The following is a 52,975-nucleotide window of genomic DNA, read 5'->3' on the forward strand; positions in this document are numbered from 1 at the left end:
TTTTTCGGGTTTTCAGCATCAACAAGGACACATCATGCCATTGCCATCTCCGCTTGAAGATTATGCAACTCAACAGTTCGGCCACTTGTTAGAACAACAGTCAATGATTGCTGATTGGGGAAGTGAGCAGCAGGCTCAGCTCAAAACTGTTATTGGGCTGAGTAAGTTTGTCTTTGAAACATTGATGCGTGATGAAACGTTATGTCGCACGCTACCCGATATGCTCAATGATAAATCTCGCTGTGAATATTACCGAGAACGTCTGTTTGAGCAGCTTTCAGCTTGTAGTGATGAAACGAGTGGTTTACGTATTTTGCGTCAGTTCCGTAACCGAGAAATGGTCTATATCGCATGGCGCGATTTTATCAATACTTGGTCACTAGATGAAAGCCTTGAACACTTGTCTCAACTGGCGGAAGCACTGATTTTTGAAACCTACCAATGGCAATACAAAGCGTGCTGCCAAGAGTGGGGGACACCTTGCAATACACAGGGTGAAGCTCAGCCGATGCTGATTATGGGCATGGGTAAGCTAGGTGGCGGTGAACTCAATTTCTCTTCCGACATTGATCTGATTTTTACTTATCCCGAAAACGGTGAGACTCAGGGGCATCGTCGCAGTATTTCTAACGCTCAGTTTTTTACTCGTCTAGGTCAGCGCATCATAAAGATGCTCGATCAGCAAACTTTCGATGGCTTCTGCTATCGCGTTGACATGAGACTACGTCCTTTTGGGGAAAGTGGCCCTCTGGTAATGAGTTATGCAGCTCTTGAAGATTACTATCAGGAGCAGGGAAGAGACTGGGAACGCTATGCGATGGTCAAAGCTCGAGTGATGGGACGAGAAATGTACTCGCAATACCAAGAGCTTCGCCAGATGCTGCGTCCATTTGTTTTCCGTCGTTATATCGATTTCAGTGCAATTCAGTCACTGCGCAGAATGAAGTCGATGATCAGCAGTGAAGTGCGTCGTCGCGGGCTCAGTAACAACATCAAATTAGGAGCGGGTGGAATTCGAGAAATTGAGTTCATTGCCCAAGTATTCCAGCTGATTCGTGGCGGACGCGAGCCTAGCTTACGCCATCGCGGGTTACTTGAAACGCTTGATGCGATTGATGAATTACAACTGTTAGAGAAAAAAGAAGTCGAGCAGTTAAGAGAGGCATATTACTTTTTGCGTCGCCTTGAAAATATCCTTCAAGCCTTAGCTGATAAGCAAACTCAAACACTGCCAGACAAAGCGGATGATCAATTGAGATTAGCCTTTGCTATGGGTTTTGAGTCTTGGCACCAACTGGATGAGCAAGTGAAGCAGCAGATGGCTAACGTCCATGCTGTGTTTGCGGCTTTGATTGGCGAAGAAGATGAGCAAGACGAAAGCACGCTTGCTGCACATTTCCATGAGCTGTGGGATATGAGCCACAACAGAGAGTTGATAGAAAGCATTGTTACAAATGAACTGGCTATGCAAGATGCGACGGAGATTGCGGATACGATTATCGGCTTTAAAGATGACTTAGCAAAGCGCACCATTGGCCCTCGTGGTAGAGAAGTGCTTAATCGCTTGATGCCAAAAGTGTATCAAGCGATATTTGATCATCCCGATGCCAAGTTTGGTTTATCGAGAGTGCTCTCATTACTGCATAGTATTGCTACCCGTACTACCTATTTGGAACTGCTTGATGAGCACCCTGCCGCATTAGTGCAATTGGTTAGGCTCTGTACCGCCAGTTCGATGATTTCTGAGCAACTTGCTCGTCATCCAATACTGCTCGATGAGTTGATTGACCCTCAGCATCTCTATAATCCGATACCTCTGGAAAGTTATAAAACGGAGCTGAGAGATTTCCTTGCACGCATTCCCGAAGATGATATGGAACAGCAGATGGAAGCGCTGCGTCAGTTTAAGCAAATTTGTATTCTGAAAATTGCAGCCGCTGATATTGCGGATGTTTTGCCTGTGATGAAAGTGAGTGATCATTTGACTTACCTAGCTGAGGCAATTGTAGAAGCTGTAGTCAATCAAGCTTGGCTGCAAGTTAGCGCGAAATATGGTGAACCGACTCACTTAAAAGATCGTGAAGGAAAGGGCTTTGCTGTGATTGGTTATGGCAAAGTTGGCGGCTGGGAACTTGGCTATAACTCTGATCTCGATATTGTTTTTATGCATGACTGTCCAGTTAGCGCCTACACTGATGGTGTCAAAGAGATAGATGGTCGTCAGTTTTATCTTCGTTTAGCACAACGCATCGTTCATATATTCTCAGTGAGAACGGCTTCTGGAATACTATACGAGGTTGACACTCGTTTGAGACCATCTGGAGCTTCAGGGCTTCTCGTGAGTCCAACAGAAGCGTTTGAAGATTACCAACGCCAAGATGCATGGACTTGGGAGCACCAAGCGTTAGTAAGGGCTCGCATGATCTTTGGCGATGCGCCTTTGCAAGAAGCCTTTGCTAAAATTCGTCATGACATTTTGGCTTTGCCTAGGGAAGAAGAAAAACTCAAGCAAGAGGTGGTGGATATGCGAATCAAAATGCGCGATCACCTCGGAGGTAAGAAGCCAGGTCGTTTTATGATCAAACAAGACGAAGGCGGAATTACGGACATTGAATTCTTGGCTCAGTACTTGGTCTTACGTTTTAGCCATGAACAACCGAAGTTAACTCGTTGGTCTGATAACGTGCGCATCTTTGAATCGCTGTTGATTCAAGGTGTACTCGAAGAAGAGCAGGCGATGGCATTAACCCACGCTTACACAGCGATGCGTGACCAAATTCATCATCGCAATTTAGTGAATCAAGACGCTGATGTTGACGAAAGTAAATTCGTGAACGAGCGTGAAGTTGTAAAACATGTTTGGAATCAGTGGCTAGGTTAATCATCAATATCTGATATTAGATAGCTTTAGCCGCTTATAGGGCTGTGATAAACTCCGGCCAGAAACAGTTATTGGAGATCCATAATGAAACCAATCCTACCTGACTATAGTGATGCAGGGGTGTTAATTATCGGCGACGTCATGCTTGATAGATACTGGCATGGCCCTACTGGTCGCATCTCACCAGAAGCCCCTGTACCGGTAGTAAAAGTAGAGCACAACGAAGAGCGTCCAGGTGGTGCTGCAAACGTGGCGATGAACATTGCTTCACTGGGTGGTCACGCGCATATCGTTGGTTTAACTGGGATTGATGAGCCAGCTCAGGTTCTGAGTGAAAAACTAACATCACTGAAAGTGACCTGTGACTTTGTTGCTTTGCCAAATTACCCAACGATTACCAAACTTCGTGTTTTAAGTCGTGGTCAGCAACTTATCCGTTTGGATTTTGAAGATAAGTTTGAGAATACTGATCCAGAATTGATTCTATCTCGTATGGAAAAAGCGTTGCCTAACGTGCAAGCGGTCATTTTGTCGGATTATGCTAAAGGTGCACTTGAGCATGTTCAGCAGTTCATTCAAAAAGCACGCGCAGCAAATGTTCCGGTGTTCATTGACCCTAAAGGTTCAGATTTTGAACGTTACCGTGGTGCAACTTTGTTGACTCCAAACCTGTCTGAATTTGAATGCGTCGTAGGTAAAGTGAAATCGGATCAAGACTTGGTTGAAAAGGGTTTTGGTCTGATTGAAAAGTTTGACCTTGATGCGTTGCTAGTTACTCGTAGCGAACACGGTATGACTCTACTGCGTCGTGGCATGGAACCTTTCCATCTGCCAACTCAAGCTAAAGAGGTGTATGACGTAACGGGTGCCGGTGATACGGTTATTTCTGTACTCGCATCTTCAGTTGCTGCTGGTAAGCCTTTAGATGAAGCTTGTGCGCTAGCAAACGCCGCCGCTGGCGTTGTGGTCGGTAAACTGGGAACTTCAACTGTCTCAACTATTGAACTTGCTGAAGCTATTCATGGTAGCAAAGACACAGACTATGGCGTGATCAGCGAAAACGCACTGATTGAAGCGGTGCGTAAAGCACAAGCACGTGGCGAAAAAGTGGTGATGACCAACGGTTGTTTCGACATTCTACACGCAGGTCATGTTTCTTATTTGAATCATGCGGGTGAGTTAGGTGACCGTCTAATCGTTGCAGTGAATACTGATGAGTCAGTAAAACGCTTGAAAGGCCCAGGTCGTCCAGTAAACCCAACTGATCGTCGTATGGCAGTATTGGCTGGTCTTGGCGCTGTGGATTGGGTTGTTCCATTTAGTGAAGACACTCCTCAACGTCTGATTTCTGAAGTATTACCAGACTTGCTAGTGAAAGGTGGCGACTACAAACCAGAAGATATTGCTGGTGGTAAAGAAGTGATTGCTGCAGGTGGTGAAGTCAAAGTGCTTAACTTTGAAGATGGTTGTTCGACTACAGAAATCATTGAAGCTATCAAAGGCGGCAGAGGATAAACACTCTTAGCAGCGAATAGAAGTTTTCAGAAAGAAAAAACGCCAGCATGCTGGCGTTTTTTTATATCAGTAAAAGAGCTTCTTACGAAGACGCTTTAGTTTTTGTTGATTTCGCTGCTTTTAAACCGCTGTTGATATCAAGAATATCTTGTTCAGAAAGAGAACCCACTGCTTGGCGAAGTTGCAACACGCTCAGAATGTATTCGTAACGAGCTGTAGATAGGTTTTTGTTCGCGTTGTACAAGCTACGAGTTGAATCAAGTACGTCAACAATAGTACGTGTACCAACATCGAAACCTGCTTCTGTTGCTTCTAGCGCTGATTTTGCAGAAATCACTGATTGTTCATACGCACGTAACGCACCAATTGAGGCATTGATGTTGTTGTTATTTGCACGAACAGCTTTGATTACGCTGCGGTAAGACGCTTCTAAGTCTTGGCTTGCCGCTACATAAGCAAACTCAGCTTGTTTAGTTTTCGAACTAACGTTGCCACCTGTGTAAAGTGGAACAGAAAGGTTAATACCAATACTTAGATCGTTGTACGCTTCGCCAAGGTAAGAGCTTGAATCTTCGTTGTTCTCTTTACCGTATGCGTAACCGCCATCTAGAGTTAGAGATGGTAGGTGTCCTGAACTTGCTAGAGAAATATTGTCTTTCGCTACATCTTGAGCAATACGAGAAGAAAGTAGAGACAAGTTCTTTTGTTGCGCTTCTTCAACCAAAGCGTCCATAGACGTTGCTGAAGGGCTAGCAGAGAAACGATCAGTATCTAAAATACTTAAATCTTTATGATCTTGACCTGTGATTTCACGCAAAGATTCATAGCTGTTGATCAATGTGTTTTCAGCTAAAACTTCATCTGCCAATACGCTATCGTATTGAGCTTGAGCGTCATGAACGTCAGTAATTGCTGATAGACCCACTTCAAAACGTTGTTTAGTTTGTTCTAGTTGACGACCAACGGCTGCTTTTTCTGCACGAACAAATTCTAGGCTGTCTTGTGCACTCAGTACTGAGAAATATGCTTGAGCTGTACGCAGAATCAAAGATTGTTGAACTACCGCATATTGTGCATCTGCTTGTCGAGCTTGTTTCTCTGCAGTATCGAGTGTTACCCAGCTAGAGCGGTTGTATAGTTCTTGTGAGAAACTGATGCCCGCAGTGAGTTTGTCACTTTCACGTTTGTCATAGTCACTGCTGTTAATGTTGTAACCCGCAGTTAAGTTAATTTGTGGTAGTAAGCTACTACGACTTGAAGTTACTGCTTCAAAAGCTGCATCACGCTGTGCCGCTGCGCTCAGTAATTGAGGGTCGTTTTCTTTCGCCTGATCGTAAATCTGAGCAAGATCGTCAGCCGATACTGCAGCACTAAAGCTGCCAAGAGCTACGCTAATAAATACTGGAAGCAGTTTTTTCATTGGTCCTATTCCTGCCTATTATGAAGTGAGAGGGCTTTTCGAGAGTTTACCCAATTCGGTTGTAATTTACTCGAAACTTTGCACTTTTTTACACTTAACTATCCATGTGTGCAATATAAATTTTATTTCATTTAAAAATATATATAATTTTTATATAAAAAGTTGAGCAATGTCCTTGGAAGTCACCTATTACCGCGAGTAAACTACTGTATTTAACCGCCCTTTATTTATAGGGGGAGATCTCGAATGTCACAAACTGATAAACCATTAAGTGAGTTTACGTCACAGGATATTGAAATCGTCTCAAAAGAGACACTATTTCAAGGTTTTTTCCGTATGGTGAAATATCGCTTCAAACATAAGCTTTTTCAAGGCGGATGGAGTGAACCTATTGAGCGCGAGCTGTTCGAACGCGGTCATGCTGCTGCTTTGCTGCCCTACGATGTTGTTCGAGATCAAGTGGTTATCATTGAACAGATCCGAGTGGGAACGCTCGAACAAAAGCGACCTTGGCAATTAGAAATTGTTGCTGGCATCATCGATCGAGACGAAAGTGCTATTGAAGTGGTGAGAAGAGAGGCGGTCGAGGAAGCTGGTGTTGAAATCGGCCGAATTGAAACAGTGACTTCTTATTACCCTTCGGCTGGTGGATGTTCTGAAAAATTAGACGTTTACGTCGGTGAGGTCGATTCCTCCCAAGCTAAAGGAATTCATGGTTTAGACTATGAAGGTGAGGATATCAAAGTACATGTGATGAGCCGTCAACAGGCTTATCAGTTGGTAAAAGAAGGTGTCATTGAAAATGGTGCTTCTATTATTGCGCTACAGTGGTTAGAACTGAATTACGAGAATTTGAGAACTCAATGGCTGAAGTAATGGTGAAGAAACCGTATCACGTAGATCTAAAAGAGCTGATGCGAGTTTATGAGACAAACTACGCTAAGTTAAACGCTTTGCTGCCTACGCAACCAAGTGTCAATGACTTACGCTGTTACCAAGCTGCTCAAATGACCTACCAACTTCAAGTGCTAGAAGTCACAAAGTACACAACTTTGGTGGAGATCTGTCAAAGTGATGATATTTCAGTGTTTCCATTACCAACCATGTCTGTCAGGCTGTACCACGATGCTCGCGTAGCAGAAGTGCACACCAGTGATCATCTCAGCAGGATAAAAGCTCGTCATGACTATCCAAATGAGAAAATGGTACAAAAAGACGAAAAGGCACAAATTAATCGCTTTTTAGGTGACTGGCTCACCTTCTGTTTGAAGCACGGTATTAGCCGTCAGCCGATTAATTTTAGTCATCCATAATAGTTAGGTTTATCGAATTTGAACGTGTCGCCCAGTATAGACAATCCAGACAGCATAAAGCTTGTACAGATAACGGATACACATTTATTTGCGCCTGATGATGGTTGTTTGCTCAGTGTGAATACTGCTGACAGCTTTCGTGCGGTGGTTAAAGAGATCTGTGCAAAGCAAGTACAGTATGACGCCATTCTCGCAACGGGCGATATTTCTCAAGACCATAGCGCTCAATCGTATCAACGTTTTTCTGATGGTATCCAATCACTGAAGAAAGACTGTTTTTGGCTGCCTGGAAATCACGACTATAAACCAAATATGGGTGTGGTATTGCCGTCGCCACAGATTCGTACTTCTGAGCACGTATTGCTTGGAGACCATTGGCAAATGGTTCTATTGGATTCGCAAGTCGTCGGTGTGCCTCATGGACGTTTAAGCGATCATCAGTTGGCTCTATTAGAAGAGAAGCTTTCTGAGTATCCTGAAAGATACACACTGGTTCTTCTGCATCACCATCCTTTACTCGTCGGTAGTGCATGGCTTGATCAACATACATTGAAAGATAGCGAATCGTTTTGGGATGTAGTTAAACGTCACAACAATGTAAAAGCTGTCTTATGTGGTCACGTGCATCAGAATATGGACAGAGAACATTTAGGCGTGAGAGTGATGGCGACACCATCGACTTGCGTACAATTTAAGCCAAACTCGAACGAATTTGCGCTTGATAAAACGTCACCGGGTTGGCGCGAGCTTGAATTATGTTCAGATGGCACTGTCATGAGCACAGTAAAACGCTTACCTAATGGTGTGTTTCAGCCTGATTTTGAAGCTAGCGGTTACTGATATGTCAAAACGTCCAACTTTACTTCTTTATATTCACGGCTTTAACAGCTCGCCCTTATCTCATAAGGCGCAAGTTATGAGTGAATACTGCAAGCTCCATCGTCCTGACATAACCGTGATAGTCCCTAAATTACCTAGCTTTCCAGCTCAAGCTGCAGAGCATCTTCTTGATGTTGTCAATCAATACAAGAATGATTACCAGATTGGACTAGTCGGAAGTTCGTTAGGTGGCTACCTTTCAACTTGGTTGAACGCTCAGTTTGGATTTCCTGCTGTGTTGGTTAATCCCGCGGTTAAACCATACGAGCTTCTTGCTGGTTTTCTTGGTCAACAAGAGAATCCCTATACTAAAGAACGCTATGTATTGAATGAGTCCCACATTCAAGAGTTGAAAGAGTTGGACGTGCCTGTTTTGAAATCTCCACAAGATTTTTGGCTACTTCAACAAACTAAAGATGAAGTACTGGATTACCGCCAAGCTGTTGAAAAGTACGCAGACTCCAAACAGACGGTAGAAGAAGGCGGTGACCACAGTTTTATTGATTTTGAACGTTATCCTGCTCAAATCATCGAATTCTTAGACTTATAACCTTTTCATTGAGGTTAGAGTCATAATTTTGCTTGTCGCTAACTGATGTCACTTGACATCAGTCCTTCTCTTCCAGACTATGTTCCTCTTAGACTTTTCTCGTTTAAGTGTTAAAAAACACGTTAATTCTTGGCTTATTGTTAGAAAAATAAAGCGTTAATAAACGAGATGTAAAGTTACCAATTATTTATCGATAAAAGCATTACATATTATGACAGAACAATATAATGCTGGAGCCATTGAAGTCCTTAATGGCTTAGAACCAGTGCGTCGCAGGCCTGGGATGTACACGGATACAACGCGCCCAAACCACCTTGGGCAAGAGGTTATCGACAACAGTGTCGATGAAGCGTTGGCCGGACATGCCACAAAGGTTCAGGTGATCCTTCATGCCGATCAGTCTCTAGAAGTGATTGATGATGGTCGAGGTATGCCTGTAGATATTCACCCAGAAGAAAAAATTTCTGGCGTAGAGCTTATCTTCTGTAAGCTTCACGCTGGTGGTAAGTTCTCAAATAAAAACTACCAATTCTCAGGCGGTCTGCACGGTGTAGGTATCTCGGTTGTTAACGCACTTTCAAAACGCGTTGAAGTAGCAGTGCGTCGTGATGGTCAAGTGTATGAAATTGCTTTCGAACACGGTAACAAAGTTTCTGATCTTACCGTGACAGGAACCTGCGGTCGTCGTAACCGCGGTACCAGCGTTCATTTCTGGCCTGATACCTCTTATTTTGATTATCCTAATTTCTCCGTATCACGCTTAGTCAATAACTTGCGAGCGAAAGCAGTTCTGTGTCCGGGGCTAGAAATTACATTTACCGATAAGGTGAATGATAAAGAGTACCGCTGGCTGTATGAAGATGGTTTAAAAGACTATCTCACCGAAGGTGTAAAAGATTCTGTTGTTCTGCCTGAAGACCCATTCACAGGTGAATTTAAGGCTGAGACAGAAGCTGCGACTTGGGCCGTTATTTGGCTTCCTGAAGGTGGTGAGCTCATTACGGAGAGTTACGTTAACTTAATTCCGACAGCGCAAGGTGGTACACACGTTAACGGTTTGCGTCAGGGTTTACTGGATGCAATGCGTGAGTTCTGTGAATTCCGCAACTTGCTCCCTCGTGGCGTTAAGCTAACGGGTGAAGACGTATTCGACCGCTGTGCTTATGTTCTTTCGGTGAAGATGCAAGATCCACAATTTGCTGGTCAAACTAAAGAGCGTCTTTCATCTCGCCAAACAGCCGCTTTCGTTTCTGGTGTAGTTAAAGATTCGTTCAGCTTGTGGCTGAATGAAAAGCCACAGCTTGCAGAACAATTAGCGGAAGTCTGTATTGCGAATGCTCACAGCCGTATGCGTGCGAGCAAAAAAGTCGTACGTAAGAAAGTCGCGTCTGGCCCTGCGCTGCCAGGTAAGTTGACTGATTGTTCAGTACAAGATCTTAGCCGTACAGAAATTTTCTTCGTGGAAGGGGATTCTGCGGGTGGCAGTGCGAAACAAGCTCGTGACCGCGAATTTCAAGCTGTTATGCCTCTGCGCGGTAAAATTCTAAATACTTGGGAAGTATCCGCTGACCAAGTTCTGGCTTCTCAAGAAGTTCACGATATCTCTGTGGCGTTGGGTATCGACCCAGATAGTGATGACTTAAGCGGACTGCGTTATGGCAAAATCTGTATCCTTGCCGATGCTGACTCGGATGGTCTTCATATCGCGACTCTGCTTTGTGCTCTGTTTACTAAGCACTTCCAAGCACTGACCAAAGCAGGTCATATCTATGTTGCTATGCCACCTCTCTACCGTATCGACTGTGGTAAAGAAGTTTTCTATGCGTTAGATGACGCAGAGAAAGAAGGTATTTTGGAGCGACTAAGCCAGAAGAAAGCCAAAATTAACGTTCAGCGATTCAAAGGTCTGGGTGAGATGAACCCACTTCAATTGCGTGAAACGACTATGGATCCGAACACTCGCCGTTTAGTTCAGCTTACGATTGATGATGAGACCGCAACTGACGAGATGATGGACATGCTACTAGGCAAGAAACGTGCGGATGACCGTCGTACTTGGCTGCAAAGCAACGGCGATTTGGCTGAGGTGTAATGAATGACGACTGAAATTAACTTCGAGGGCGTTGAACAGCTTCCAATGCGTAAGTTTACGGAAGATGCTTACCTCAACTACTCGATGTACGTAATCATGGACCGTGCCTTGCCATACATTGGTGATGGCTTAAAACCGGTTCAACGACGCATTATTTATGCAATGTCGGAGCTGGGTCTTTCCGCTGCGGCAAAATACAAAAAATCGGCACGTACGGTTGGTGACGTGTTGGGTAAATACCACCCTCATGGCGACTCTGCATGTTATGAAGCGATGGTATTGATGGCTCAGCCGTTCTCTTACCGTTACCCATTGGTTGACGGTCAAGGTAACTGGGGTGCGCCAGATGACCCGAAATCTTTCGCGGCGATGCGTTATACCGAAGCAAAACTGTCGAAGTTTGCTGAAGTACTACTTGGTGAGCTTGGTCAAGGCAACGTTGATTGGCAACCAAACTTTGATGGCACAATGAAAGAGCCACAAATGTTGCCTGCACGTCTACCTCACATTTTGCTCAATGGTGTGACGGGTATTGCTGTTGGTATGGCGACAGATATTCCGCCTCACAACGTACGTGAAATTGCCGATGCGACTATCCATCTGATCGATAAACCGAATTCAGAACTGTCTGAAGTAATGCAGTTTGTGAAAGGTCCGGATTATCCAACTGAAGCGGAAATCATCTCACCGAAAGAAGACCTTGAGAAAATTTATCGTACCGGACGCGGCAGTATCAAAGCTCGTGCTATTTGGCACAAAGAAGGTTCGGATATTGTTATCACGGCACTTCCACACCAAGTTTCTGGAGCAAAACTTCTGGAGCAAATTGCTAACCAGATGCGTGCGAAGAAACTACCTATGGTTGATGACCTACGTGATGAATCTGACCACGAAAACCCGACTCGTATCGTTATCGTTCCGCGCTCAAACCGCGTGGATTGCGATTTGCTAATGAGTCACCTGTTCGCTTCTACCGATTTAGAGAAAAGCTTCCGCGTAAACCTGAACATGATTGGTCTAGATAACCGTCCTCAGGTGAAAGGTTTAGTAAGTATCCTTAACGAATGGATCGAATTCCGCCGTACTAGCGTACGTCGTCGTCTTCAATTCCGTCTTGATAAAGTGATGGCTCGCTTGCACATCTTGGAAGGTTTGCTGGTTGCTTACCTAAACCTTGATGAAGTGATTGAAATCATCCGTACGGAAGATGATCCAAAAGCTGTTTTGATGGCTCGTTTCGGAATTACTGATATTCAAGCGGATGCGATTCTAGACACCAGACTTCGTAACTTAGCGAAACTGGAAGAGATGAAGATCCGTGGTGAGCAAGACGAACTAGAGAAAGAGCGCAAGAAACTTGAAGAGTTACTAGGTTCTGAACGTCGTCTGAACACACTACTGAAAAAAGAGATTAAAGCTGACGCTGAGAAGTACGGTGATGATCGCCGCTCGCCATTGGTTGAGCGTGAAGAAGCAAAAGCTCTGACTGAACGCGATCTAATGCCAAGTGAAATGATCACAGTGGTGTTGTCTGAAAAAGGTTGGATTCGTCATGCGAAAGGGCATGATGTGGATGGTAACAGCCTAAGCTATAAAGCCGGTGATGCTTACTTAGCTCAAGCGAGTGGCAAGAGTAACCAGCAAGCTGTCTTCTTTGGCAGCGACGGTCGCAGTTACTCACTTGAGTCACATACCTTGCCATCCGCTCGCGGTCAGGGTGAGCCTCTGACTGGTCGTTTGAATGTGGCAGAAGGGACAACGATTCGTCAGGTAATCATGGGCGAAGAAGAACAGCTGTGGCTCGTGGGTTCTGATGCAGGCTACGGCTTCGTCTGTAAAGGTACAGATCTTCTTTCTAAGAACCGCAGCGGTAAAGCTTTGGTGACCTTGCCTGAAAACTCTGAAATCATGACGCCACAAGCGATCAGTGATCTTGATAGTGATGAAATCTTAACCATTACTAACTTGGGGCGTATGTTGCTGTTCCCAATTAAAGATTTACCACAGCTAGGTAAAGGTAAAGGTAATAAGATCATCAATATTCCGGCAGCAAAAGCGAAGTCTCGTGAAGAATTTGTCTCTCACCTGATTGCATTACCAAGTGGTGCTTCAGTCACTCTCTATGCTGGAAAGCGTAAACTTGGCCTGAAACCGAGTGATCTTGAGAACTTCCGAGGTGAGCGTGGTCGTCGAGGCGGCTTACTGCCTAGAGGTCTGCAGCGCGTGACGGACATTGAAATTGATGCCGCAAATACAGAAGCTAACTCTGAGTCTGAAGAGTAATTCTAAGAAACGTAAAAAAGCCCCGACATTCGGGGCTTTTTTATGCCTCAAATTCACAATGAAATTAAGAGTGATACTCTTCAGACCACCCGTCTGAATCAGACATATCGGGTGCGCCAGCAATGGCATTCTCTTCATCTGCCCATTCACCGAAATCGATCATCTGGCATTTCTTGCTGCAAAAAGGACGATGAGCGCTTTGCTCGCTCCATACTACATCTTGTTTGCATTGAGGGCATTTCACCACAGTAGGCTTTTTGGACGACATCTGGATTTCCTATGAATGATGGTTTGTGTGCTAAGAGTGATTTACTCAGCAGCACACAGCAAGGTCAAAGGGTATCTCTTCAGAGCTGGCTTGCCCAGTTTTAAAGTCGATAAATTTAATCGCAAAACGATTTTTATGCCCTGAGATCATTGGGTAGACACCATATTCGAGTGGAATCGATAGGCGTAGGATGTTGGCGTCTTCTGCATCACTTTGGAAGAATCCAGCTTGAGCAATGCGTGGTTTAAATGAACCCGTTTCACGAGTAAGTTTGAGCCAAAGAGTAAGCGCGTCTAATAGTGGTTTTAAAGTGCTCATCCACTTATTAGCATCTTGAGTCTTTTTCTCTAACGATAAATGTAGCCAGTAATGTAATGCAGGAAGGTCAAAGCAGCATGAGCCACCAGGAAGGTTAAAACGCTGTCGAATAGCCGACAGGAAGCGATCTTCCTTTAGAGACTGACCAAAACGGTCTGCACTCATGAGATTGCGGTGTACTTCATCAACTTCATTCAGCAGTGTTGTCAGCATGTTTTGATCAACACCGTCGACATTCAGCCAACTACGGTAAGTGAGACGCTGTTTTTCGATATCTTTTGCCAGTTCACTCTTTAGTTGTATTTGCTCAAAGATTTCGAGTAGATCAAATAAAGAACGGAAAAATAACTGGTGCTGAATACTGTCAGCAAAGGCTGATGCTTTTTCCATCTGGTGCAGTAAAGCCTCAACGCGTAAGTAAATACGAGTTTTTTCATTCAGAGGGTGTTCAAACTTATGTGTTGTCATCAGATTTGCCTTGCGTCCTTTCGGCTTATTCTCACAGATTTTTACGGCTAATGGCTAGGTACTTTTTGTGTAATTCTGTGATTTGAGGCAAAAGTTTCTGGTTTTTCGCATCATTTTTAATCACATCGTCGGCAATGGCTAAACGTTGTTCACGAGTTGCTTGTGCGGCTAAGATGGATTTTGCTTGCTCAATAGGAACTTTGTCTCGGTTCATTGTTCTTTCTATTTGAGTTTTTTCATCCACATCAACGACTAAAATCCGGTCAGCCATATGCTGCAAGTTGTTCTCGGTAAGTAACGGAACCACCAATAACGCATAAGAAGAGGTCACGTTTTTCAGTTCTTGCTCCATTCGTTGACGAATCATCGGATGAAGTAACTGGTTTACCCAAGCTTTTTCGTCTTGGTTAGCAAAGATTCGCTTTCGAAGTTCGGCTCGGTTAAGTTCACCTTCAGCTGTTAATATGTCATCACCAAAATGTTGGTGAATGGCTTGCAGACCTTCACTGCCTTTTTCTACGACTTGTCGAGCGATAATATCCGCGTCAACAATCTCAATTCCAAATTGGTCATGAAATAGGTTGGCAACCGTCGTTTTGCCGCTTGCGATACCGCCAGTGAGGCCAATTACTAATGCCATCGTTTAGTACCCCAATAGATAAGAGTAGTAGCTATCAATAATTTGGTGTCCCCATAGCAGCGCTATCCATCCTGCAATCGCAATATAAGGTCCAAATGGGAACGCTTTATCGATGCCCTGCTTTTTTAATCGCAATTGAATGATACCAAACACAAGTCCCACAAGAGATGAAAGCAGAATAATCATTGGTAGCTGCTGCCAGCCTAGCCAAGCACCAAGAGCGGCAAGTAGTTTGAAATCACCGTATCCCATTCCCTCTTTGCCCGTTGTCAGTTTAAATGCCCAATACACTGACCATAACGCCAAGTAACCCGTAATAGCGCCAATGATGGCATCTTGGAGCGAGATTGGGCTAACACCCATGAGTGAAAGAGTAATACCAGCCCACAGCAGTGGTAATGTCAGTTGATCGGGCAGCAGCATGGTATCCAAATCGATAAAAGTTGCGGCGATAAGGACATAGCTGAAGAACAGTAAGGCGATAGTGAAGTAACTAAAACCAAAGTGTTGTGCCACAACAAAGCTGACTACCGCAGTGAGTAGTTCAATCAAAGGGTACCGCGCGCTTATAGACGTTTTGCAATGGGCGCATTTACCGCGTAACAGCAACCAACTAATGATTGGAACGTTGTCGATTATTCGTAGAGGTGTTTGGCAGCTTGGGCAAGTTGAGCGTGGTGTGCTTAGTGTCAGTTTGCCTTCTGGCGGTTGAATATTAGATTCAGGGAAATAGTCAGCACATTCTTGACGCCATTCACGTTCCATCATTTTAGGCAGTCTATAAATTACGACATTAAGGAAGCTGCCGATTATTAAACCAAGAAGAGAGGCAGATGCTACGAAAAGCCAAGGATAGTAATCAAAAATGTCCATTTGTTCGCTCATTTGCCACGGTGAAATAGGGGGCGATTCATTAAAACTAAGCTGTTGAATGCGTTAATGATGATTATATTACCCCAACACGCTCATTAAGTTAAAGATTGGCAAATACATTGCTACAACCAAACCACCTACAACGACCCCGAGAAACACAATAATTAAAGGTTCAAGAATTTTGCCGAGATTATCGACGGTGTTGTCGACTTCAAATTCGTAGATCGAAGCAATTTTATTAAGCATATCATCAAGCCTTCCGGACTCTTCGCCAATCATCACCATTTGTAAAACCATTTCAGGAAATGCTTCAGTGTTTCGCATCGCAATATACATAGGCATCCCAGATGCGGTATCTCTGTGAACTTCATCGATGGCATATTCAAAATGTATATTGCCGGCTGTTTTAGCGGTGGTTTTTAAGCTGGAAAGGATAGGAATACCGGCGCTAAAGCTGGTGGCTAAAGTTCGGCTAAATTTGGCTATAGCTGCTTTGGCGAGAACGCCTCCAATTACCGGACATTTCAATCCCAGACGACTGGTTTTTAATCGAAACAGGAATGACTTTTTTCTCGCAGTGCGAAATCCTAGGAATGAAACAATGAGGCTGACAAGAGCAATAAAACTGTATGACTGAACTCCATGAGACAGTTTTAATACCTGTTGTGTAAACCATGGCAGTTCTGCGCCAAAACCACTGAACATCGTTTCAAACTCTGGAATGACCATGGTAAGCATCAAATAAGAAACAGTTAAGGCAACGAGCACTACCATTGCTGGATAAATCAATGCCTTAATAACTTTTGCTTTTAACTCTTCGCTTTTCTCCCTATACGTAGCTAAACGCTCGAAAACTTCGGCTAAGTTGCCAGATTGCTCGCCGGTTTGAATTAAATCCACGTATAAAGAATCGAAATGACTGCTGGTATTTCGCATTGCTTTGGAAATGGGCGTACCAGCTTCAACGCCTTTCGATATTTGAGTCAGAATCGATTTCATTTCAGCTTTGCGGTGATTATCTCCAACCAATTTCAGCGCTTGAACAATTGGAACACCTGTTGTCAACATCGTCGAAAGCTGTCGAGTAAGCAGAGTAATGTCTTTTCCTTTGACTCGGTGAAGCAGTCGAATGAATATTGATACACTGCCTTTTTTCGTTTTTTTTACTTTTATATGTTGTTCGGACAGTTTGTCTCGGACTTCACTTTCCGTCATCGCCAGCAATTGCCCAGACACTTTTTTCCCTGTGCTATTTACTCCTTTCCAGCGAAAGCTACTAAGTTGTGGGCTAGTGTTTTTTTTCATAGAAATGATCACCAAAAGTTAGAAATAAAGAACACGCTGCAGTTCGGCGAGACTAGTGACACCTTGCTTCATTTTTTGCACTCCAGATTCCAAGAGCGTATTCATACCATTGGTTTTGGCGATCATTTCGATTTGCGCTACGCTGGCTCTATTCATAATGGCTTCGGCAAGATCGGCATTGATAGCCATGACTTCATAGATGCCAACTCGTCCCGCATAACCACCTGTGCATTCTGTACAACCTAAATGGTTGGCCTCGTAGATAGTCTCATTTTCAGACAGCTGAAACTGAGTTTGTAGGGTAACGGAGGGTGTGACGGGAATTTTACAGTGAGAGCACAATCGTCGAGCGAGCCTTTGAGCAATGATTAGACTCAATGATGAAGCTAGGTTGAAAGATTCAACGCCCATGTTAGCTAGGCGCACGACTGTCTCTGCTGCTGAGTTCGTATGAAGAGTCGATAAAACAAGATGCCCTGTTTGAGCGGCCTTTACTGCTATTTCAGCGGTTTCCAAATCACGAATTTCACCCACCATGACTACATCTGGATCTTGGCGTAAAAAAGATCTCAACGCGTCTGCAAAGCCGAACCCGATTTTAGGATGTACTTGTACTTGATTGACGCCTGATAAGTTAATTTCAACTGGATCTTCAGCGGTGGAAATATTGATTTCAGAGGTATTGAGTATCCGCAGACCTGTATAAAGAGAAACGGTTTTTCCGCTCCCTGTCGGGCCTGTCATCAGAATCATGCCTTGCGGTTTTTTTAGCGCATCTAAATAGTGCTGTTTTTGAATATCGTCATAGCCAAGTTTATCGATATCAAGATTAGCCGCGCTGCTATCGAGCAGACGTAATACGATTTTTTCTCCCCACAAAGTCGGTAAGGAAGAAACGCGCATATCTATGGCCGTATCTCTATTCAAACGAAGCTTGATACGCCCGTCTTGAGGAAGCCTTCGCTCAGCAATATCGAGTTTTGAGAGAATCTTGATACGAGCGGCAAGTCGCCGACTAAGATGACTCGCTGGGCGGTGCGTTTCTACTAAAATACCGTCACAGCGTAGGCGGATACGATAGGCATCTTCATAAGGTTCGAAGTGAATATCGGAAGCCCCTTTACGCACTGCATCAAGCAGTATTTGATTGATAAAACGACTCACAGGAGATTGATCGAGACTGAGATCTTCAATCGACTGGAGTTCATCATCGGAGAGTTGAACTAAGTTTGCCAGCTCATCTTGGCTTATTTCTTTGTTCTGTTTGGACTCATCGCTAATGCTTTTGCCATAGAGCCGACGAATCGCAGCTTGCAGTGATTTATGACAGGCAAGTACCAGCTCAACATTTAATCCCGTAGTGAAACGAAATTCATCTTCTACGCTTGGGTGAGTAGGGTCAGATACTGCGAGAAGCAATTGGTTATTTTGGTTTTGGATAGGAAGTGCATTAAAACGAGTGATCAGTTCACGTAATCCGAGCTGTTGGCAGACATCAGCATAATCAAACTTACTAAGATCCGTCACAGGCATGCGTAGCTGCTGACTTAAATGGTTCGCAAGACTGGTAGATTCTATTATTCCAAGTTGGATCAAAGCTTCCGGCACACTAGCGCCAGAAGCTTCAATATGATTGACCACGTTTTGCTCTTGCTCAGTACTGAGCAAGTCAGCCTGTAGCAAAAGTGCAATTAGATTGGTTACCATGTGGATCTAGTTATGATTGACCGCCTGTGCCGCCTGTGCCGCCTGTGCCGCTTGCAGCTGAAGTTGTAGCTGGAGGGCAAGATTTCAAATCAATAGCAGTTGTATTTTCGCACGTCCATCCTGTTGTACCTCGTTTGATTGCGACGTGTTTGTCTTTAAGCGCTCCATCTGTGAACTTGAATTTGATCTCTCCTGTATCGGTAACAGAAATCGTTCCTAGTTTACTCGCACCTGCTGTTGTACCTAATGCCTCGACACTTGTTAGCTTACCGTTTTGCTGCCATTCCAATTCAGCGGGTGTTTGAAGTCCTCTTAGGGTAGCCAGTCCTGAAGCCGCTTCACTACGAGATACATAGTCTTGATAGGCTGGCACTGCAATTGCTGAAAGTACGCCAATTATTGCAACAACAATCATCAATTCAATTAAGGTAAAACCTTTTTGTTTTTTAAGCTGATTTGTTTTCATTGCCTCTCTCCGTTTTTTGGGGCTATTCGGACTGAGAGGTTATGTGCTTAGTTTGATATTGAGAACGACCGAGTTTGAGTTGCGCGAGTGATGAGATTTATTTATAGAATCAATTTCATATAGCTAACAAAACCTTTCGACTGGCTTCGCAATAGTTGGGAAATGAGTATCAGGAAGGTACTAAAAACCCGCCGAAGCGGGTCTTAGAATTGAAACAGATTTGGCTGTAACTTTTATTGAAGTTAACTTAAAGCGCTTATTTGAAACGCATGGAAAGATCCATGGCTCTGACATGTTTTGTCAACGCGCCTACTGAAATGTAATCGACGCCCGTTTCTGCGTATTCGCGCAGTGTTTCTAAAGTAACATTACCCGAGTTTTCAAGCGCAGCACGACCTGCGTTAATCGCAACCGCTTCACGCATCATATCCATCGTGAAATTGTCGAGCATAATGATGTCTGCGCCTGCTTCAATCGCTTCACGCAATTCATCTAGACTCTCAGTTTCAACTTCAACAGGTTTACCCGGATTAAGTTCTTTTGCGGTTTTAATGGTTTGAGTAATACCACCATTGGCGATGATGTGATTCTCTTTAATCAAGTACGCATCAAACACGCCGATACGATGGTTAAATCCGCCGCCACAAGCTACCGCGTATTTCAAAGCACTACGCAAACCAGGAATGGTTTTGCGGGTGTCGAGCAAGCGACAGTCTGTACCTTCCAATACTTTTGCGTACTGCGCTGTAGTGGTTGCACAACCAGAAAGCGTCTGAATAAAGTTCATTGCGTTGCGCTCGCCTGTAAGCAGAATTCGAGCTGGACCTGTAAGCGTACACAGTGTCTGATTTGGCTCTACTGTATCGCCGTCTTCAACATTCCAGTCAATCGTGACTTCGCCACCCAATTGTTTGAATACTTCATCCGCCCATGCTTTACCACAGAACACACCGTGTTCACGAGTGATGATAGTGGCTGTGCCTTGTACATCCGAAGGGATAAGATTTGCAGTCAGATCAGCCGTAGGGTCGAGAGTTCCACCTAAATCTTCCTTTAGGGTCGCTTCAACGGTACGAGCAATTTCCAATGGTAGTTGTTGTTTTAGGTAATCAAGGCGCTCTTGGCTATTGTGAGTATTTTTCATCGCAAATCTTAATCCGGATTAACAGAGGCACGAATAATACGCTGAGTAAGATTTAAATTCAGCCCTTAATCTCGCATTTCCTCGTGAGACGGTTAAAATCAAAAGCTCTGAATGAATAAACTAAGGTCTCTTTATGATTGATAACCAAGGTTGGTATCACAATGCGCGCAAAGTGCCGTCACCGTATTTTGATGAGCGAAGCGACATTAAAGATATCTCTTTGCTGGTGGTGCATAACATTAGTTTGCCGCCGGGACAGTTTGGGGGCGATTATATTGAGCAGTTTTTTACCGGAAAGCTAAATCCGGATGAGCATCCGTTTTTCAAAGTGATCCATAAAATGGGCGTCTCTGCGCATTGCTTGATCAGGCGCGATGGAGAAGTGGTGCAGTTTGTCCCTTTTACCGCCAGAGCTTGGCATGCAGGTCAGTCTTCTTTTGCGGGCAGAGAGCGTTGTAATGATTATTCGATAGGTATTGAGCTGGAAGGTACGGATTTCGTTGCTTATACCGAAGAGCAATATCAGGCACTAGCCAAGCTTAGCCAAGCGCTTATGACGGTCTATAAGAAAATTACCGTACCTAGAATTACGGGGCACCAATATATTGCCCCGATGCGTAAAACCGATCCCGGTCTTGTTTTTGACTGGATAAAGTATCGCGCTTTGCTTGATTGAGCTTAAAGAGACTCTTGGTACTCAATCAGCACTTGCTCAACCCAAGTAGCAATGCGTTCATCGCTGAGTTCGTATTGAGAGTCTTCATCCAGAGCTAAACCAACAAATTGGGTACCGTCTTCAGTCAGCGCTTTGGAAGCTTCAAATGTATAGCCTTCAACCGGCCAGTAGCCAATGATGTTAGCTCCCGTCTTCTTGATCTCGTCGTGTAACAGTCCCATCGCATCCAGATACCATTCGCCATAACCTTCTTGATCGCCTAAGCCGAACAATGCGACGGACTTGCCGTTTAGCGGTACGCCATCTATTTGATCCCATAATTCATTCCAGTCCTCTTGGATTTCTCCAAAGTCCCACGTCGAGATGCCTAATATTAGCAGATCATAGTCACTCATTAAGCTGAGTGGCGACTCTTTTACATTATGAATATCGAGCAGATCATCACCAATAATAGCGCGCATTTTCTCGGCAGCCATTTCGGTATAGCAGGTAGTTGAGCCGTAAAATAGACCAATCTTCATACGTTATTTAGTTCTTTGTTTCTCTGGAATGGTGGATTCTAAACATAAAATGACGAAGAGTGCAGCGAATATCCTGAGCCAGCCCGATTTTTATGGTATATCCATGCGATATCTCGTAGCCTAAGTGGCAATTTGCCATAGCGTCATCATCTCGCATAAAGATAAGAAAAAGAGGAAAACGTGTCGGAATTATTTTTGCCTGACCAAGGAATAATGGAGCAGTTCTTAGATACTCTTTGGCTTGAAAGAGGTTTATCAGAAAATACGGTAGTGTCATATCGTAATGATTTAACAAAGCTTTTAGGCTGGATGAATAAGAACAACTACCGTTTAAACTACATCAGTTTGTCTGGTCTGCAAGAGTATCAAACATGGTTGATTGACCAAGATTACAAGCAGACGTCACGAGCACGAATGTTGTCCGCGATACGTCGTTTGTTTCAATATCTGCATCGTGAAAAAGTACGCAGTGATGACCCAACCGCTTTGATGGTCAGTCCGAAATTACCTAAACGCCTACCTAAAGATTTGACGGAAGAGCAGGTTGAAGCACTGCTCAACGCTCAGGATTTAAATGACCCCGTAGAGCTGCGCGATAAAGCCATGCTTGAACTGCTGTATGCAACGGGGCTACGTGTAACAGAATTGGTGTCTCTGACTACGGAAAATATCAGCTTACGCCAAGGGGTTGTGCGCGTCATTGGTAAAGGTGGTAAGGAACGTTTAGTTCCCATGGGTGAAAACGCGATTGAATGGATTGAAACTTTTTTCCATCAAGGCCGGTCTGAATTATTAGGTCAGCAAACTTCGGATGTAGTTTTCCCAAGTAAACGAGCACAGCAGATGACCAGACAAACGTTTTGGCACCGCATAAAGCATTACGCTGTGATTGCTGGAATTGATGTTGAGAAGCTTTCTCCGCACGTTTTGCGTCATGCTTTTGCAACTCATTTATTAAATCACGGTGCTGATTTACGTGTGGTACAGATGCTTTTGGGGCATAGTGACTTATCGACCACCCAAATTTATACTCATGTTGCAACCGAGCGACTTAAACAAATACATAGTGAGCACCATCCAAGGGCTTAAAGGTGATTTTAATGAGCGTATTCCGCCGACTGACTCTACTTCTCGTACCATTTCTAGCTTTAGCCAGTGTTTCAGCTAGCTCATCAGCAGCCACTGAAATCGATAAAGATGTTTTCATCGATAAATTTGAAAAGCTGGGTATGCCAGTGATTGATGTTGTGCCTTCTTCGATTGACGGAGTGGTTGAAGTAAAAACCGAAGGTGGTGTGTTGTTCGCATCTCCAGATGGAAAATACTTAATTGCCGGTACTCTTTATGAACTTGCAGAAGATGGTTCGTATGTGGATGTGATGGCTAAGCGCCAAGCACCAATCAATGCTGAGAAAATCGCACAATTCAGAGACAGCATGATCGAATACAAAGCGGACAACGAAAAATACGCTGTGACTGTATTTACCGATATTACCTGTGGCTATTGTGTTCGTTTGCATCAGGAGATGAAGGAATACAATAAGCGCGGTATTACGGTTCGCTATTTAGCTTTCCCTCGTCAAGGGGCTAATGGCCAGGTAGCCGACAGCATGGCGCAAATCTGGTGTTCTGATGATCCAGCAACAGCGATGCACAATGCAAAAGTGACCCGCAGTTTAGCGGAGGTGGCGAAAGGAAAAAATTTAGCTCAGTGTAAACAAACCATTACCGACCATTACCAACTTGGGCGTGAATTGGGTATCAGCGGCACTCCAGCGATATTCTTACCGTCTGGTGATATGGTGGGTGGTTATCTACCGCCAGCACAACTAGAGCAGCGCCTTCAGCAGCAATAATTAATCAAAACACAAACTTGGGGAAACCCAAGTTTGTGTTTCTATGCATAACAGAAATCCAGCTATGATCGAAATTCAACGCAGACCAGAACCTGATTTATCCCTTCTACCTGACTCTATTCCGCCAATCTTGAAACGAGTGTATTTAAATCGTGGTGTCACCGATTTAGAGCAGTTAAACAAAGCTGCAAAAGCACTGCACTCATATCAAAAACTGCATGGCATAGAGCAGGCGGTTGAATTGCTGTACCAAGCGATTCAAGAGCAAAAGCGCATAATAATTGTTGGCGATTTTGATGCCGATGGTGCAACCAGCTCCGCGCTATCAGTGCTTGCTCTGCGTATGCTCGGTAGCCGAAATGTAGATTATCTGGTTCCAAACCGTTTTGAAGATGGATATGGATTAAGCCCTGAAGTGGTTGATCAGGCGATCAGCCTAGGCGCTGAGATGATCATGACGGTGGATAATGGGGTCTCCTCGATTGACGGTGTTCGCTATGCAAAGCAGAAAGGCTTGCAGGTATTGGTAACAGACCATCATTTACCGGGAAATGAGCTGCCAGAAGTTGATGCGATGGTAAACCCAAACCTTGAGCAATGTGCGTTTCCATCAAAGTCATTGGCGGGTGTGGGTGTTGCTTTTTATCTGATGATGGCGCTTTGTGTTCACATGCGCAAAGTGGGTTATTTTGCCGAGCAAGGTATGCAAGAGCCCAAACTGATGGAACTTATCGATTTGGTTGCTTTAGGCACCGTCGCTGATGTTGTTGCGTTGGATGAGAACAACCGCATTCTTGTGCACCAAGGTTTGCAGAGAATTCGCGCTGGTTTAGCGAGACCGGGTATTCAGGCATTAATTGAAGTTGCTAAGCGTGATGCGAGCAAATTGGTGGCATCAGACTTTGGTTTTGCTCTTGGACCTCGAATTAATGCGGCCGGTCGTTTAGATGATATGTCTTTTGGCGTAGAGCTTCTGTTGTGTAACAACATTCACGCAGCTCGTCGTATGGCGAGTGAATTAGATGGTTTAAACCAAACGCGCAAAGATATCGAAGAAGGGATGAAGCAGGAAGCGATGGCTTTTTGTGAGCGTCTAGAGTTTGGCAAAGATAGTGAGCTGCCGTATGGTTTAGTGCTGTTCCAGAGAGATTGGCACCAAGGTGTTATCGGGATTCTCGCTTCCCGTGTTAAAGAACAATATCACCGTCCTGTGATCGCTTTTGCTGATGGTGGAGATGGTCTGATTAAAGGCTCTTGTCGCTCTGTTGCTGGGCTGCACATGCGTGATGCGCTGGATAAAATCGATACTCAAAATCCGGGTATTATCAAAAAATTTGGTGGTCATGCGATGGCCGCCGGTTTGACGATCGCTGAGAAAGACTTCGAGCATTTTTGTAAGCTGTTTGACGAGGTGGTTCGTCAAGATCTTGATGATGCGATGTTAAAAGGTGTGATTCTGACCGATGGCGAACTCAAGCCTGAAGAGTTTTCGATGCATACCGCTGAAACATTGCGAGCTGGCGGCCCGTGGGGGCAAGCGTTCCCAGAACCTATTTTTGATGGTGAGTTTAAAGTGCTTCACCAAAAACTGGTTGGGGAAAAACACCTAAAGTTAATGTTAGAACCACTGCACAAGAGTCATCCAACCAACATCATGATTGATGGGATTGCCTTCAATGTTGATTTGCGTCGTTGGCCTGATGCTTCAGTGAAAACAGTACGATTAGCGTACAAGTTGGACATCAATGAGTTTCGTGGAAACCAGTCATTACAATTAATGATTGACCATTTAGAAGCAAAATAACTGCAACAATCTAATAACTTCTTCCAATCGCGGCTTTATTCTAAGCCGCTTTTTTCATTCATCGTAAATGTGACAACGATCAGTCCAACCGCACCTTGTACGATAACTATTTGTGATTTTTGTCCTAAAAAGTCATTCGCTCTATTCATGCAATGAATTGGTAACACTAATTACCCATAACTTCAGTTCTGTGTCTATTTTGTAATTGGTCTGACCAATGTTGTATTGAAAAATAATTTTTATTGTTAATAAAGTATTTCCAATACCCGTGTTTTATGATTTGGGTCAATAATTGACTGGACACTTACACGGTGAGTATGTTAATTTCTTCGTCAATTTGAAATTGGTATTACCAATTACCAACAAAAGCATAAAGAGTAGAAGAATAATAAATTATGGCTTATCAAAGGATTCGTCAGCCGAAACTCTCAGATGTTATCGAACAAGAGTTGGAAAGGTTGATTATCGAGGGAACTCTGTCTCCTGGACAGCAGCTGCCACCCGAACGCGAGTTAGCAAAACAGTTTGATGTCTCTCGTCCATCAGTACGTGAAGCCATTCAACGCTTAGAAGCTAAACGTCTTCTTACCCGTCGCCAAGGCGGTGGTACGTTCGTTAGTGAGCATATTTGGAAAAGTTTCTCCGATCCTCTGCTAAATTTATTGTCAAATCATTCAGAAACTCAGCTGGACTTACTTGAAGCCCGACATGCACTAGAAGGTATTTCTGCCTACTTTGCAGCTTTACGTGGTACAGCAGAAGATTTTGCTCGCATTCAATCAAGCGTATTGAGAATCAGCGAAGCCCAAGAAAAACACGATTTTGAAGCAGAAGCTTCAACCGTAATGGAATTTCTTATTGCCATTACCGAAGCTACTCACAATGTAGTTATTCTGCATATCGTACGTAGTCTTGCGCCTTTGCTAGAGCAAAACATTTTACAGAATTTTAAATTACTCCGTAACCGCCCAGAAGCGGTTGAGAAAGTAAACAAGCACCGAGCTAACATCGTGGATGCGATTGTTTCTGGTAAGCCTGATATGGCGCGCGAGATGTCACATTCTCATTTAGCTTATATTGAAGAAACATTGTTGGAACTGACCCGAGAACAGTCTCGCCGCGAGCGTTCTTTACGTCGTATCCAACAGGGTAATGAGCCGCAGTAAGCGGTTTATTGCGATTATAAATAGAATCCAACCAATAGAAGGATAGATCGCCATGTCCGACATGAAGCATGACGTAGACGCACTGGAAACTCAGGAGTGGTTAGCTGCACTTGAGTCAGTTGTACGTGAAGAAGGTGTAGAGCGCGCGCAATTCATTCTAGAAGAAGTGCTAGAGAAAGCTCGTTTAGGTGGCGTTGATATGCCTACAGGCATCACAACGAATTACATCAACACGATCCCTGCAGCACAAGAGCCAGCATATCCGGGCGACACAACGCTAGAGCGTCGTATTCGCTCTATCATCCGTTGGAACGCAATCATGATCGTTCTACGTGCATCTAAGAAAGATTTAGAGCTAGGCGGCCACATGGCGTCTTTCCAATCTTCGGCTGCATTCTACGAAACTTGTTTCAACCACTTCTTCCGTGCTGCGAACGAGAAAGATGGCGGCGACTTGGTTTACTATCAAGGTCACATCTCTCCAGGGATCTACGCACGTGCATTCGTTGAAGGTCGTCTAACTGCTGAGCAACTAGACAACTTCCGTCAAGAAGTAGACGGCAAAGGTATTCCTTCATACCCACACCCTAAATTGATGCCTGAGTTCTGGCAATTCCCAACCGTATCTATGGGTCTTGGTCCAATCTCTGCTATCTACCAAGCTCGTTTCCTAAAATACCTAAACGGCCGTGGTCTAAAAGACACGACTGAGCAACGCGTATACGCGTTCCTAGGTGACGGTGAGATGGATGAGCCAGAATCACGTGGTGCTATCTCTTTCGCTGCTCGTGAAAAACTAGACAACCTATGTTTCCTAATCAACTGTAACCTACAGCGTCTAGATGGTCCTGTTATGGGTAACGGTAAGATCATTCAAGAACTTGAAGGTCTATTCAAAGGTGCTGGTTGGAACGTAGTGAAAGTTATCTGGGGTAACAACTGGGATTCTCTACTAGCGAAAGACACTAGCGGTAAGCTTCTTCAACTGATGAACGAAACTATCGACGGTGACTACCAAACATTCAAATCTAAAGATGGCGCATACGTACGTGAGCACTTCTTTGGTAAATACCCAGAAACTGCAGCTCTAGTTGCAGATATGACTGATGACGAAGTATTCGCGCTTAAGCGTGGTGGTCACGAGTCTTCTAAACTGTACGCAGCATTCAAAAATGCACAAGACACTAAAGGTCGTCCAACTGTAATCCTAGCGAAAACAGTGAAAGGTTACGGCATGGGTGAAGCGGCAGAAGGTAAGAACATCGCGCACCAAGTTAAGAAGATGGATATGACTCACGTTCTACACCTACGTGATCGTTTAGGTCTTCAAGACATCCTAACTGACGAAGCAGTGAAAGAACTTCCATACCTAACTCTGGAAGAAGGTTCGAAAGAATACGAATACCTACACGCTCGTCGTAAAGCTCTGAAAGGTTACACGCCTAAGCGTCTGCCTAACTTTACTAAAGAGCTAATCATTCCAGCTGTTGAAGAGTTCCAACCTCTGCTTGAAGAGCAGAAGCGTGATATCTCTACAACTATGGCGTTCGTACGTACTCTAAACGTACTGCTTAAAGATAAGAACATCGGTGAAAACATCGTTCCTATCATTGCAGATGAAGCTCGTACATTTGGTATGGAAGGTCTGTTCCGTCAAATCGGTATCTACAACCCGCATGGCCAGAACTACACACCACAAGACCGTGACATCGTTTCTTACTACAAAGAAGCAACGTCTGGTCAGGTACTTCAAGAAGGTATCAACGAGCTAGGTGCTATGTCTTCATGGGTTGCTGCTGCAACTTCATACAGCACCAACGATCTACCAATGATCCCGTTCTACATCTACTACTCTATGTTCGGTTTCCAACGTGTTGGCGACATGGCATGGATGGCTGGTGACCAACAAGCTCGTGGTTTCCTACTAGGTGCTACCGCAGGTCGTACAACGCTAAACGGTGAAGGTCTACAACACGAAGACGGTCACTCTCACATCATGGCTGGTACTGTACCGAACTGTATCTCTTACGACCCAACATTCGCATACGAAGTTGCGGTAATCATGCAAGACGGTATCCGTCGCATGTACGGTGATCAAGAGAACGTGTTCTACTACCTAACTCTGATGAACGAGAACTACGCAATGCCAGCAATGCCAGTAGGCGCTGAAGAAGGCATCCGTAAGGGTATCTACAAGCTAGAAACTTACGCGGGTAACAAAGCGAAAGTTCAGCTAATGAGCTCTGGTACTATCATGAACGAAGTACGTAAAGCAGCTCAAATCCTGAGCGATGACTACGGTATTGCTTCTGACGTTTACTCTGTAACGTCATTCAACGAAGTGACTCGTGATGGTCAAGCTTGTGAGCGTTACAACATGCTTCACCCAGAAGCACAAGCGCAAGTACCTTACATCCAAACGGTAATGGGTACTGAGCCTGCAATCGCTGCGACTGACTACATGAAGAACTACGCTGAGCAAGTACGTGCGTTTATCCCAGCTGAATCATACAAAGTACTGGGTACAGATGGCTTTGGTCGTTCTGACAGCCGTGAGAACCTACGTCGTCACTTCGAAGTGAACGCAGGTTACGTTGTGGTTGCAGCGCTAAGCGAACTAGCGAAACGTGGTGATGTTGAGAAATCTGTGGTTGTTGAAGCAATCAAGAAATTTAACATCGACACTGAAAAAACAAACCCGCTATACGCTTAATTGAAGGTAGGAAAGAATAATGGCAATCGAAATTAATGTACCTGATATCGGTGCGGATGAGGTTGAAGTTACTGAGATTCTTGTAAGCGTTGGCGACAAGGTTGAAGAAGAGCAGTCACTCATTACTGTAGAAGGCGACAAGGCTTCTATGGAAGTACCAGCATCTCAAGCGGGTATCGTAAAAGAAATCAAAGTTGTTGCTGGCGATAAAGTAACAACAGGTTCACTTATCATGATCTTCGAAGAAGCGGGCGCAGCTGCGCCTGCTCCAGCGGCAGAAGCGGCTCCAGTAGCTGCACCTGCAGCTGCGGCAGCAAGTGAACTGAAAGAAGTTTGTGTACCGGATATCGGTGGCGACGAAGTTGAAGTAACTGAAATCCTAGTTGCTGTTGGCGATTCAATCGCTGAAGAGCAATCTCTACTGACAGTAGAAGGTGACAAAGCTTCAATGGAAGTACCAGCACCATTCGCAGGTACTCTAAAAGAAATCAAAGTTGCAGCAGGCGATAAAGTATCGACAGGCTCACTAGTGATGATCTTTGAAGTAGCAGGTTCAGGCGCAGCAGCACCTGCACCAGTTGCAGCAGCAGCTCCAGTGTCGGCTCCAGCAGTAGTATCTGGCGTTAAAGAAGTTAACGTTCCTGATATCGGCGGTGACGAAGTTGAAGTAACTGAAATCATGGTTGCAGTTGGCGATACAGTATCTGAAGAGCAATCTCTGATTACTGTAGAAGGCGACAAAGCATCTATGGAAGTACCTGCACCATTTGCTGGTACTGTTAAAGAAATCAAAGTAGCAGCTGGTGACAAAGTTTCTACTGGTTCTCTAATCATGGTGTTCGAAGTTGCTGGCGCAGCGCCAGTTGCAGCAGCGGCACCTGCTCAAGCAGCAGCTCCAGCAGCGTCAGCTCCTAAAGCTGAAGCAGCAAAACCTGCAGCAGCTCCAGCGGCAACTGAGTTTGAAGAGAACAACGTTTACGCACACGCTTCACCAGTGGTTCGTCGTCTAGCACGCGAATTCGGTGTAAACCTAGCGAAAGTGAAAGGTTCTGGCCGTAAGAGCCGCATCCTGAAAGAAGACGTACAGAACTACGTGAAAGAGGCGCTTAAGCGTCTTGAGTCTGGTGCTGTAGCAGCGGCTTCTGGTAAAGGTGACGGTGCAGCGCTTGGTCTACTTCCTTGGCCGAAAGTTGATTTCAGCAAGTTTGGTGACACTGAAGTTCAACCGCTATCTCGTATTAAGAAGATTTCTGGTGCGAACCTACACCGTAACTGGGTAATGATCCCTCACGTTACACAGTGGGATAACGCAGATATCACTGAGCTAGAAAACTTCCGTAAAGAGCAAAATGCAATTGAAGCGAAGAAAGACACTGGCATGAAGATCACTCCACTTGTGTTCATCATGAAAGCGGTTGCGAAAGCGCTTGAAGAGTTCCCTGCATTTAACTCATCTCTTTCTGAAGACGGCGAAAGCTTGATTCTGAAGAAATACGTGAACGTAGGTATCGCGGTAGACACACCAAACGGTCTAGTTGTTCCAGTATTCAAAGACGTGAACAAGAAAGGCATTTACGAACTTTCTGACGAACTAGCAGTAGTGTCTAAGAAAGCTCGTGCAGGCAAACTGACTGCAGCAGACATGCAAGGCGGCTGTTTCACTATCTCTAGCCTAGGCGGCATTGGTGGTACTGCATTTACGCCAATCGTGAACGCGCCAGAAGTAGGTATCCTTGGTGTATCTAAGTCTGAAATGAAGCCAGTTTGGAACGGTAAAGAGTTCGAAGCTCGTCTACAACTTCCACTATCTCTATCATACGACCACCGTGTGATCGATGGTGCTGAAGGTGCACGCTTCATCACTTACTTGAATAACTGCCTAAGCGACATCCGTCGTCTAGTACTGTAATTTAAGACGAATAAGGCGGCGCAAGCCGCCTTGATTCAACTGTTGACTATCAATTTGAATGTAACAATGAATGCTGAATGGCTTTAAGTGCGTTTGAATTGTTGGCTAGCTCACAGGCTAAATGGATTTACTTTTCACACCATTAACATCTCTGTAAACTGTTGCGGTCTGAAAATAATCGTATTAATTAAAAAAGATATCATACCCACTCAGCCTGTTAGGGATATTGACTACAAGAGGTCGAAATGAGCAAAGAAATTAAAGCCCAAGTTGTTGTACTTGGTGCAGGTCCTGCTGGTTACTCCGCTGCATTCCGTTGTGCAGACTTAGGTCTGGAAACTGTTATTATCGAACGTTACAACACTCTAGGTGGTGTATGTTTGAACGTGGGTTGTATCCCATCAAAAGCACTTCTTCACGTAGCAAAAGTTATCGAAGAAGCTAAAGCTCTTGCTGAACACGGTATCGTATTCGGCGAACCTCAAACGGATATCGACAAAATCCGTCTATGGAAAGAAAAAGTAATTAACCAGTTAACTGGCGGTCTTGGTGGTATGGCTAAGATGCGTAAAGTTAATGTTGTTAACGGTTTTGGTAAATTTACTGGTCCTAACACGATTGAAGTGGAAGGTGAAGACGGTAAAACGACTGTAAGCTTTGACAACGCTATCGTTGCTGCGGGTTCTCGCCCAATCAAACTTCCATTTATTCCACATGAAGATCCACGTATTTGGGACTCAACTGACGCTCTTGAGCTGAAAGAAGTACCAGGAAAACTGTTGATCATGGGTGGCGGTATCATCGGTCTAGAAATGGGTACGGTATACCACGCTCTAGGTTCACAAATCGACGTTGTAGAGATGTTCGACCAAGTGATCCCTGCTGCTGATAAAGACATCGTTAAAGTTTACACCAAGCGCATCAAAGACAAGTTCAACCTGATGCTAGAAACGAAAGTAACTGCAGTTGAAGCGAAAGAAGATGGTATCTACGTTTCAATGGAAGGTAAAAAAGCGCCTGCTGAACCTGAGCGTTACGATGCTGTTCTTGTTGCAATCGGCCGTGTACCAAACGGTAAACTTCTAGACGCAGAAAAAGCTGGCCTTGAAGTTGATGAGCGTGGCTTCATCAATGTAGATAAGCAAATGCGTTCTAACGTACCTCACATCTTCGCTATCGGTGACATCGTTGGTCAACCAATGCTTGCTCACAAAGGTGTTCACGAAGGTCACGTTGCTGCAGAAGTTATTTCTGGTAAGAAACACTACTTCGATCCGAAAGTTATTCCTTCAATTGCTTACACTGAGCCAGAAGTTGCTTGGGTTGGTAAAACTGAGAAAGAAGCGAAAGCTGAAGGCATCAACTACGAAGTTGCAACATTCCCATGGGCAGCATCAGGCCGTGCAATCGCGTCTGACTGTGCTGACGGTATGACTAAGCTTATCTTTGATAAAGAGACTCATCGTGTAATCGGCGGTGCTATCGTTGGTACTAACGGTGGTGAGCTACTTGGCGAAATCGGTCTTGCTATCGAGATGGGTTGTGATGCAGAAGATATCGCTCTTACTATCCACGCTCACCCAACTCTACATGAGTCTGTAGGTCTAGCGGCGGAAGTGTTTGAAGGTACGATTACTGACCTTCCAAACGCAAAAGCTAAGAAGAAATAATTCTTCTCAAGAAACAAAAAACCGCTGAATATTCAGCGGTTTTTTTACATCTGAAGTTTAACTTCGAAGCGTATCTATTTGTAAATGCAAAGCATATCCATGTAGGTATTAGCTAATTTGTTGATACTTTCTTTGTCTTCCACTCGGTTTGCTTGTACAAACAGTGAGTAGCACAGACCGTGGAATAGCATCGTCAATTCTTCTGGATCATGTTTGTCACAAACTTCACCGCGCTCAATTGCTTTGACAAAGATATTCTTCACTAACATTTGGTTGGTTCGGTTGGTTGACATGAAGAGTGGCCACACTTCATCGCGAGTTGAAGCACTCCATTCAAACCACACTTTCAACCAGTGACAATCTTGATAGCTGATTTCCACCAGCTCTTTCGTTATGTTGCTGAGATTCTCTTTTGCCGGCAAATCTAAATCGATGTTATCGGTTAGGAAATTAGAGAACTGACGAACAACGTAAGTGAGCACTTCATCGACTAAATCTTCACGAGTCGGGAAGTAGTTGAAGACAGTTGCTACTGAAACTTGAGCAATTTCAGCGATATCTGCATGACCGCCTCGGCCAATACCTCGTCTAGCGAAGACCTCTAATGCGATTTCCATGAGTTGAAGTTTACGTTTCTGGGGAGATAGCCTCGTTCTTGGGCGTTTCTCTATAGATGCGTCCATAATTGTAAGTCCTTGCCATTTGAGTTGTTAGTTGAGTGTTTGCCACCCTAATGATTATTTTATTAGTTGCTTTAAAGCCATATGAGTGTACTGGTGCATATGTTGAAGGTCAATCTTTGAACTATGTATTCACTCTCATTATTAAAAATGAGCTTTATCAACAAGTTCAATTTATATAGACAGAGAGTCAGAATTCAGTGTAGGAGAAAAGGTTAACTCTACTGCTCGGCAGTGTTACTATACGCGCCGAATAATTTCAGTGGCGCGACTATTCGTATTTTGAATGCGATCTGTGCCCCAACAAACCAAACGAGAATGGTATGAAGCATACAGTTGAAGTAATGATTTCTGAGCAAGAAGTTCAGGAACGTATCCGTGAACTAGGTAAGCAAATCACTCAACATTACCAAGGTAGCCAAGATTTGGTGCTGGTTGGTTTGTTACGTGGCTCATTTGTTTTCATGGCTGACCTAGCGCGAACAATTGAACTGACTCACCAAGTAGACTTTATGACAGCGTCTAGCTACGGCAACTCAATGACGAGTTCTCGTGATGTTCGTATCCTGAAAGACTTAGATGACGACATCAAAGGTAAAGATGTGCTGCTTGTTGAAGACATTATCGATACAGGTAATACGCTTAATAAAGTGAAAGAGATCCTTTCTCTTCGTGAACCTAACTCAATCAAGATCTGTACGCTGCTTGATAAACCTTCACGTCGTGAAGTTGATGTTGAAGTGTCATGGGGTGGCTTTGAAATCCCAGATGAATTTGTTGTAGGTGTGGGGATCGATTACGCACAAAAATACCGCCACTTACCATACATCGGTAAAGTTGTTCCTCAAGAATAACGACCTTTTTCGATTTAAATGAAAAAGCCCACTAATGTGGGCTTTTTGGTATTCATAGCTTTTAGAAAGCGATTAGCGACAAAGCAGTTTGTGTTCTGAATTCAGGATTTTTTCCATTGCTTTGTTGTAGCTGTCATTAATGGTTTCACGAGAATTGCAGCGAACACCTAAGTACTCTAGCTTGCCATCTTCGATACCATACACAACACCATGAAGTTCAACTTCTTGTCCGCGTTCCCATGCATTTTGCAGAATAGTGGAGTTCGCTAGATTGTGAACTTGTTCTGCAACGTTGATTTCCGCTAACTTGTCAGAGCGCTCTGATTCAGGCATCAACTCAATGTATTTGCGGTGCTTGAAGTACAAATCACGAATGTGCAGCAACCAGTTATTGATCAATCCAAGTTGTGGGTTGTCGATTGATGCAGTTACACCACCACATCCATAGTGTCCACAAACAATAATGTGCTTAACTTTAAGTACATCGACTGCATACTGAACAACAGAAAGACAGTTTAAGTCAGTGTGAACAACTTGGTTCGCAACGTTACGGTGAACGAACAATTCGCCTGAATATAGGCCAGTTAAACGTTCTGCTGGTACACGGCTGTCTGAACAACCAATCCATAAGAAATCTGGATTTTGCCCTTCAGCGAGCTTAGTAAAGTACTCTGGGCGGTCTGCTTTAATCGACTCCGACCACTTAGAGTTGTTATCGAATAGTTGTTTAATCTCTGGCATGTTACTTCCCTTAAATTGCTGTTCCAACTATACACAATGTCATTACATCAATCTCTGACTATTTCGCCTAGAGATTACTCATCTGAGCAGTATAGAAAATTATCCATGATTTCCTTTCATTAACAACTGCGAGATTGGTAAGGGTATTCGAGAATCTATTTCTGGATGTTAAAACTATTTTCGAATGAGGGTTGAAAACTGACGTTAAAATCGGCACATATACGGTAATCCCCAAAAAAGAGCTCCATTATGTACGCATTAGAAATAGATCAGCTGCGCAAAACCTACGCTGGAGGTTTTGAAGCGCTGAAGGGCATTAGTGTGTCTGTCAAAAAGGGCGACTTCTACGCCTTACTTGGACCTAACGGTGCAGGCAAATCAACCACTATCGGTATCATTTCTTCATTGGTGAACAAATCTTCAGGCAAGGTGAAGGTGTTTGGTTTCGATATTGATACCCATCTAGAAGAAGCTAAGCAGCAGCTAGGTTTAGTGCCACAAGAATTTAACTTCAACCAGTTTGAAACCGTTGAACAGATTGTCACTCAGCAAGCCGGTTATTACGGTGTGCCTAAAGCTGTCGCTAAAGAGCGCGCGGAGAAATACCTGATGCAACTGGATTTATGGGAGAAGCGTAAAGAGCGAGCTCGTAACCTATCTGGTGGTATGAAGCGACGTTTGATGATTGCACGTGCGTTAATGCACGAACCTCAGTTGCTGATTCTTGATGAGCCAACTGCGGGAGTTGATATCGAATTGCGCCGTTCTATGTGGGAGTTTTTGAAAAAAATTAACGCTCAGGGCATCACAATTATCCTGACCACTCACTATCTTGAAGAAGCTGAAATGCTGTGTCGCAACATCGGTATCATCAACCGTGGTGAGCTTATCGAAAACACGACGATGAAAGGTCTACTTTCAAAACTTCATGTAGAAACTTTCGTCCTAGACATCGAAAATGAAAGTCAGTTGTCAGAGCTTGAGGGAGTGATTTCCCAAACCTTGAAAGATGGCTCGCTAGAAATTGAAATCGAAAAGACTGAAGGGTTGAACCACATTTTTAGCCAGCTTACAGAGCAAGGTGTGAGAGTGCTTTCAATGCGCAACAAAGCTAACCGTTTAGAAGAACTGTTTGTACGAATTGTTCGCGAACAGAGTTAAGGAAACACTATGTATCAGATTTATTGGACAGCTTTTGTTAGCTTGTTAAGTAAAGAGGTCACTCGCTTTACGCGAATTTGGGTGCAAACGTTAGTGCCGCCTGTGATTACCATGTGCTTGTATTTCATCATTTTTGGTAACTTAATCGGTTCTCGCATTGGTCAAATGAACGGCTTCAGTTACATGGAATACATCATTCCCGGTTTGATTATGATGTCGGTTATTACCAACTCTTACTCGAATGTGGCTTCTTCTTTCTTTAGTGCCAAGATGCAGAAAAATATCGAAGAGCTATTGGTTGCTCCGGTGCCAAACTACGTCATTATTGCTGGTTATGTAATGGGTGGGGTGACTCGAGGTTTGTTAGTGGGCACTTTGGTCACTTTTGTTTCTCTATTCTTTGTACACCTAAACGTGGAACATTGGGGAGTGATTTTCCTGACGGTGTTTATGACATCGGTTGTTTTCGCTTTGGGCGGCTTAATTAATGCGGTGTTTGCCAAAACTTTCGACGATATATCCATTGTGCCGACATTTGTACTGACTCCATTAACCTACCTAGGTGGTGTGTTTTATTCGATCAGTTTGTTGCCTGAGTTCTGGCAAGGCGTTTCTAAGGTAAACCCAATTGTTTATATGGTGAATGCATTCCGTTACGGGTTCTTGGGTGTGTCGGATGTGGATATTGTCACTTCATTTAGCGTATTAAGCGTATTTGTTGTCGTGCTTTACTGTGTTGCTCATTACTTAGTCACTAAAGGTAAGGGGTTACGTAGCTAATTCTCGTAAAGCCTATCTCGTCCTGAAAGAGTAATAAAAAAGGTCAACGTAAGTTGACCTTTTTTGTCTGCTAACTAGTTGTTCGCAAAAACTATTCTGTCGCTAGGTCAACAACTTGATTGTCGATCAGTCTGACTTTACCTAAGAATGCAGACATCAGAATTACCGATTGCGTTGTCTCTTCTGTTACTGGTAGTAGAGTACGAGAATCACGAATGAAGATTTCATCCGGCTCTAACCCTGCAGCTCTTAACTGATCTTGTGCATCAACAACAATGGTGTCGAAGTCACGGCGTCCACCGCGTAAAGCACTGCTGATCCAATGCATGGTTCGAGCAAGAACAGGTGCACGCTGACGTTCATCCAGAGAAAGTAGGTTATTGCGAGAACTCATTGCAAGACCGTCCATTTCTCGAACGGTAGGCACGCCGACAATTTCAATGTCTAAGCATAGGTCTGCAACCATTTGACGAATCACAGCAAGTTGCTGGAAGTCTTTCTCACCAAAACAGGCTACATCAGGCTTTACGATATTAAACAGCTTGGTAACAACCGTTGCTACACCACGGAAATGCCCTGGGCGAGACGCACCTTCAAGCATGGTTGATAACCCAGGTACTTCCACTGAAGTCTGCTTATCAAGTCCATATGGGTACATGATTTCTGGAGTCGGTGTAAAAGCAATTTCCACATTTTCGCCAGACAGTTTGTTGTAATCTTCTTCAAGAGTACGAGGATAACTGTTTAGGTCGTCTGCTCGTTCAAACTGCATTGGGTTAACGAAGATACTTACTACGACAACATCGGCTAACTCGCGAGCTCTGCGCACCAGAGTCAGATGACCTTCGTGTAAGTTCCCCATCGTTGGAACAAAAGCCACTTTTCGACCATCACGCTTATACTGTTGGATCTGCTCGCGAAGAGCTGAAATGTCAGCATATGTTTGCATGAATTACTCCTTAGGCAATAGTGTGGGCTTCATCAGGGAAGCGTCCTGCTTCTACGTCAGCGATATAAGCTGCAACAGCTTTATGCATGTCGCCTGATTCTGCAAGGAAATTTTTCGAGAATTTTGGCATGTAATTCGCCGAAATTCCGAACATATCGTGCATAACCAGAATTTGACCATCTGTGACATTACCTGCACCGATACCAATTACAGGCACGTCCAAAATTTGCGTAATACGTTCTGCCAAACTTGCAGGAACACATTCAAGAAGAACGATTTGTGCACCTGCTTCTTGCAATGCCATCGCGTCTCTTACCATACGATCTGCTTGCTCTTGGTCACGACCTTGAACTTTGTAACCGCCAAAGATGTTAACGGATTGAGGTGTCAAACCTAAGTGAGCACATACTGGAACTGCACGTTCAGTCAGCATTTTCACTGTATCGACTAACCAATCGCCACCTTCGATTTTCACCATGTTTGCACCAGCACGCATGATTTTTGCTGCGTTTTCACACGCTTGTTCTGGTGTCGCGTAGCTCATGAAAGGCATATCAGCCATCAGTAGGCAGTTTGGGCTACCTTTGCGTACACAACGTGTGTGGTAAGCGATGTCGTCAACGCTTACTGGCAAAGTATCTGCCTCACCTTGCAGAACCATACCCAGAGAGTCACCGACTAGAAGAACTGGCATCTCTTGGCTTTCAAACAGTTGCGCGAAACTCGCGTCATAGGCAGTAGAAGTAGCAAATTTACGACCTTCTTTTTTCCACTTCATTAGGTCGTTGATAGTTATTTTTTTCATTGTATGTCCTTACTAAGTCAATTGGTCTGAGCTTGACTATTGCCAAATATTCAGCCCATTGAGCGGAACAGATTTGAGTAATTCTTGAAGCGCAGTTCCATCTGGAAGCTGAAGTTCGGGGGCGATTTCTGCAAGCGGGTAGAGGACGAACTCTCTTACACGCATGCCATAATGAGGCACGGTTAATCGTTCTGAATCTATGATCTCATTGCCGAAAAGAACGATGTCGAGATCTAAGGTTCTCGGCCCCCAGCGCTCATCTTTACGGACGCGCCCTTGCTCTAGTTCAATCGCTTGAGTGCAGTCAAGCAACTCAAGAGGTGTTAACTCTGTATCAACCGCCACAACAGCATTAATGTAATCCGGTTGATTTTGTGGACCCATAGGCGTGCTGCTGTACAGCGATGAAGCCGCGATAAATCGCGACTTCGGTAACTTGGTCAGTGCTTCAATAGCATTTTTCGCTTGAGTCACAGGATCGCTGAGATTACTGCCTACTGCGATATAAACTCTTGTCATGGAGTTGCTCTGTGTCATGACGTTGGCTTGCTCTTTTTCTTACGTGTCGATGGGCGACGACGGCGAGTTCCCGATGGTTTACTTATGCTGTCTAAATCAGTCACCATCGCTTGGCGCATATTGCGACCCGCTGTTTGGAAAGTTTGCCACCAATCAGCCAGTTGTTTCACTTCACCATCTTCAACTTCACCACGCATTTCTAGGAAATCATATCCGGCACGGAACTTATTAAGCTCCATCAGGCGGAACGCGCGTTTACCGTTTCGGCGAGGCAGGCGTAATTGTAGTTGCCAAATCTCACGCATAGTTGCGGTATGACGGCGAGGAATCGCAATGGATTTCACTACTTCATCGAGGATTTTATTGCTCGCTTCCATGATGGCATCGTAATAATTGAGGTTATGCGTTTCCATCATCTCTTCAGCAAGCTTGACCATCGGATACCAGAAAATCGCAGCAAACATAAAGGCAGGGTTGATTCGCTTACCTTCTTCGATGCGCAGATCCGTAGAATCCAGTACAAGATCGAGCATGTGCTCTGTTTGAGATGAATAATCTTCAGTGAAATGACGTGCAATCGTCGGGAATACCTGTTGGAACAGGTTGTATTCACGCATTAGGTGGTAAGTTTCCAAACCGTGTCCTGATTGCAACATCTTCAACATTTCTTCGTAAAGACGCGCCGCTGGGATATCACGCAGTAAAGGTGCGAGCTCTTCAATAGGTGCAGCTGTGTCTTCTTCGATGTCGAAATCGAGTTTTACAGCAAAACGCACGGCGCGCAGCATGCGCACTGGATCTTCACGGTAGCGGGTTTCTGGATCGCCAATAAGACGAACGAGTCTGTCTTCCAGATCTTCTAAACCACCCGCGTAATCATGGATGCTGTAATCCGCGATGTTGTAGTACATAGCGTTGATGGTGAAGTCTCTACGTTCTGCATCTTCATCTATGGTGCCGTAGACGTTATCACGTAGCAGCATGCCTGCTTCTGATTGAGCTGCAAGCTGCTTGTTTTCTTCTTGGTGATGGCCACGGAAAGTCGCAACTTCAATAATGTCGCGTCCAAACATAATGTGTGCAAGACGGAAACGACGACCGATCAAACGGCAGTTACGGAACAACTGGCGAATTTCTTCTGGTGTCGCGTTGGTTGCGATATCGAAGTCTTTTGGTACTTCTTCGAGGAGTAAATCTCGAACACCACCACCGACTAGGTAGGCGTCAAAACCCGCACCTTGGAGGCGATACAACACCTTTAACGCGTTATCGCTGATCTGCTTACGCGAAATGTTGTGCTCTTGGCGCGTGACGATATTCAAGTCTAGGCTTGGATATATTTGATGTTCGCTTTCTTTTAAGTCGTTGTTATTCATGTATATTTTACAATGATTGGTGTTGCCTTTTGTGCCATTAACTCTCTGAGTTATCGCCCAAACTGGCTGGATTTGCGGCTAATAATAGCTTACAAGGCGTCGTTTGAGAATCACGGTGTGATCTCGATCTGCTCTGGAAGCTGTTCAATGCGCCAATTTTTTGTTCCCCAATGAATGATCTCATCAACTCGATTTTCGGTCATTTCATCGGGAAGGTTAAACCCTAAAAATTGCATCGCCTTTATCAGCGTTGGCTTAGGGTTAAGTGGATCTATCGCTGTTGCATGGTTTTGCTTTGAGAGCTTGTTGCCATTGGTATCCATTGCAAGGGGCAAATGCAGATAGCTGACTGGCGTTTGATTCAGTGTTTGATATAGGCTGATTTGGCGGCCTGTTGGCTCAATCAAATCAGCACCTCGAACAACTTCGGTTACGCCTTGGTCAATATCATCAATCACCACCGCTAAGTTGTACGCATACAAACCATCTCGGCGTTTAATAATAAAATCTTCTTTGCTCAATGCTTCGGGTATTGTCATCTCGCCGTGTTTCAGGTCGATGAATGACGAGACTGGAAAGTCCATTCGCAAACGTACTGAGCACTCAGAGCTTTTGGTTAACCCTTTATCTCGACAAGTTCCAAGATAGAAATCACCAGACTCTTTAATCTGTTTACGCGTGCATTGGCATAAGTACGCTTGACCAGAGGCGAGCCATTGATCAATTTGCTGTTGATATAAATGGTGGCGCTGACTCTGATATACAACCTCTCCATCCCATTCTAATCCGTAAGCTTCTATCGCCTTTAAAATAAGAGTGGAAGCGCCTGGCATCTCTCTTGGCGGATCGAGGTCTTCGATTCTCACTAACCATTGACCAAGTTGTGATTTGGCTTGGAAGTAGCTGCCTAGCGCGGCAACTAATGAACCAAAATGTAGTGGTCCAGAAGGAGAAGGAGCGAAACGACCAACGTAACTCATAATGCCTATGTGTGTTTTAGAAGATTGATGGAAGAAGTGTAAGTATCAAACGTAATGATGTCATTGGCTATTTCTTGAGGACTTTACATCTTTTATCAATATAGAACCCACAAATAACAAAATAGCGCCAAAAAATAGCAAAACAAAAAGGGAGCAATTGCTCCCTTAGTGACATCTGTTGGGGTTAACCCATCATCTGTTTTTCTTTGATTTCTGCAAGCGTTTTACAGTCGATACAAAGATCAGCAGTAGGGCGAGCTTCTAAGCGACGAATGCCAATCTCAACACCACAAGATTCACAGAAACCGAAGTCATCTTCTTTTAGCTTGTCTAGTGTCTTTTCGATCTTCTTAATCAAGCGACGCTCACGGTCACGATTACGAAGCTCTAGGCTGAATTCTTCTTCTTGAGAAGCGCGGTCAACAGGGTCAGGAAAGTTTGCCGCTTCGTCCTGCATATGGTGCACAGTGCGATCAACTTCTTCCCTGAGCTGGTTGCGCCAAGCTTGTAAAATTTTCGTAAAATGAGCCACTTGCTCAGGTGACATGTACTCTTCACCTGCTTTCTCTTGGTATGGCTCAACACCTGCAATGGCTAGGATGCCTAGCGTTTTCTTTTTGGACTCTGGCATACAGCATCTCCTACTAACACCTAGTCAACTGCTATCGCAGTCAATTTAAGGCGGGTATCTATAGCAAAAAGAAGTAATTGAGGCAAACACTGTTTTACAAACTTATCGTCAATGTGGAGGTTCCATCAATTTTTTGACGTTTGATGGGAAAATTCGATCGCCGATACAAGTTGTATTTCACTGTCTGAAAGTTGTGCTTTGTAGCACAGTACTTCCACGCCTGCTTCTTGTGCCATTTTTAACAATTGTGAATAGTTCGCGTCTATATGGTGAGCGGGGGAAACTTTTTCAATCCCTGAGTGTAAAACTGTGAATAAAAGTACGGCTCGGCTCCCACTTTGAGCCATTTCTGACAGTTCTCGTAGGTGTTTTTGCCCACGACTCGTTACCGCATCAGGAAAATAGCCTTGTCCAATATGTTTGTTTGCTTCTCCGGTTTCTATATTACGTTCATCCAAAAGAGTCACGCTTTTCACTTCTACATAACAGTTTGGTTTAGATTCGCTACAGAGCAAGATATCAATGCGACTATTTTCAGCACCATACTTCACTTCTGTGCGTAATTGCTCATAACCTTGCAGTTCTTGAATCGTCCCGTTTTGAATTGCTTCAACAGCAAGCTGGTTAGCTCGTGCGGTGTTGATACAAATTCGATGGCCTTGCGCGGTTTCGGTAAGCTCCCAACTGTTTGGGTATTTACGCTTTAAGTTGTCTGAGGTGGAATACCACACTTGGTTTCCTGCATCGGCACACCCAGTCATTGAGCCAGTATTGGCACAGTGGATAGTGATCTGCTTTCCATCTTTTAGTCCAACATCAGCTAGAAACCGTTTGTAGCGTTTAATTAATGTGGCGCGCTCTAGCGCAGGTATAAATTGCATCGAGATCCCTGTACTGTTTTTATGTACAATAGTGCCAGTATTTAAACATAAGGACATTCTCTTGTCACAACTGCCGATCCTCGCGGTGATGCCTGATTTACTAACAGGTGTTGAGTATTTTCCCCAACTGATTTTAAAAGCGGCACCCGGTGCGGGTAAGTCGACCTATTTTCCACTAGCCCTACTCAATTCTGGATTAGTGGATGGGAAAATCATCATGCTTGAGCCAAGACGATTGGCGGCGAGAAACATTGCTCGATACTTGGCTCAACAATTGGGCGAACCCGTTGGGAAATCCGTTGGATATCGAGTGAGAGGCGAGAGTAAAGTCAGCGGCGATACTCGTTTGGAGGTTGTGACCGAAGGCATTATGACGCGCATGATTCAAAACGATCCTGAACTGGATGGTGTTGGTGCGTTGATTTTTGATGAATTCCACGAACGCAGTATTCACGCGGATACAGCGTTGGCGCTGAGTTTAGAAGTGCAATCGGTACTGCGAGACGATCTAAAAATCATTGTGATGTCCGCGACATTAGATCAAGCGGCTCTGCAACAGTTATTGCCTTTGGCAGAATATGTAGAATCAGACGGTAGAGGTTTTCCGATTGATGTTCGCTATCATCCTCTGAATGTGAATGACCCTTTGGTTCCTGCAATGGCGAAGCAAATTCGCACTTTGCTCAATAGTGAACAAGGTTCTCTGTTGGCTTTCTTACCGGGTGCTGCCAGCATTACGGCTTTAGCTGAGCAACTTAGCGACCTTCCAAGTGATGTGGATGTGTGTCCTATTTATGGGCAGATGAATTTTGCTGAACAGCAAAAAGCGATTTCGGCAGCGCCGCTTGGAAAGCGAAAAGTGGTACTGGCGACTAACATTGCCGAGACTTCACTAACTATCGAAGGCATTCGTATAGTGGTGGACTCTGGATTAGAACGAGTCGCTCGGTTTGATTTAAAAACAGGAATCACCCGTCTAGAGCAAGTCCGAATAGCTCAGTCTTCTTCTGTGCAGCGAGCTGGCCGAGCAGGTCGTTTAGAACCGGGCATTTGCGTTCGTTTATACAGTGAAGCTCAGTTCAATCAGCAGCCAAAAGTGTCGACGCCAGAAATTCTGCAAAGCGATCTTTCTCCACTGGTGCTGGAATTAGCGCAATGGGGAGTAAAAGATGCCAATGAATTGCAATGGCTAGATTTGCCTCCCACATCTGCAATTAATCAGGCTCTCTCTTTATTGCAATCTCTAGGGCTGATGGACAAACAAAATCAGCTGACAGCCATGGGAAAAGAGGCGCATCGCTTAGGTGTTGAACCTCGTATAGCAGCGATGCTGTTAAAAGTAGAAAGCAAAAATGCTTCACTGTTGAACAGTGCATTGGCTTTAGCCGCGATGCTTGAAGAGCCTGAAAAGCAGATACTCGATTTGCAGCACAGTTTGCATCGCTGGCAGCAGGGGACTCACCCTAAATCCAAGCAAATGACGCAAAGAGCCGATGCTCTGGCCAACAAGTTGGACAGTTCATTTTCCTTGAATGAGGTAAAGAGCTTGCTGCTACCTTTGGTGGCTTGTTTAGCGTTCCCTGACCGGATAGCTCAAAAGCGTGGTCAAGGTTATGGTCAGTTCTTATTGGCAAATGGACACGGTGCTTTTATTGATGAGTCGCAACCTTTGGCTGCGAGCAATTACGTTGTCGCACTTGATCTTATGCGGTCACAGGGTTCATTAAACCGAGGCAGTTCATCAAACCAAATAAGCCAATCAAGCCGTATTTTTTGCGCTTTAGAATTAGATATCGCGGATTTGGAATCTCAGTTTGGCTCATTGTTCGTCATTCAGGAGCTGGTGGATTGGGATGAAAAAGCTGGCCGACTTGTCTCTGAAGAGCGTTGTTGTTTGGGAGAGCTTGTTATTCGACGTCGAGCGTTACCTGAGCCAGATAAACAAAAAATGACGCAAGCCTTGCTTAATTATGTCGAGCGTAAGGGACTTTCGGTTTTAAACTGGAATGAAGAAACCACACAGTGGTTGGAGCGCATTCGCTGTGCAATAGATTGGCTTGATGAGGAAGAATGGCCTGCGATGGATGAGGCTAGCCTACTAAGCGAATTAAGACATTGGCTCGAACCTTATTTGATAGGTGTTACATCGGTCAAAGCATTGCAGAAAGTCAATCTGGTTGAAGCTCTGAATGCTCGACTGGGCTGGCCTTTAAATCAACAAATTGACGAATGGTTGCCGGTTGACCATGTGTTGCCAACCGGAACCCATAAGAGAATCCGTTATCAATGTGGTAAAGAACCCGTGTTATCGGTTCGAATGCAGGAAGTGTTTGGTGAAAAAACATCACCAGTTATCGCCAAAGGTCGCCAAGCGATAGTGATGGAACTGCTGTCTCCGGCGCAAAGACCATTACAAGTTACGCGCGATCTCGCAGGTTTCTGGGCCGGCGCTTATAAAGAAGTACAAAAAGAGATGAAAGGACGTTACCCAAAGCATGTTTGGCCTGATGATCCTGCAAACCACGTAGCAACAACTAAAACAAAACGACAATTGAATTCATGACAAATAAACGCAGTAACCCGAAATCCGAAAGCAAAAGAAAAACGACCACCAAGTCGCCTTCAAGATCTCGCACATCAGCAAACAAACCGAATCGTCCAAAGTCTTGGATAAAACGTTTGTGGGGCATCGGTTGGAAAGTGGGTGTGGCGGTCATCGCTCTGCTCGTATTTGCAGGTATATATCTCGATAGCGTGATTAAACATCGTTTTGAAGGGCAGCTATTTGATTTGCCTACTGTCGTCTATGCGCGGATTTTGGAAATTGCCCCCGGAGATAATCTCAGCATCAAGGAGCTACGTAATGAGCTTGATGTCCTTAATTACCGCAAAGTTGCCAATCCTAAATATGCAGGTGAATATTCAGCCTCTTCAAACCGCATTGAGATGATTCGTCGCCCATTCGAGTTCTCTGATGGGCCAGAGCCTGATCGCCATGTCATGATCAACTTCGACGAAAATGGTGTGCAACGTATTCAGTCTTTAGAACAAAAGGGTGATCTCGGGTATTTGCGTCTAGAGCCTAAAATGCTTGGCATGTTGGAAAAGGATGTTCAAGAGCAGCGCTTGTATTTGCGTCGCGAACAGTTTCCTGAGGTCATGATTGATGCTTTGCTTATTACTGAAGATAGGCATTTCTATCAGCACGATGGTGTCTCTCCTCTGGCAATTGCGCGCGCTATGGTTGTAAACCTGAAAGCTGGTCGCACTGTGCAGGGCGGAAGTACCCTGACTCAACAGTTGGCGAAGAATATCTTCTTATCCAATGACAGAACGTTATGGCGCAAACTGCGAGAAGCTTACATGGCGTTGATCATTGATTATCGCTATAGCAAAGACCGCATTCTCGAAGCCTATTTGAATGAGGTTTATCTCGGACAGAATGGTAAAGAAGGGGTTCATGGTTTTGGTTTAGCATCCCGCCTCTATTTTGGACAACCCTTGCAAGAGTTGCGTATTGATCAACTCGCACTGCTGGTGGGTATGGTCAAAGGCCCTTCTTATTACAATCCAATGCGCTATCCAGAAAGAGCGAAGGAACGACGAGACTTAGTGCTTCGCCTAATGATGGATCAAGACATTTTGACGGCAAAACAGTACGAACAAGCTGTGACTCGTCCTTTAGATGTGCAAAAAGTGGCGCGCATTGCGAGCCGTCAACCTGCGTATTTCCAACAGCTTTCAATTGAGCTTAACGAGAAACTGGGCAGAGATTTCAAATCAGATTCTGGATTGCGAGTGTTCACCTCACTTGATCCGGTTTCTCAAGCCAAGCTGGAAGAAGCGATTGCTGACAAAATCCCTGAGCTAGAAAAAACGGCCGGTAAAGATTTAGAAGCTGCTGCAATAGCGGTAGATCGTCATAGTGGTGAAATTCGTGCAATGGTGGGCGGAAAACGAGCGGGCTTTGAAGGATTCAACCGTGCATTGAATGCAAGAAGACCGATTGGTTCTTTGGTGAAGCCTGCGGTTTACCTCACCGCGTTGGCTCAGCCAGATAAATACAACTTAGCGACCACCTTAGTTGATAAACCGATTTCTCTAAAAGGCAGCGAAGGTACTGTTTGGAGCCCGAGAAACTTTGATCGTCAGTTCCGTGGCGATGTGCCTTTGTATCTGGCTTTAGCTCAATCTCTTAACGTTCCGACGGTACAACTGGGCATGTCTCTTGGGATTGATAAAGTTTCCGATACTTTGCAGCAGCTTGGTGTCGATAAAAGTGAAATTCGCCCAGTGCCATCGATGCTGCTAGGTTCATTTTCACTCTCTCCATACCAAGTCGCTCAGATGTATCAGACACTGACTAACTCAGGTAAGAAAGCACCGATGTCGGCTTTACGTTCTGTGTTGGATTTGGAAGGTAATGTTTTATACCAGTCGATTCCTAAAGTGTATCAAGCGGTTGATCAACAAGCGGCTTGGTTAACAACATACGCAATGAAACGTGGTGTGTTAGAAGGGACTGGTCGTTATCTACAAAACCAGTTTGCTTGGGCGGCGCTGGCTGGGAAAACTGGTACCAGTAATGATAGCCGTGACAGTTGGTTTGTGGGGGTCGATGGTCGAGAAGTGACGACTATATGGCTTGGTCGTGATGACAACAAACCTACCGATTTAACCGGTTCAAGCGGTGCACTAAGAGTATACGCGCAGTATCTTCATTATCGAATCCCTGAAAAACTGGTGCTGCCTTGGCCAAAAGGTGTGACTACCGTTGGTTTTTCAAACAAGAGTGGTGGTGCATTAGCTCTGGATTGTGGAAATGAATTTAAACTTCCAATTTGGGATCCAAATGGCGACTGGAAAAAACAGTGTGAGAATCGCCCTGTTGAATGGATTAAAAAACTCTTCCAGTGGTAGATGCCTACGTTTATAGTGATTTGAATTTTAAGGGATTGAGGGCGTAGTGTGACTTATAAGTTACTCTGTTTTATTTGCTTGGGTTATGTGATTGCTCCGTTTAGCGTGTTAGCTGACGAAGCAGTAATACAAACAGATGCTATTCAAATAGAGCAGCCTCAAACCGAACGACCTAGAATTGCCGTCGTATTGGCGGGTGGTGGCGCGAAAGGCGCAGCACATATCGGCGTATTAAAAGCGCTGGAAGAAATGCACATTCCTGTCGATTTTATTACGGGTACGAGTATGGGCGCTTATGTCGGTGGCTTGTATGCTACAGGGATGAGTGCCTCTGAAATTGAAAGCCTGATTTATAGTATTGACTGGAACAGCGGCTACCGTGACCGTGTTAGCCGCAGCCAGCGCCTTGTTCGTGATAAAGAGTACGAAGACCGCTACCAGCTTACGACCGACCTTGGCATTCACTGGGGAGAAATTCGAGCCCCTAAAGGTGTGGTGCAAGGACAGAACATGTTACGCATTCTTCGCGTGACTTCCGGAAACCTCTCTCCATTCGAATCTTTCAATCAATTAGCTATTCCTTATCGCGCTGTGGCAACGGACATTGTCGAACTCCAACCTGTGGTACTTGAAAAAGGGTATTTGGTGGATGCGATGATGGCGAGTATGTCCGTTCCAGGTGCTTTACCGCCTTATGAAGTTGATGGTCATCTGCTGGTTGATGGTGGTGTAACTAACAATATGCCGGTTGATGTCGCAAGGGCTATGGGGGCAGATATTGTTATCGCGGTGGATATCAGTACCGATTACAAAGGTCAGGAAGACTTTACCAACTTCTTATCTATGGCTGATCAGCTATCTAACTATCTTGTGCGCCGCAGTACTCAGGATCAAGCCAATACACTTTCTGATATCGATGTACTTCTAAAACCTCAAGTGGGGCAAATGGAAACCACGCAGTTTGAACGTATGCCGGATGCTTATGAAAAAGGATATCTGGCGGCGATGGAAAATCAGCAGGCACTATCAAAGCTGTCACTGACAAGTGCGGATTATCAAAAATATATCGATAGCAAAGAAGAGCACAGAAGAAAACTGAAATACGGCGATGAAGTTGTGGTCGATAAAATCGTCGTCAATAACAACACTCACTACAGTGATGTTTTGCTACAAAATCGCCTGCACCTTAACGAGGGGCAAGCGCTTTCTACAGAAGAAATTGAAGCGCGGGTTGAAGATCTTTACGCCTTAGACAGATTTGAACTGGTGAGCTACAAATATCAGGAGAATGAAGGTCAAGAAGAGCTGGTTGTTGATGTAAAGGAAAAGTCATGGGGGCCAAACTACGCGAACTTCCGATTTTTCCTAGAAGACGATTTCACCACTGACAGCCAATATTCAATTGGTGTATCGACTAACTTTACTGATTTGAATTCTAGTGGTGCAGGTTTGTTGATTAATGTGGATGGCGGAACAGATAAGCTCCTTGAAGCTGAGTTCTATTCGCCACTATTTTCCACGCAAAAAGCTTTTACCACGTTATTAGGTCGCTATACCAACGACAAACGAAATGTTCCTCTTAGTGGATTTGATAATACGGATTTGGAAGCGAGTAAAAACTATGTGCCGATTTCTTATTCGGAGTGGGTTGGCGAGGCTGCTATCGGTTATCAAAGTGCGTTGTGGAATGAAGCCAAACTCGGCATTCGCTATACGGACGGAGTGGCTGAACTATCAAATTTACCGGATCTTGGTGACGTCTCTTTTAAACGTCAGGGACTGTTCTTTAATTATCGTATTGATACGTTAGATAGTTTCAGTTTGCCAACTGATGGTATCTATTTTGATTTCGAGTATCTGATTTCTCACGATGAATCCTACTCTCATACCTCCATAATCGACGATAGTGAGGATGATACGGTCTATGAACTTTCGAGTAAATTTGTCGCTGCAGAGAGCTATGAACGCCATACTTTGGTCGGAAATGCAGAGTACGGAATTGTAAAAAGTAAGAACTCTTTAACACCGATCGATCCCAAAACCATTGGTGGATTTTTGAATTTGTCTGGTATTCCACGCAACAGTTTGATCGGACAAAATAAAGCGTATACTAGCCTGATTTACCGTTATCGCTGGTTTGACAACGATTTCGGACTCTTCACGTCGCCAGTTTATTTGGGTGCTTCGATAGAGTACGGAGGTGTTTGGTCTGACCCGGATTTACGTCTACATTCGGCTCCGTTGTATGGTGCAGCCTCTGTTTTTACAGGTGTTGATTCACCCATCGGGCCGATAATGCTCGGTTATGGACGAACAGAACGCAATTTCGATTCCTTATATTTGATTCTAGGAACCACGTTTAAGTGACGGGGGATAAAGTTTAATGGTGAGAATCGTCAAACTTTAGTCTTAAGTTGCTATGTTGGTCAAAATGATGAGATTTTAATTTATCGTTAAATTTGCTATTCTGACGCCCACAGTTTGGCCTCTAGGGCGCTGTTTCTCAGTCAAATTTGAATGAAAACAAGGGCAACGGAGAGCCAAGTTTCCAAGGATGTTCACTTACATTTTTATAATTATTAGGTGAACCGCAATGAGAGGAAAAAAGTCGTGCTTGAAGCCTACCGTAAACACGTCGAAGAGCGTGCCGCTGAAGGAGTTGTACCTAAACCCCTAGATGCAGAGCAAGTTGCTGGACTTGTTGAACTGTTAAAGAATCCCCCACAAGGTGAAGAAGAATTCATCCTTGATCTGCTTGAAAATCGTATCCCACCGGGCGTTGATGAAGCTGCTTACGTTAAAGCGGGTTTCTTAACGGCTATTGTGAAAGGAGAAGTGACTTCTCCACTAGTAAGCCGTGCAAAAGCTGCGCAACTACTAGGTACAATGCAAGGTGGTTACAATATCGAGCCTCTAGTTTCATTGCTTGATGACGCAGAACTTGCACCAATCGGTGTTGAAACTCTATCTCATACTCTGCTTATGTTTGATGCTTTCTATGACGTTGAAGAGAAAGCAAAAGCAGGTAACGAATTCGCGAAGCAAGTTCTTCAATCTTGGGCTGACGCAGAATGGTTCCTATCTAAACCTGCGCTACAAGAAAAAATCACTCTGACTGTATTCAAAGTAACAGGTGAGACGAACACGGATGATCTGTCTCCTGCACCAGATGCATGGTCTCGTCCGGATATCCCAGTACACGCTCTAGCAATGCTGAAAAACGAACGTGATGGTATTCACCCAGATAAAGCTGGCAGCATTGGTCCGATTAAGCAAATCGAAGCGCTTAAAGAGAAAGGCCACCAGCTTGTATACGTTGGTGACGTAGTTGGTACTGGTTCATCTCGTAAGTCAGCGACTAACTCAGTACTTTGGTTCATGGGTGACGATATCCCATTCGTTCCAAACAAACGCGCTGGCGGTTATGTACTTGGCGGTAAGATTGCTCCGATCTTCTTTAACACAATGGAAGATGCGGGTGCGCTACCAATCGAAGTAGACGTAACGAAATTACACATGGGCGACGTGATTGACGTTTACCCATTCGAAGGCAAAGTATGCAACCACGAAACGGGTGAAGTACTGGCTACCTTCAAACTAAAAACAGACGTACTGATTGATGAAGTGCGTGCTGGTGGTCGTATTCCATTGATCGTTGGTCGTGGTTTAACTGATAAAGCTCGTCTAGCTCTAGGCCTTGCTCCTTCAGACGTATTCCGTCGTCCAGTTGCTGTTGCAGACAGCGGTAAAGGCTACACTCTTGCTCAGAAAATGGTGGGTAAAGCGTGCGGCGTAGAAGGTATTCGTCCGGGTACTTACTGTGAACCAAAAATGACGACAGTAGGTTCTCAAGATACTACCGGTCCTATGACTCGTGATGAACTGAAAGATCTAGCGTGTTTAGGCTTCTCTGCTGACCTAGTAATGCAGTCATTCTGCCATACATCAGCGTATCCTAAGCCAGTGGATGTGGTTACTCACCACACATTACCTGATTTCATCATGAACCGTGGCGGTGTATCACTTCGCCCAGGTGACGGTGTTATCCACTCATGGCTAAACCGTATGCTACTTCCTGATACCGTAGGTACAGGTGGTGACTCACATACTCGTTTCCCATTAGGTATTTCTTTCCCTGCGGGTTCTGGTCTGGTTGCGTTCGCAGCAGCAACAGGTGTAATGCCTCTTGATATGCCTGAATCTATCTTGGTTCGTTTTAAAGGCGAAATGCAACCGGGTATCACACTACGTGACCTAGTACATGCAATCCCTTACTACGGCATCAAGCAAGGTCTATTGACTGTTGAGAAAGCAGGTAAGATCAACGAATTCTCAGGCCGTGTCCTAGAGATCGAAGGTGTTGAGCATCTAACTGTTGAGCAAGCGTTCGAGCTTTCAGATGCATCTGCAGAGCGTTCAGCTGCTGGCTGTACAGTGAAACTGTCTCAAGCTTCAATCGAAGAGTACCTAAACTCAAACATCACTATGCTTAAGTGGATGATCGCTGAAGGCTACGGTGATGTACGTACCATTGAACGTCGTATTAAAGCGATGCAAGAGTGGTTAGCGAATCCAGAGCTAATGAGTGCAGATAAAGATGCAGAATACGCTCACGTAATCGAAATCGATCTTGCTGAAATCAAAGAACCAATTCTTTGTGCTCCAAACGATCCAGATGATGCTCGCCTTCTATCTGACGTTCAAGGCACTCAAATTGATGAAGTGTTCATTGGTTCATGTATGACTAACATTGGTCACTTCCGTGCGGCAGGTAAACTGCTTGAGAAGTTCAATGGTCAGTTAGAAACTCGTCTATGGGTGGCTCCGCCAACTAAGATGGACCGTGATCAGCTAACAGAAGAAGGTTACTACGGTATCTTTGGCCGTGCTGGGGTTCGTATTGAAACTCCGGGATGTTCACTATGTATGGGTAACCAAGCTCGCGTAGCTGATAAAGCAACGGTAATGTCTACGTCTACACGTAACTTCCCGAACCGTCTAGGTACAGGTGCTAACGTATACCTATCTTCAGCAGAACTTGCGGCTGTGGGCGCTATTCTAGGTCGTATCCCGACTAAAGAAGAGTACCTACAGTATGCAGAGCAACTTAATGCGACAGCTGCTGATACATACCGCTACCTAAACTTCCACCGTATGGCGGATTACACCAAGAAAGCTGACACAGTTATTTTCCAAGAGCCAGCATAATCAGCTTTGAGAAATCGTTAATAAAATGCCGCTTTTTATAAGCGGCATTTTTA

Annotated in this window: 42 protein-coding genes; 23 read left to right on the forward strand and 19 right to left on the reverse strand. The window is 44.5% G+C overall.

Going from position 1 to position 52,975, the window contains the following annotated elements:
* The first annotated feature begins 34 nt into the window (after window positions 1-34).
* Both glnE and hldE read left to right on the forward strand, forming a co-directional pair.
* Entirely contained in the window at window positions 35-2,881 is a 2,847-nt protein-coding gene (gene glnE, locus ACOSVQ_RS16835; protein ID WP_491983678.1) for a bifunctional [glutamate--ammonia ligase]-adenylyl-L-tyrosine phosphorylase/[glutamate--ammonia-ligase] adenylyltransferase, read from the forward strand.
* 84 nt (window positions 2,882-2,965) lie between these two features.
* The gene (gene hldE / locus ACOSVQ_RS16840) at window positions 2,966-4,396 is read left to right on the forward strand and encodes a bifunctional D-glycero-beta-D-manno-heptose-7-phosphate kinase/D-glycero-beta-D-manno-heptose 1-phosphate adenylyltransferase HldE (RefSeq protein ID WP_491983639.1); all 1,431 of its coding nucleotides are present in this window, start codon (window positions 2,966-2,968) and stop codon (window positions 4,394-4,396) included.
* A gap of 82 nt (window positions 4,397-4,478) precedes the next feature.
* On the opposite strand, the gene tolC is transcribed toward hldE, so the two are convergent.
* Complete coding sequence (tolC, locus tag ACOSVQ_RS16845; RefSeq protein WP_491983640.1) at window positions 4,479-5,816, reverse strand: outer membrane channel protein TolC; 1,338 nt, start codon at window positions 5,814-5,816, stop codon at window positions 4,479-4,481.
* Window positions 5,817-6,062: 246 nt separating this feature from the next.
* Here tolC and nudF point away from each other — a divergent pair, with 246 nt between their 5' ends.
* From nudF to parC, 6 genes are all read left to right on the forward strand, one after another.
* Window positions 6,063-6,692 (forward strand): ADP-ribose diphosphatase, encoded by a 630-nt coding sequence (gene nudF, locus ACOSVQ_RS16850; protein WP_491983641.1) that lies wholly within the window; start codon window positions 6,063-6,065, stop codon window positions 6,690-6,692.
* Window positions 6,680-7,129 (forward strand): DUF1249 family protein, encoded by a 450-nt coding sequence (locus tag ACOSVQ_RS16855; protein WP_491983642.1) that lies wholly within the window; start codon window positions 6,680-6,682, stop codon window positions 7,127-7,129. Before nudF ends, ACOSVQ_RS16855 begins: the two co-directional genes overlap by 13 nt.
* Before the next feature lie 18 nt (window positions 7,130-7,147).
* Window positions 7,148-7,969 (forward strand): 3',5'-cyclic-AMP phosphodiesterase, encoded by an 822-nt coding sequence (gene cpdA / locus ACOSVQ_RS16860; protein WP_491983643.1) that lies wholly within the window; start codon window positions 7,148-7,150, stop codon window positions 7,967-7,969.
* A gap of 1 nt (window position 7,970) precedes the next feature.
* Window positions 7,971-8,558 (forward strand): esterase YqiA, encoded by a 588-nt coding sequence (gene yqiA, locus ACOSVQ_RS16865; protein WP_491983644.1) that lies wholly within the window; start codon window positions 7,971-7,973, stop codon window positions 8,556-8,558.
* A 211-nt stretch (window positions 8,559-8,769) separates the two neighbouring features.
* Window positions 8,770-10,650, forward strand: coding sequence for a DNA topoisomerase IV subunit B (gene parE, locus ACOSVQ_RS16870; protein WP_491983645.1), 1,881 nt, complete (start codon window positions 8,770-8,772; stop codon window positions 10,648-10,650).
* 3 nt (window positions 10,651-10,653) lie between these two features.
* Complete coding sequence (parC, locus tag ACOSVQ_RS16875) at window positions 10,654-12,933, forward strand: DNA topoisomerase IV subunit A (RefSeq protein ID WP_491983646.1); 2,280 nt, start codon at window positions 10,654-10,656, stop codon at window positions 12,931-12,933.
* A 64-nt stretch (window positions 12,934-12,997) separates the two neighbouring features.
* Here the strand turns inward: parC and yacG are convergent, their stop codons facing one another.
* The 8 genes from yacG to nadC all read right to left on the reverse strand — a co-directional run bounded on the left by yacG (window position 12,998) and on the right by nadC (window position 20,122).
* Window positions 12,998-13,201, reverse strand: coding sequence for a DNA gyrase inhibitor YacG (yacG, locus tag ACOSVQ_RS16880; RefSeq protein ID WP_491983647.1), 204 nt, complete (start codon window positions 13,199-13,201; stop codon window positions 12,998-13,000).
* Window positions 13,202-13,246: 45 nt separating this feature from the next.
* Window positions 13,247-13,987, reverse strand: coding sequence for a cell division protein ZapD (gene zapD, locus ACOSVQ_RS16885; protein ID WP_491983648.1), 741 nt, complete (start codon window positions 13,985-13,987; stop codon window positions 13,247-13,249).
* Between the two features lie 31 nt (window positions 13,988-14,018).
* A complete protein-coding gene (gene coaE, locus ACOSVQ_RS16890) occupies window positions 14,019-14,627 on the reverse strand; it encodes a dephospho-CoA kinase (protein WP_491983649.1) in 609 nt (202 codons plus the stop codon).
* 3 nt (window positions 14,628-14,630) lie between these two features.
* On the reverse strand, window positions 14,631-15,500 hold the full coding sequence (locus ACOSVQ_RS16895; RefSeq protein ID WP_491983650.1) for a prepilin peptidase: 870 nt from the start codon (window positions 15,498-15,500) through the stop codon (window positions 14,631-14,633).
* Window positions 15,501-15,578: 78 nt separating this feature from the next.
* Window positions 15,579-16,805: a type II secretion system F family protein gene (locus tag ACOSVQ_RS16900; protein WP_491983651.1), complete on the reverse strand. Its 1,227-nt coding sequence runs from the start codon at window positions 16,803-16,805 to the stop codon at window positions 15,579-15,581.
* 18 nt (window positions 16,806-16,823) lie between these two features.
* A complete protein-coding gene (gene pilB, locus ACOSVQ_RS16905) occupies window positions 16,824-18,512 on the reverse strand; it encodes a type IV-A pilus assembly ATPase PilB (protein WP_491983652.1) in 1,689 nt (562 codons plus the stop codon).
* Window positions 18,513-18,522: 10 nt separating this feature from the next.
* On the reverse strand, window positions 18,523-18,978 hold the full coding sequence (locus ACOSVQ_RS16910; RefSeq protein WP_491983653.1) for a pilin: 456 nt from the start codon (window positions 18,976-18,978) through the stop codon (window positions 18,523-18,525).
* A gap of 256 nt (window positions 18,979-19,234) precedes the next feature.
* Window positions 19,235-20,122 carry a carboxylating nicotinate-nucleotide diphosphorylase gene (gene nadC, locus ACOSVQ_RS16915; protein WP_491983654.1) on the reverse strand — a complete coding sequence of 296 codons (888 nt, stop codon included), beginning with the start codon at window positions 20,120-20,122 and terminating at the stop codon, window positions 19,235-19,237.
* Window positions 20,123-20,255: 133 nt separating this feature from the next.
* On the opposite strand from nadC, the gene ampD reads away from it, so the two are divergent.
* Complete coding sequence (ampD, locus tag ACOSVQ_RS16920; protein WP_491983655.1) at window positions 20,256-20,798, forward strand: 1,6-anhydro-N-acetylmuramyl-L-alanine amidase AmpD; 543 nt, start codon at window positions 20,256-20,258, stop codon at window positions 20,796-20,798.
* A 2-nt stretch (window positions 20,799-20,800) separates the two neighbouring features.
* On the opposite strand, the gene fldB is transcribed toward ampD, so the two are convergent.
* On the reverse strand, window positions 20,801-21,319 hold the full coding sequence (gene fldB / locus ACOSVQ_RS16925) for a flavodoxin FldB (RefSeq protein ID WP_491983656.1): 519 nt from the start codon (window positions 21,317-21,319) through the stop codon (window positions 20,801-20,803).
* 180 nt (window positions 21,320-21,499) lie between these two features.
* Here fldB and xerD point away from each other — a divergent pair, with 180 nt between their 5' ends.
* From xerD to lpdA, 7 genes are all read left to right on the forward strand, one after another.
* Window positions 21,500-22,408: a site-specific tyrosine recombinase XerD gene (gene xerD / locus ACOSVQ_RS16930; RefSeq protein ID WP_491983657.1), complete on the forward strand. Its 909-nt coding sequence runs from the start codon at window positions 21,500-21,502 to the stop codon at window positions 22,406-22,408.
* Between the two features lie 11 nt (window positions 22,409-22,419).
* On the forward strand, window positions 22,420-23,175 hold the full coding sequence (gene dsbC, locus ACOSVQ_RS16935; protein WP_491983658.1) for a bifunctional protein-disulfide isomerase/oxidoreductase DsbC: 756 nt from the start codon (window positions 22,420-22,422) through the stop codon (window positions 23,173-23,175).
* A 64-nt stretch (window positions 23,176-23,239) separates the two neighbouring features.
* The gene (gene recJ / locus ACOSVQ_RS16940; protein ID WP_491983659.1) at window positions 23,240-24,979 is read left to right on the forward strand and encodes a single-stranded-DNA-specific exonuclease RecJ; all 1,740 of its coding nucleotides are present in this window, start codon (window positions 23,240-23,242) and stop codon (window positions 24,977-24,979) included.
* 395 nt (window positions 24,980-25,374) lie between these two features.
* Complete coding sequence (gene pdhR / locus ACOSVQ_RS16945; RefSeq protein WP_491983660.1) at window positions 25,375-26,145, forward strand: pyruvate dehydrogenase complex transcriptional repressor PdhR; 771 nt, start codon at window positions 25,375-25,377, stop codon at window positions 26,143-26,145.
* Window positions 26,146-26,197: 52 nt separating this feature from the next.
* The gene (gene aceE, locus ACOSVQ_RS16950; RefSeq protein WP_491983661.1) at window positions 26,198-28,858 is read left to right on the forward strand and encodes a pyruvate dehydrogenase (acetyl-transferring), homodimeric type; all 2,661 of its coding nucleotides are present in this window, start codon (window positions 26,198-26,200) and stop codon (window positions 28,856-28,858) included.
* Between the two features lie 19 nt (window positions 28,859-28,877).
* The gene (gene aceF, locus ACOSVQ_RS16955; RefSeq protein ID WP_491983662.1) at window positions 28,878-30,767 is read left to right on the forward strand and encodes a pyruvate dehydrogenase complex dihydrolipoyllysine-residue acetyltransferase; all 1,890 of its coding nucleotides are present in this window, start codon (window positions 28,878-28,880) and stop codon (window positions 30,765-30,767) included.
* A 245-nt stretch (window positions 30,768-31,012) separates the two neighbouring features.
* Window positions 31,013-32,437, forward strand: a complete 1,425-nt coding sequence (gene lpdA / locus ACOSVQ_RS16960) for a dihydrolipoyl dehydrogenase (protein ID WP_491983663.1) — start codon at window positions 31,013-31,015, stop codon at window positions 32,435-32,437.
* Between the two features lie 74 nt (window positions 32,438-32,511).
* Here the strand turns inward: lpdA and ACOSVQ_RS16965 are convergent, their stop codons facing one another.
* A complete protein-coding gene (locus tag ACOSVQ_RS16965) occupies window positions 32,512-33,120 on the reverse strand; it encodes a LuxR/HapR/OpaR family quorum-sensing transcriptional regulator (RefSeq protein ID WP_491983664.1) in 609 nt (202 codons plus the stop codon).
* Between the two features lie 320 nt (window positions 33,121-33,440).
* Between ACOSVQ_RS16965 and hpt the strand changes: the two genes are divergently transcribed.
* A complete protein-coding gene (gene hpt / locus ACOSVQ_RS16970; RefSeq protein ID WP_491983665.1) occupies window positions 33,441-33,971 on the forward strand; it encodes a hypoxanthine phosphoribosyltransferase in 531 nt (176 codons plus the stop codon).
* Between the two features lie 72 nt (window positions 33,972-34,043).
* Here hpt and can read toward each other — a convergent pair whose 3' ends face one another.
* Window positions 34,044-34,712 (reverse strand): carbonate dehydratase, encoded by a 669-nt coding sequence (gene can / locus ACOSVQ_RS16975; RefSeq protein ID WP_491983666.1) that lies wholly within the window; start codon window positions 34,710-34,712, stop codon window positions 34,044-34,046.
* Window positions 34,713-34,961: 249 nt separating this feature from the next.
* On the opposite strand from can, the gene ACOSVQ_RS16980 reads away from it, so the two are divergent.
* Both ACOSVQ_RS16980 and ACOSVQ_RS16985 read left to right on the forward strand, forming a co-directional pair.
* The gene (locus ACOSVQ_RS16980) at window positions 34,962-35,873 is read left to right on the forward strand and encodes an ABC transporter ATP-binding protein (protein ID WP_491983667.1); all 912 of its coding nucleotides are present in this window, start codon (window positions 34,962-34,964) and stop codon (window positions 35,871-35,873) included.
* Window positions 35,874-35,882: 9 nt separating this feature from the next.
* Window positions 35,883-36,653: an ABC transporter permease gene (locus tag ACOSVQ_RS16985; protein ID WP_491983668.1), complete on the forward strand. Its 771-nt coding sequence runs from the start codon at window positions 35,883-35,885 to the stop codon at window positions 36,651-36,653.
* Between the two features lie 91 nt (window positions 36,654-36,744).
* Here ACOSVQ_RS16985 and panC read toward each other — a convergent pair whose 3' ends face one another.
* The 7 genes from panC to sfsA form a co-directional block, all read right to left on the reverse strand.
* Entirely contained in the window at window positions 36,745-37,602 is an 858-nt protein-coding gene (panC, locus tag ACOSVQ_RS16990) for a pantoate--beta-alanine ligase (RefSeq protein ID WP_491983669.1), read from the reverse strand.
* 10 nt (window positions 37,603-37,612) lie between these two features.
* Complete coding sequence (gene panB, locus ACOSVQ_RS16995; protein ID WP_491983670.1) at window positions 37,613-38,407, reverse strand: 3-methyl-2-oxobutanoate hydroxymethyltransferase; 795 nt, start codon at window positions 38,405-38,407, stop codon at window positions 37,613-37,615.
* A gap of 36 nt (window positions 38,408-38,443) precedes the next feature.
* Window positions 38,444-38,926 carry a 2-amino-4-hydroxy-6-hydroxymethyldihydropteridine diphosphokinase gene (folK, locus tag ACOSVQ_RS17000; protein WP_491983671.1) on the reverse strand — a complete coding sequence of 161 codons (483 nt, stop codon included), beginning with the start codon at window positions 38,924-38,926 and terminating at the stop codon, window positions 38,444-38,446.
* 14 nt (window positions 38,927-38,940) lie between these two features.
* Window positions 38,941-40,308 (reverse strand): polynucleotide adenylyltransferase PcnB, encoded by a 1,368-nt coding sequence (gene pcnB, locus ACOSVQ_RS17005; protein WP_491983679.1) that lies wholly within the window; start codon window positions 40,306-40,308, stop codon window positions 38,941-38,943.
* A gap of 104 nt (window positions 40,309-40,412) precedes the next feature.
* Window positions 40,413-41,282, reverse strand: coding sequence for a tRNA glutamyl-Q(34) synthetase GluQRS (gene gluQRS, locus ACOSVQ_RS17010; protein WP_491983672.1), 870 nt, complete (start codon window positions 41,280-41,282; stop codon window positions 40,413-40,415).
* 184 nt (window positions 41,283-41,466) lie between these two features.
* Window positions 41,467-41,913, reverse strand: a complete 447-nt coding sequence (gene dksA, locus ACOSVQ_RS17015; protein ID WP_042484487.1) for an RNA polymerase-binding protein DksA — start codon at window positions 41,911-41,913, stop codon at window positions 41,467-41,469.
* A 125-nt stretch (window positions 41,914-42,038) separates the two neighbouring features.
* Window positions 42,039-42,794 carry a DNA/RNA nuclease SfsA gene (gene sfsA / locus ACOSVQ_RS17020; RefSeq protein ID WP_491983673.1) on the reverse strand — a complete coding sequence of 252 codons (756 nt, stop codon included), beginning with the start codon at window positions 42,792-42,794 and terminating at the stop codon, window positions 42,039-42,041.
* Between the two features lie 61 nt (window positions 42,795-42,855).
* On the opposite strand from sfsA, the gene hrpB reads away from it, so the two are divergent.
* From hrpB to acnB, 4 genes are all read left to right on the forward strand, one after another.
* On the forward strand, window positions 42,856-45,357 hold the full coding sequence (gene hrpB, locus ACOSVQ_RS17025; RefSeq protein WP_491983674.1) for an ATP-dependent helicase HrpB: 2,502 nt from the start codon (window positions 42,856-42,858) through the stop codon (window positions 45,355-45,357).
* Window positions 45,354-47,714, forward strand: coding sequence for a penicillin-binding protein 1B (gene mrcB / locus ACOSVQ_RS17030; protein WP_491983675.1), 2,361 nt, complete (start codon window positions 45,354-45,356; stop codon window positions 47,712-47,714). Before hrpB ends, mrcB begins: the two co-directional genes overlap by 4 nt.
* Before the next feature lie 78 nt (window positions 47,715-47,792).
* Window positions 47,793-50,081, forward strand: coding sequence for a patatin-like phospholipase family protein (locus ACOSVQ_RS17035; RefSeq protein ID WP_491983680.1), 2,289 nt, complete (start codon window positions 47,793-47,795; stop codon window positions 50,079-50,081).
* Between the two features lie 243 nt (window positions 50,082-50,324).
* A complete protein-coding gene (gene acnB / locus ACOSVQ_RS17040; protein WP_491983676.1) occupies window positions 50,325-52,922 on the forward strand; it encodes a bifunctional aconitate hydratase 2/2-methylisocitrate dehydratase in 2,598 nt (865 codons plus the stop codon).
* Window positions 52,923-52,975: the final 53 nt, after the last annotated feature.

This window comes from Vibrio sp. HM8-C (assembly GCF_058630515.1).

Excerpts from the sequence above, each read along its gene's own strand:
- ACOSVQ_RS16965 (WP_491983664.1), bottom strand. The coding sequence starts at position 33,120 with ATGGACGCATCTATAGAGAAACGCCCAAGAACGAGGCTATCTCCCCAG.
- ACOSVQ_RS16895 (WP_491983650.1), bottom strand. The coding sequence starts at position 15,500 with ATGGACATTTTTGATTACTATCCTTGGCTTTTCGTAGCATCTGCCTCT.
- lpdA (WP_491983663.1), top strand. The coding sequence starts at position 31,013 with ATGAGCAAAGAAATTAAAGCCCAAGTTGTTGTACTTGGTGCAGGTCCT.
- ACOSVQ_RS16910 (WP_491983653.1), bottom strand. The coding sequence starts at position 18,978 with ATGAAAACAAATCAGCTTAAAAAACAAAAAGGTTTTACCTTAATTGAA.
- folK (WP_491983671.1), bottom strand. The coding sequence starts at position 38,926 with ATGACAAGAGTTTATATCGCAGTAGGCAGTAATCTCAGCGATCCTGTG.
- dksA (WP_042484487.1), bottom strand. The coding sequence starts at position 41,913 with ATGCCAGAGTCCAAAAAGAAAACGCTAGGCATCCTAGCCATTGCAGGT.
- hldE (WP_491983639.1), top strand. The coding sequence starts at position 2,966 with ATGAAACCAATCCTACCTGACTATAGTGATGCAGGGGTGTTAATTATC.
- nadC (WP_491983654.1), bottom strand. The coding sequence starts at position 20,122 with ATGAAAAATACTCACAATAGCCAAGAGCGCCTTGATTACCTAAAACAA.
- yqiA (WP_491983644.1), top strand. The coding sequence starts at position 7,971 with ATGTCAAAACGTCCAACTTTACTTCTTTATATTCACGGCTTTAACAGC.
- pdhR (WP_491983660.1), top strand. The coding sequence starts at position 25,375 with ATGGCTTATCAAAGGATTCGTCAGCCGAAACTCTCAGATGTTATCGAA.
- panB (WP_491983670.1), bottom strand. The coding sequence starts at position 38,407 with ATGAAAAAAATAACTATCAACGACCTAATGAAGTGGAAAAAAGAAGGT.
- mrcB (WP_491983675.1), top strand. The coding sequence starts at position 45,354 with ATGACAAATAAACGCAGTAACCCGAAATCCGAAAGCAAAAGAAAAACG.
- zapD (WP_491983648.1), bottom strand. The coding sequence starts at position 13,987 with ATGACAACACATAAGTTTGAACACCCTCTGAATGAAAAAACTCGTATT.
- parC (WP_491983646.1), top strand. The coding sequence starts at position 10,654 with ATGACGACTGAAATTAACTTCGAGGGCGTTGAACAGCTTCCAATGCGT.
- ACOSVQ_RS16985 (WP_491983668.1), top strand. The coding sequence starts at position 35,883 with ATGTATCAGATTTATTGGACAGCTTTTGTTAGCTTGTTAAGTAAAGAG.
- ACOSVQ_RS16980 (WP_491983667.1), top strand. The coding sequence starts at position 34,962 with ATGTACGCATTAGAAATAGATCAGCTGCGCAAAACCTACGCTGGAGGT.
- tolC (WP_491983640.1), bottom strand. The coding sequence starts at position 5,816 with ATGAAAAAACTGCTTCCAGTATTTATTAGCGTAGCTCTTGGCAGCTTT.
- recJ (WP_491983659.1), top strand. The coding sequence starts at position 23,240 with ATGATCGAAATTCAACGCAGACCAGAACCTGATTTATCCCTTCTACCT.
- fldB (WP_491983656.1), bottom strand. The coding sequence starts at position 21,319 with ATGAAGATTGGTCTATTTTACGGCTCAACTACCTGCTATACCGAAATG.
- glnE (WP_491983678.1), top strand. The coding sequence starts at position 35 with ATGCCATTGCCATCTCCGCTTGAAGATTATGCAACTCAACAGTTCGGC.
- hpt (WP_491983665.1), top strand. The coding sequence starts at position 33,441 with ATGAAGCATACAGTTGAAGTAATGATTTCTGAGCAAGAAGTTCAGGAA.
- coaE (WP_491983649.1), bottom strand. The coding sequence starts at position 14,627 with ATGGCATTAGTAATTGGCCTCACTGGCGGTATCGCAAGCGGCAAAACG.
- aceE (WP_491983661.1), top strand. The coding sequence starts at position 26,198 with ATGTCCGACATGAAGCATGACGTAGACGCACTGGAAACTCAGGAGTGG.
- panC (WP_491983669.1), bottom strand. The coding sequence starts at position 37,602 with ATGCAAACATATGCTGACATTTCAGCTCTTCGCGAGCAGATCCAACAG.
- aceF (WP_491983662.1), top strand. The coding sequence starts at position 28,878 with ATGGCAATCGAAATTAATGTACCTGATATCGGTGCGGATGAGGTTGAA.
- dsbC (WP_491983658.1), top strand. The coding sequence starts at position 22,420 with ATGAGCGTATTCCGCCGACTGACTCTACTTCTCGTACCATTTCTAGCT.
- ampD (WP_491983655.1), top strand. The coding sequence starts at position 20,256 with ATGATTGATAACCAAGGTTGGTATCACAATGCGCGCAAAGTGCCGTCA.
- nudF (WP_491983641.1), top strand. The coding sequence starts at position 6,063 with ATGTCACAAACTGATAAACCATTAAGTGAGTTTACGTCACAGGATATT.
- can (WP_491983666.1), bottom strand. The coding sequence starts at position 34,712 with ATGCCAGAGATTAAACAACTATTCGATAACAACTCTAAGTGGTCGGAG.
- pilB (WP_491983652.1), bottom strand. The coding sequence starts at position 18,512 with ATGGTAACCAATCTAATTGCACTTTTGCTACAGGCTGACTTGCTCAGT.
- gluQRS (WP_491983672.1), bottom strand. The coding sequence starts at position 41,282 with ATGAGTTACGTTGGTCGTTTCGCTCCTTCTCCTTCTGGACCACTACAT.
- ACOSVQ_RS16855 (WP_491983642.1), top strand. The coding sequence starts at position 6,680 with ATGGCTGAAGTAATGGTGAAGAAACCGTATCACGTAGATCTAAAAGAG.
- ACOSVQ_RS16900 (WP_491983651.1), bottom strand. The coding sequence starts at position 16,805 with ATGAAAAAAAACACTAGCCCACAACTTAGTAGCTTTCGCTGGAAAGGA.
- parE (WP_491983645.1), top strand. The coding sequence starts at position 8,770 with ATGACAGAACAATATAATGCTGGAGCCATTGAAGTCCTTAATGGCTTA.
- yacG (WP_491983647.1), bottom strand. The coding sequence starts at position 13,201 with ATGTCGTCCAAAAAGCCTACTGTGGTGAAATGCCCTCAATGCAAACAA.
- sfsA (WP_491983673.1), bottom strand. The coding sequence starts at position 42,794 with ATGCAATTTATACCTGCGCTAGAGCGCGCCACATTAATTAAACGCTAC.